Annotated in this window: 54 protein-coding genes and 1 pseudogene (2 of these 55 running past the window's edge); 19 read left to right on the forward strand and 36 right to left on the reverse strand. The window is 74.6% G+C overall.

Features of this window, described 5'->3' with window-relative positions; genetic code table 11:
* The 11 genes from ACIA79_RS11035 to ACIA79_RS11085 form a co-directional block, all read right to left on the reverse strand.
* Positions 1–324 carry the beginning of a UDP-glucuronic acid decarboxylase family protein gene (locus tag ACIA79_RS11035; RefSeq protein WP_399427892.1) on the reverse strand. Its footprint begins 636 nt before the window's first position, so the window shows 324 of its 960 coding nt (coding positions 1–324); its start codon is at positions 322–324; its stop codon lies off the left edge, out of view.
* Positions 325–484: 160 nt separating this feature from the next.
* Entirely contained in the window at positions 485–1579 is a 1095-nt protein-coding gene (locus tag ACIA79_RS11040) for a glutamate--cysteine ligase (protein ID WP_399427893.1), read from the reverse strand.
* Positions 1580–1601: 22 nt separating this feature from the next.
* Positions 1602–2498, reverse strand: coding sequence for a glycosyltransferase family 2 protein (locus ACIA79_RS11045; RefSeq protein ID WP_399427894.1), 897 nt, complete (start codon positions 2496–2498; stop codon positions 1602–1604).
* Positions 2495–3361, reverse strand: a complete 867-nt coding sequence (locus tag ACIA79_RS11050; protein WP_399427895.1) for a glycosyltransferase family 2 protein — start codon at positions 3359–3361, stop codon at positions 2495–2497. The genes ACIA79_RS11045 and ACIA79_RS11050 overlap by 4 nt, the downstream gene beginning before the upstream one ends.
* Entirely contained in the window at positions 3358–4311 is a 954-nt protein-coding gene (locus tag ACIA79_RS11055) for a glycosyltransferase family 9 protein (RefSeq protein WP_399427896.1), read from the reverse strand. Before ACIA79_RS11055 ends, ACIA79_RS11050 begins: the two co-directional genes overlap by 4 nt.
* Before the next feature lie 256 nt (positions 4312–4567).
* Positions 4568–5578 carry a glycosyltransferase family 9 protein gene (locus tag ACIA79_RS11060; RefSeq protein WP_399427897.1) on the reverse strand — a complete coding sequence of 337 codons (1011 nt, stop codon included), beginning with the start codon at positions 5576–5578 and terminating at the stop codon, positions 4568–4570.
* Positions 5575–6231, reverse strand: a complete 657-nt coding sequence (locus ACIA79_RS11065; RefSeq protein ID WP_399427898.1) for a D-glycero-alpha-D-manno-heptose-1,7-bisphosphate 7-phosphatase — start codon at positions 6229–6231, stop codon at positions 5575–5577. The genes ACIA79_RS11060 and ACIA79_RS11065 overlap by 4 nt, the downstream gene beginning before the upstream one ends.
* Positions 6228–7229, reverse strand: coding sequence for a glycosyltransferase (locus ACIA79_RS11070; RefSeq protein WP_399427899.1), 1002 nt, complete (start codon positions 7227–7229; stop codon positions 6228–6230). Before ACIA79_RS11070 ends, ACIA79_RS11065 begins: the two co-directional genes overlap by 4 nt.
* A 100-nt stretch (positions 7230–7329) precedes the next feature.
* Positions 7330–9360, reverse strand: coding sequence for a S9 family peptidase (locus ACIA79_RS11075; RefSeq protein WP_399427900.1), 2031 nt, complete (start codon positions 9358–9360; stop codon positions 7330–7332).
* Positions 9333–11117 carry an N-acetylglutaminylglutamine amidotransferase gene (locus ACIA79_RS11080; protein ID WP_399427901.1) on the reverse strand — a complete coding sequence of 595 codons (1785 nt, stop codon included), beginning with the start codon at positions 11115–11117 and terminating at the stop codon, positions 9333–9335. Before ACIA79_RS11080 ends, ACIA79_RS11075 begins: the two co-directional genes overlap by 28 nt.
* Positions 11118–11221: 104 nt before the next feature.
* Positions 11222–12553: an MFS transporter gene (locus ACIA79_RS11085; protein ID WP_399427902.1), complete on the reverse strand. Its 1332-nt coding sequence runs from the start codon at positions 12551–12553 to the stop codon at positions 11222–11224.
* A 273-nt stretch (positions 12554–12826) separates the two neighbouring features.
* On the opposite strand from ACIA79_RS11085, the gene ACIA79_RS11090 reads away from it, so the two are divergent.
* From ACIA79_RS11090 to ACIA79_RS11100, 3 genes are all read left to right on the forward strand, one after another.
* Positions 12827–13315: a flavin reductase family protein gene (locus ACIA79_RS11090; RefSeq protein ID WP_399427903.1), complete on the forward strand. Its 489-nt coding sequence runs from the start codon at positions 12827–12829 to the stop codon at positions 13313–13315.
* Positions 13316–13582: 267 nt separating this feature from the next.
* A complete protein-coding gene (locus tag ACIA79_RS11095; protein WP_399427904.1) occupies positions 13583–14734 on the forward strand; it encodes a sensor histidine kinase in 1152 nt (383 codons plus the stop codon).
* A complete protein-coding gene (locus ACIA79_RS11100; protein ID WP_399427905.1) occupies positions 14731–15405 on the forward strand; it encodes a response regulator in 675 nt (224 codons plus the stop codon). Before ACIA79_RS11095 ends, ACIA79_RS11100 begins: the two co-directional genes overlap by 4 nt.
* 124 nt (positions 15406–15529) lie before the next feature.
* On the opposite strand, the gene ACIA79_RS11105 is transcribed toward ACIA79_RS11100, so the two are convergent.
* The 3 genes from ACIA79_RS11105 to ACIA79_RS11115 form a co-directional block, all read right to left on the reverse strand.
* Entirely contained in the window at positions 15530–15700 is a 171-nt protein-coding gene (locus tag ACIA79_RS11105; RefSeq protein ID WP_399427906.1) for a hypothetical protein, read from the reverse strand.
* Complete coding sequence (locus ACIA79_RS11110; RefSeq protein WP_399427907.1) at positions 15693–16934, reverse strand: MFS transporter; 1242 nt, start codon at positions 16932–16934, stop codon at positions 15693–15695. The genes ACIA79_RS11105 and ACIA79_RS11110 overlap by 8 nt, the downstream gene beginning before the upstream one ends.
* A 408-nt stretch (positions 16935–17342) precedes the next feature.
* Positions 17343–18125: a DeoR/GlpR family DNA-binding transcription regulator gene (locus tag ACIA79_RS11115; protein WP_399427908.1), complete on the reverse strand. Its 783-nt coding sequence runs from the start codon at positions 18123–18125 to the stop codon at positions 17343–17345.
* Positions 18126–18389: 264 nt separating this feature from the next.
* Between ACIA79_RS11115 and ACIA79_RS11120 the strand changes: the two genes are divergently transcribed.
* Genes ACIA79_RS11120 through ACIA79_RS11135 form a run of 4 tightly spaced genes read left to right on the forward strand, consistent with a single transcriptional unit; the run spans position 18390 to position 23061 of the window.
* On the forward strand, positions 18390–19913 hold the full coding sequence (locus tag ACIA79_RS11120; RefSeq protein ID WP_399427909.1) for an FGGY family carbohydrate kinase: 1524 nt from the start codon (positions 18390–18392) through the stop codon (positions 19911–19913).
* Positions 19906–21390 carry an FGGY-family carbohydrate kinase gene (locus ACIA79_RS11125; protein ID WP_399427910.1) on the forward strand — a complete coding sequence of 495 codons (1485 nt, stop codon included), beginning with the start codon at positions 19906–19908 and terminating at the stop codon, positions 21388–21390. The genes ACIA79_RS11120 and ACIA79_RS11125 overlap by 8 nt, the downstream gene beginning before the upstream one ends.
* Entirely contained in the window at positions 21387–22001 is a 615-nt protein-coding gene (locus tag ACIA79_RS11130) for a histidine phosphatase family protein (protein ID WP_399427911.1), read from the forward strand. Before ACIA79_RS11125 ends, ACIA79_RS11130 begins: the two co-directional genes overlap by 4 nt.
* Positions 22002–22014: 13 nt before the next feature.
* Complete coding sequence (locus ACIA79_RS11135; protein ID WP_399427912.1) at positions 22015–23061, forward strand: 2-hydroxyacid dehydrogenase; 1047 nt, start codon at positions 22015–22017, stop codon at positions 23059–23061.
* 11 nt (positions 23062–23072) lie between these two features.
* Here the strand turns inward: ACIA79_RS11135 and ACIA79_RS11140 are convergent, their stop codons facing one another.
* The gene (locus tag ACIA79_RS11140) at positions 23073–23900 is read right to left on the reverse strand and encodes an SDR family NAD(P)-dependent oxidoreductase (RefSeq protein ID WP_399427913.1); all 828 of its coding nucleotides are present in this window, start codon (positions 23898–23900) and stop codon (positions 23073–23075) included.
* Positions 23901–23996: 96 nt separating this feature from the next.
* Here ACIA79_RS11140 and ACIA79_RS11145 point away from each other — a divergent pair, with 96 nt between their 5' ends.
* The 4 genes from ACIA79_RS11145 (at position 23997) to ACIA79_RS11160 (ending at position 27988) form a co-directional block, all read left to right on the forward strand.
* Complete coding sequence (locus ACIA79_RS11145; RefSeq protein WP_399427914.1) at positions 23997–25502, forward strand: MFS transporter; 1506 nt, start codon at positions 23997–23999, stop codon at positions 25500–25502.
* A gap of 230 nt (positions 25503–25732) precedes the next feature.
* Entirely contained in the window at positions 25733–26149 is a 417-nt protein-coding gene (locus ACIA79_RS11150; protein WP_399427915.1) for an SRPBCC family protein, read from the forward strand.
* A gap of 16 nt (positions 26150–26165) precedes the next feature.
* The gene (locus ACIA79_RS11155) at positions 26166–26477 is read left to right on the forward strand and encodes a hypothetical protein (RefSeq protein ID WP_399427916.1); all 312 of its coding nucleotides are present in this window, start codon (positions 26166–26168) and stop codon (positions 26475–26477) included.
* Positions 26478–26521: 44 nt separating this feature from the next.
* Positions 26522–27988, forward strand: a complete 1467-nt coding sequence (locus tag ACIA79_RS11160) for an aminotransferase class I/II-fold pyridoxal phosphate-dependent enzyme (RefSeq protein ID WP_399427917.1) — start codon at positions 26522–26524, stop codon at positions 27986–27988.
* 77 nt (positions 27989–28065) lie between these two features.
* On the opposite strand, the gene ACIA79_RS11165 is transcribed toward ACIA79_RS11160, so the two are convergent.
* From ACIA79_RS11165 to ACIA79_RS11175, 3 genes are all read right to left on the reverse strand, one after another.
* Positions 28066–29262, reverse strand: coding sequence for an amidohydrolase (locus tag ACIA79_RS11165; protein ID WP_399428113.1), 1197 nt, complete (start codon positions 29260–29262; stop codon positions 28066–28068).
* Between the two features lie 229 nt (positions 29263–29491).
* A complete protein-coding gene (locus tag ACIA79_RS11170) occupies positions 29492–30706 on the reverse strand; it encodes a spore photoproduct lyase family protein (protein WP_399427918.1) in 1215 nt (404 codons plus the stop codon).
* Positions 30707–30803: 97 nt separating this feature from the next.
* Entirely contained in the window at positions 30804–32042 is a 1239-nt protein-coding gene (locus ACIA79_RS11175; protein ID WP_399427920.1) for an aromatic acid exporter family protein, read from the reverse strand.
* A 162-nt stretch (positions 32043–32204) separates the two neighbouring features.
* Between ACIA79_RS11175 and ACIA79_RS11180 the strand changes: the two genes are divergently transcribed.
* Complete coding sequence (locus tag ACIA79_RS11180) at positions 32205–33026, forward strand: SDR family oxidoreductase (RefSeq protein ID WP_399427921.1); 822 nt, start codon at positions 32205–32207, stop codon at positions 33024–33026.
* Positions 33027–33216: 190 nt separating this feature from the next.
* Here the strand turns inward: ACIA79_RS11180 and ACIA79_RS11185 are convergent, their stop codons facing one another.
* The 5 genes and pseudogenes from ACIA79_RS11185 to ACIA79_RS11205 form a co-directional block, all read right to left on the reverse strand.
* The gene (locus tag ACIA79_RS11185) at positions 33217–34875 is read right to left on the reverse strand and encodes a catalase (RefSeq protein ID WP_399427922.1); all 1659 of its coding nucleotides are present in this window, start codon (positions 34873–34875) and stop codon (positions 33217–33219) included.
* Between the two features lie 72 nt (positions 34876–34947).
* Positions 34948–35730 carry a metallophosphoesterase gene (locus tag ACIA79_RS11190; RefSeq protein WP_399427923.1) on the reverse strand — a complete coding sequence of 261 codons (783 nt, stop codon included), beginning with the start codon at positions 35728–35730 and terminating at the stop codon, positions 34948–34950.
* Positions 35727–35981 (reverse strand): hypothetical protein, encoded by a 255-nt coding sequence (locus ACIA79_RS11195; RefSeq protein ID WP_399427924.1) that lies wholly within the window; start codon positions 35979–35981, stop codon positions 35727–35729. Before ACIA79_RS11195 ends, ACIA79_RS11190 begins: the two co-directional genes overlap by 4 nt.
* Positions 35978–36724, reverse strand: a complete 747-nt coding sequence (locus ACIA79_RS11200; RefSeq protein WP_399428114.1) for a nucleotidyltransferase family protein — start codon at positions 36722–36724, stop codon at positions 35978–35980. Before ACIA79_RS11200 ends, ACIA79_RS11195 begins: the two co-directional genes overlap by 4 nt.
* Positions 36725–36823: 99 nt before the next feature.
* Positions 36824–37176 (reverse strand): annotated as a pseudogene (locus ACIA79_RS11205) (GNAT family N-acetyltransferase); the annotation flags it as partial.
* A gap of 48 nt (positions 37177–37224) precedes the next feature.
* Between ACIA79_RS11205 and ACIA79_RS11210 the strand changes: the two are divergent.
* Positions 37225–37833, forward strand: coding sequence for a DUF6629 family protein (locus tag ACIA79_RS11210; RefSeq protein ID WP_399427925.1), 609 nt, complete (start codon positions 37225–37227; stop codon positions 37831–37833).
* A 131-nt stretch (positions 37834–37964) separates the two neighbouring features.
* Here the strand turns inward: ACIA79_RS11210 and ACIA79_RS11215 are convergent, their stop codons facing one another.
* Together ACIA79_RS11215 and ACIA79_RS11220 are read right to left on the reverse strand one after the other, a co-directional pair.
* On the reverse strand, positions 37965–38927 hold the full coding sequence (locus ACIA79_RS11215; protein WP_399427926.1) for a PaaX family transcriptional regulator C-terminal domain-containing protein: 963 nt from the start codon (positions 38925–38927) through the stop codon (positions 37965–37967).
* Complete coding sequence (locus tag ACIA79_RS11220) at positions 38924–39598, reverse strand: GNAT family N-acetyltransferase (protein WP_399427927.1); 675 nt, start codon at positions 39596–39598, stop codon at positions 38924–38926. Before ACIA79_RS11220 ends, ACIA79_RS11215 begins: the two co-directional genes overlap by 4 nt.
* A 103-nt stretch (positions 39599–39701) precedes the next feature.
* On the opposite strand from ACIA79_RS11220, the gene ACIA79_RS11225 reads away from it, so the two are divergent.
* Complete coding sequence (locus ACIA79_RS11225) at positions 39702–40745, forward strand: alpha/beta hydrolase family protein (RefSeq protein ID WP_399427928.1); 1044 nt, start codon at positions 39702–39704, stop codon at positions 40743–40745.
* A gap of 71 nt (positions 40746–40816) precedes the next feature.
* Here the strand turns inward: ACIA79_RS11225 and ACIA79_RS11230 are convergent, their stop codons facing one another.
* From ACIA79_RS11230 to ACIA79_RS11240, 3 genes are read right to left on the reverse strand one after another with little or no spacing between them, the layout of a single operon-like run.
* Positions 40817–41590: an amino acid ABC transporter ATP-binding protein gene (locus ACIA79_RS11230; RefSeq protein ID WP_399427929.1), complete on the reverse strand. Its 774-nt coding sequence runs from the start codon at positions 41588–41590 to the stop codon at positions 40817–40819.
* A 13-nt stretch (positions 41591–41603) separates the two neighbouring features.
* Complete coding sequence (locus ACIA79_RS11235) at positions 41604–42404, reverse strand: amino acid ABC transporter permease (protein ID WP_399427930.1); 801 nt, start codon at positions 42402–42404, stop codon at positions 41604–41606.
* A complete protein-coding gene (locus ACIA79_RS11240) occupies positions 42401–43246 on the reverse strand; it encodes an ABC transporter substrate-binding protein (RefSeq protein ID WP_399427931.1) in 846 nt (281 codons plus the stop codon). Before ACIA79_RS11240 ends, ACIA79_RS11235 begins: the two co-directional genes overlap by 4 nt.
* Before the next feature lie 326 nt (positions 43247–43572).
* Here ACIA79_RS11240 and ACIA79_RS11245 point away from each other — a divergent pair, with 326 nt between their 5' ends.
* Entirely contained in the window at positions 43573–44010 is a 438-nt protein-coding gene (locus ACIA79_RS11245; protein WP_399427932.1) for a DUF4345 domain-containing protein, read from the forward strand.
* A 16-nt stretch (positions 44011–44026) separates the two neighbouring features.
* Here the strand turns inward: ACIA79_RS11245 and ACIA79_RS11250 are convergent, their stop codons facing one another.
* Together ACIA79_RS11250 and ACIA79_RS11255 are read right to left on the reverse strand one after the other, a co-directional pair.
* Entirely contained in the window at positions 44027–44941 is a 915-nt protein-coding gene (locus ACIA79_RS11250; protein ID WP_399427934.1) for a hypothetical protein, read from the reverse strand.
* Positions 44938–45936 (reverse strand): SPFH domain-containing protein, encoded by a 999-nt coding sequence (locus ACIA79_RS11255; protein ID WP_399427935.1) that lies wholly within the window; start codon positions 45934–45936, stop codon positions 44938–44940. The genes ACIA79_RS11250 and ACIA79_RS11255 overlap by 4 nt, the downstream gene beginning before the upstream one ends.
* Before the next feature lie 161 nt (positions 45937–46097).
* Between ACIA79_RS11255 and ACIA79_RS11260 the strand changes: the two genes are divergently transcribed.
* Positions 46098–46529, forward strand: coding sequence for a cold shock domain-containing protein (locus ACIA79_RS11260; protein ID WP_399428115.1), 432 nt, complete (start codon positions 46098–46100; stop codon positions 46527–46529).
* Between the two features lie 167 nt (positions 46530–46696).
* On the opposite strand, the gene nadE is transcribed toward ACIA79_RS11260, so the two are convergent.
* The 3 genes from nadE to ACIA79_RS11275 all read right to left on the reverse strand — a co-directional run bounded on the left by nadE (position 46697) and on the right by ACIA79_RS11275 (position 48459).
* Entirely contained in the window at positions 46697–47527 is an 831-nt protein-coding gene (gene nadE, locus ACIA79_RS11265; protein ID WP_399427936.1) for an ammonia-dependent NAD(+) synthetase, read from the reverse strand.
* Between the two features lie 137 nt (positions 47528–47664).
* A complete protein-coding gene (locus ACIA79_RS11270) occupies positions 47665–47904 on the reverse strand; it encodes a hypothetical protein (protein ID WP_399427937.1) in 240 nt (79 codons plus the stop codon).
* An 84-nt stretch (positions 47905–47988) separates the two neighbouring features.
* A complete protein-coding gene (locus tag ACIA79_RS11275; protein WP_399427938.1) occupies positions 47989–48459 on the reverse strand; it encodes an NUDIX domain-containing protein in 471 nt (156 codons plus the stop codon).
* Positions 48460–48501: 42 nt separating this feature from the next.
* On the opposite strand from ACIA79_RS11275, the gene ACIA79_RS11280 reads away from it, so the two are divergent.
* Positions 48502–49269: a uracil-DNA glycosylase gene (locus ACIA79_RS11280; protein WP_399427939.1), complete on the forward strand. Its 768-nt coding sequence runs from the start codon at positions 48502–48504 to the stop codon at positions 49267–49269.
* On the opposite strand, the gene ACIA79_RS11285 is transcribed toward ACIA79_RS11280, so the two are convergent.
* The 3 genes from ACIA79_RS11285 to ACIA79_RS11295 are packed head-to-tail and all read right to left on the reverse strand — an operon-like array spanning position 49232 to position 53246.
* Positions 49232–50407 (reverse strand): FAD-dependent oxidoreductase, encoded by a 1176-nt coding sequence (locus ACIA79_RS11285; RefSeq protein WP_399427940.1) that lies wholly within the window; start codon positions 50405–50407, stop codon positions 49232–49234. The genes ACIA79_RS11280 and ACIA79_RS11285 overlap by 38 nt on opposite strands.
* A complete protein-coding gene (locus tag ACIA79_RS11290; protein WP_399427941.1) occupies positions 50404–51804 on the reverse strand; it encodes an FAD-dependent oxidoreductase in 1401 nt (466 codons plus the stop codon). Before ACIA79_RS11290 ends, ACIA79_RS11285 begins: the two co-directional genes overlap by 4 nt.
* Positions 51801–53246, reverse strand: coding sequence for an FGGY family carbohydrate kinase (locus ACIA79_RS11295; RefSeq protein ID WP_399427942.1), 1446 nt, complete (start codon positions 53244–53246; stop codon positions 51801–51803). The genes ACIA79_RS11290 and ACIA79_RS11295 overlap by 4 nt, the downstream gene beginning before the upstream one ends.
* Before the next feature lie 326 nt (positions 53247–53572).
* Here ACIA79_RS11295 and ACIA79_RS11300 point away from each other — a divergent pair, with 326 nt between their 5' ends.
* Positions 53573–54571 (forward strand): hypothetical protein, encoded by a 999-nt coding sequence (locus tag ACIA79_RS11300; RefSeq protein ID WP_399428116.1) that lies wholly within the window; start codon positions 53573–53575, stop codon positions 54569–54571.
* Between the two features lie 74 nt (positions 54572–54645).
* Positions 54646–54693: the beginning of an amino acid permease gene (locus ACIA79_RS11305; protein ID WP_399427943.1), read on the forward strand. The gene runs 1479 nt beyond the window's last position; only the first 48 of its 1527 coding nucleotides appear in the window; its start codon is at positions 54646–54648; its stop codon lies beyond the right edge, outside the window.

Genomic DNA, 54693 nt, shown 5'->3' on the forward strand with positions numbered 1-54693 from the left:
GTGCCGGGTGCCGAGGCTGCCGGCCTCCAGCGTGTGCAGCGGCAGCCGCAGGTAGTCGGCGGGCGAGGCGGGGGAGGCGAAGTGCAGCACCAGGTCGGGCTCGCGCTCGACGGTGAACGGCTCGGAGACGTTCGCCTCCACCACGGTGAAGCCGGGGCGGCCGTGCAGCCCGGATATGTTCTCCGGCCGGCCGGTGCTGAAGTCGTCGACGCACGTGACGGCCGCGCCCGCGTCCAGCAGCGCGGTGCACAGGTGCGATCCGACGAAGCCGGCGCCGCCGGTGACGACGGCGTGTTCCCAGCTGCGTGAGAAAGCGGTGTTCATCGCATCTCCTCCGTACGTGTACGAACCGTCGACGACGGACCGGTCCCCTGCGCCCTGCGACCAGACTCGGCCGAATGGGGTCGCGCGGCGCGGTGGTATGGGCCGTACGAGTGGTTCACGGAGGGTGAGATCAGGCTCCGCACGCCTGTGACCAGCGGATTCAGGGAGCGACGGTCTCCGTGACGAGGAGGTCCGTCAGGGCCGGCAGACCGCCCTCGGCGAGGACGCGGCGCTGCCGGTCGGCCGGGGTGCCCTCCTGGAGGAGCCGGTGGACGAGCGAGGTCACCTCACGGCTGTCGCCGGTCTCGTCCAGGGCAGGTGTCAGGGCGTCGAGCAGCCGGGCGAGCACGTCGCCCGCTCTGCGGGAGACTCCTTCGGGGTCCACCAGCAGACCGCTCAGGCCGTGCCGGGCCGCGTGCCAGTTGGCCGCCTGGAGGAGCTCGGGCGGGCACCGCGGCACGGGCGCGCCCTCCTTCTCCTCCCGGATGGCCGTGGCGATCATGGCGCGGATGATCCCGGCGAACATCACCGCCGAGTCGGCGCGCAGCTGCACGTCCGCGCAGCGCACCTCGATCGTCGGGTAACGGTCGGAGAGCCGGGCCTGCCAGTACAGCTGACCGGTGTCGGTGATGACCCCCGAGTCCAGCAGGGTACGGATCCGCGCTTCGTGGTCCTCGGGATCCGCGAACTGCGGCGGCGGCCCGCTCACCGCCCACCGGCCGAAGATCACCGTGCGCCAGCTCGCGAACCCCGTGTCGTTGCCGTCCCACAGGGGCGAGTTGGCCGACATGGCCACCAGCACCGGCAGCCACACCCGGACCCGGTTCATCACGGCGACGCCCATCGCCCGGTCGGGCACCGCCGCGTGCACGTGCATGCCGTTGACCAGCTGCTCGGCGACGAGCTGCGGCGCCTGGGAGCGCATGGCGAGGTAGCGGGCCTTCTCGGTCACCGGGACGGGCACCGCCTCGCGGAACGGCGCGGTGCCGCAGGCGGCGATCCGGCAGCCGTTCTTCTCCGCCGCGGTGCCCACCGCGTGGCGCAGCCGCAGCAGGTGCCCGCCGACCTCCTCCAAGTCCGTGCAGACCGGGGTGGCGACCTCCACCTGGGCCTGCAGCAGCTCCGACTGGACCTCCTGGTCGTCCAGGATCGGTTCGAGACCGGCGGCCGCCCGTACCCGTTCCGCGAGCGGTACGGGCAGACAGGTGACCGGGTCGACCAGCAGGTACTCTTCTTCGACCCCGATGGTGATCATGCCGTGCCGGGTACCCGTGCCCTCAGCCGACATAACGCCGCGCCGTCGAGTTGCGCTGCGCCTGCGTCAGTGCCCCCAGCCGTTCCTCCACGTCGGGCGGCACCACCCGCCGCTCCCGCAGGACCCACGGCAGCCCCGCGACGGCCTGGCCGAAGGCCCGCAGCGACGCCGTGTCGTGCGGCACGGTCCGGGCCAGGTCCAGCGTCCTGCGCAGCGCGGGCCCGACGGGGCGGCGCAGCCAGCAGAACCACAGCGTGTTGCGCAGTCCGTGCACCCGCCGCAGCGTCGCGTCCCGCGCCGGCGACGGCGCGTGGTGCGCGGTCAGCTCCCGCACGTACGCCAGCCACCAGCCGCGCGTCGCCAGGTCGGTGGCGAGCAGTTCCTCCTCGCCGCCCAGCCACAGCCGTGCGCTGAAGCCGCCCGCGTCGAGGAACGCGTCCCTGCGGATCACCGTGGCCGCGGCGAGGAACGACCCCAGCGCCGGGCCGGGCAGCCAGTCCGGCCCCTGGACGGGGGAGTCGCGCAGCTCGGCCACGATGGGGTCCTCCGCGCCGCCCGGCTCCACCACGATCCGCGCCGTGACCGCCACCAGCCGCTCGTGCCGGTCCAGCAGGTCCGCGGAGCGCTCCAGGGACCCCGGCTCCCACCACGAGTCGTCGTCGCAGAAGGCGATGTACGGGGTGCGCGCCCGGCGCACCGCGAGGTTGCGGCCCACGGCGCCGAGGTTGCGGCCCGGGGTGAGCAGGGTGACCTTCGGGTGGCGGCTGCGGACCGCGTCGGCGGTGCCGTCCGTGGAGGCGTTGTCGGTGACGATCACGGGCGGGCGCTCCGGCAGCCGGGCCAGCTCCCCGAGGGTCCGCAGGAGCTCCTCGCGCCGGTTGTGGGTGATGACGACGACGGTGGTGCGGGGATCGGTCACGCCACTGCTCCTTCGAGTTCGAGGCGGCGGGCCGCGGCCTCCACGGACGCGGGCAGCGGCCTGCGTGCCCGCAGCGCCGCCGGCAGCCGCTCCAGCAGCTCGCGCAGCGCCGCCCGCGCCTCCGGGTCGCGGCGCGCCTCGGCGGCCAGGGCGCCGGTGTGCCGCAGCGCGACGGACAGCGGGCGGCGCAGCCACGCGGTCAGCACGGCGTTGCGGCGCTGCCGCGCCGGCCGCCCGGACCGCACCCCGCCCGTCGGGCGGTGCACCGCGACCACGTCGGGGACGTGGCACACGCCCCAGCCGCGCGCCGCCAGGTCGTACGCCAGGCAGGTCTCCTCGCCGCCGAAGAACAGCACCGGGTGGTAGCCGCCCGCCTCCAGGTAGGCGTCGCGCCGCGCGACCGCCGCGCAGGCGAGGAAGCCGAGCACCTGCGGCCCCGGCAGGCCGGGCGCCGGGCCGAGCGGCGAGCGTGCCAGCAGGCCGTTCAGGGGGTCCGGCACGCCGTCCGCGCCCACGCTGATCCGGGCGGCGATCAGCCCGAGCCGCTCGTGCCGGTCCAGCAGGTCCGCGGCGCGCTCCAGGGACCCCGGCTCCCACCACGAGTCGTCGTCGCTGAACGCCACGTACGGCGTGCGGGCGCGGCGCACCCCCAGGGTGCGGCCCACGGCGCCGAGGTTGCGGCCCGGGGTGAGCAGGGTGAACTGCGGGTGTCGGCTGCGGACGGCGTCGGCGGTGCCGTCCGCCGACGCGTTGTCCACCACGATCACCGGGGGCCGCTCGGGCAGCTCCGCCAGCCGGTCCAGAGTGCGCAGCACCTGGTCACGCCGGTCACGGGTGATCACGACGACGCTGATGCGGCTCACGGGCGGAGTACCTCCGGGTGGTCGGACAGGGCTGCGAGGACGTCGGCCGGCCGGATGCGCAGCAGCCGGGGGTCCGGCTCCCGCCCGTGCGGATCCCCGGGCGGTCCGGGAGACCACAGGGCCACGTGCCGCGTGCCCTCGGGCGGTCCCCACCACCGGGGAGGCACCGGGCCGAAGAGGGTCACGGAGGGGGTGCCGTACGCCACGGCCAGATGGGCGATGCCGGTGTCGCCGCTTACCACGGCGGCGGCGCCCGCGACGAGCGCGGCGAGCAGCGCGTACGGCAGTCCGCCGGCGTGCACGTCGAGCCGCGGGTGCCGCGCCGCGCCCGCGATCCGCCCCAGCAGGGCGTTCTCGCCGGGGCCGCCGGTCAGGGCCACCCGGTGGCCGCGGTCCAGCAGTGCGCGGACGACCGCCGCGTACCGGTCGGCGGGCCAGCGGCGGGCGGGGGAGTCGGCGCCCGGGTGGACGACGACCGCGCCCGGCGCGGGGGAGGGGGCCGCGGGCGGCGGCAGCCGCAGGTCGCCCGGGTCGGCCGGGATGCCGTACCACTCCAGCAGGCGGCACCAGCGGGCCCGCTCGTGCTCGTCCGCCGTCCACGCGGGGCCGGCGATCTCGGGCGTCCCGGGGTGGGCGAACGCCAGCAGCCGCCCCGGCCGCATCCGCTGCAGCAGCCGGTGGCTGGACGGTCCCTTGCCGTGCAGGTCGACGGCCACCTCCGGCGGCGGCCCGGTCCAGTCGAGGCGGACCGGTACGGCCCTGCCGGGCGCCGACGCGGGCAGCAGCCGGTCGACCGCTCCCGACGCGGCGGCGGGCCCGGCCAGCTCCGCGGGCGCGGCGAGGACCGTCTCGTGCTCCGGGAACGCGCGGCGCAGCGCCCGCAGCGCGGGCACGCCCGCCAGCAGATCGCCGAGCCCGAGCGCGCGCAGCACGAGCACCCGGGGCTTCACGGGGCGGCCCCCGGCCGGGTCGGCGCAGTCCCGTCCGCCGCCCGTCGACACCCGGTACGCACGCTCACCGCGTCGCCGCCGCCCGCCCACGGCCCCCGTTCGCCCTGCGGCCCCGGTTCGCCCTGCGGGCGGTGGCGGAGGGTTCCGCCGTGCGGCGGCACGCACCGGGCGCCGCCGGCCGCGCCCCGCGGGCGGACGACGGTCCTGCGCCAACACGCCGCGGGGCGGTGACTCCCGAGCCCCGCGCCACCTGGCGTCACGCGTCCGCCTCCAGCAGCTTCTCCACGGCGGCGACCACGTCCTCGGCCGTCACCCCGTTCAGGCACGGATGCCCGGGTACGGGGCACTCCCGCGCCCTGCTGTCCGCGCACGGCGCCCGCTGGTCGCCCAGCAGGACGTGCGGCACGCCGTACGGGCCCCAGCGCTCCGCGGGCACCACCGGCGAGAAGAGCGAGACGACCGGCGTACCGACGGCGGCCGCCAGGTGTGCCGGCCCGGTGTTGCCGGTGACCACCGCGCCCGCCGCCGCCAGCACCGCCGCGAGCTGCGGCGGCTGCGTCCGGCCGCCCAGGTTCACCCCGTGCCGGCCCGCCACCGTCCCGGTCAGCTCCCGCTCCCCGGCGCCGCCGGTGACGACCACCCGGTGCCCCGCGGCCGCCAGCAGCCGCACCGTATGGGCGCACCGGGCGGGGCTCCACCGGCGGGCGGCGACGCTCGCGCCCGGGTGCACGACCACGTACGGCCCCGACCCGGTCAGGTCCGGCGCGCCGCCCGCCGCGTACCGGACCCGCAGCCGGCCGTCGTCGCCCGGCGGCCGGGGGAAGCCCGCCGCCTCCGCCAGGTCCAGCGCCGCCTCGGCCTCATGGGCGTGGGGGGCGCGCCGGTGCCGTACGTCCAGCAGGGAGCCGGGGAAGTCGACACTGTCGGCCGCGAGGCGCCGCACCCCCGCCATGCGCAGCAGCAGCGCGGCCGGCAGCGGGCTCTGGTGGAACGACGTCAGGATCAGCGCGGTGTCCGCGCGGGCCGCGGCGATCCGGTTCACCACGCGGTCGATGTCCGGGCGGACCACCGGCGGCGGGTCGAAGCCGACCCACGGCGCCTCCCACACCAGCACCTCGTCCACGCCCGGGAGCATCCGCGCGGCCGGCGCGCCCCGCGGACCGCACAGCATCGCCACCCGCTCGGCCCGGTGCGCGACCGCCCGCACCGCGGGCCCGGCCAGTACGACGTCACCGAAGCTGTCCAGCCGGACGACCAGCGCTCTCATGACCGCCTCCTCACACCGCCGGGGCCGGTCGCGCCACCGGCGCCGGCGGGTCTGCGGCCCGGGCCCCGCCTGCCCTCCAGGTGGTCCCCGCGTCCGGGCGCACCGCCCGGCCGGCCGTCCAGCACGAGCCGTACCGCGCTGAGCAGGTCGGGGCACACGCAGGGCGCGGCCGCCACCTCCCCGGGCAGCGTCCGCGCCGTCGGCACCAGCACCCCCGCGGCGCCCGCGGCCCGCGCCGCGCCCATGTCCGCGCCGATGTCGCCGATCACCACGCACGCACCGGGCGGTACGCCCAGCCGCCGGGCCGCTTCGAGCACCAGGCCGGGCGCCGGCTTGCGGCAGCCGCAGCCGTCCTCCGGCACGTGCGGGCAGTGCACCCAGGTGTCCAGCGGGCCGAGCAGCGCGTCGATGCGCGCGTTGACCTTCCGTACGGCGGTCTCGGTCAGCAGCCCGCGGCCGATGCCCGACTGGTTGGACACCACCCCGGCCGGAATCCCGTGCGCCCGCAGCAGCCGCAGGGCCTCCCGCGCCCCCGGCATCGGCCGTACCCGCTCCGGATCGCCGTTGTACGGGACGTCCACCACCAGCGTGTCGTCCCGGTCGAAGAGCACGGCCGCCGGCCGGACCGGCGGCGCCGACACCGGGCGGTTCACAGCGTGCCGTCCCAGCTCCCGGCCCCCCGGTGGCGCAGCTCGCCGCCCAGCCGGTGCCAGGTCGCGACCGCGGGGACGATCGCGCTGGTCACGGTCATCGTGAGGATCTCGTCCAGGGTGCGCGGCCCCGGGGCGATGCGCGCCCGCGCGAACTCCGCGGTCCCCAGCACCCAGCCCGCTCCGGCCAGCGCCGCCGCCCCGCGGCGCCCGGCCGCCGCGAGGACCAGCGCGCCGAGCCCCGCCGCGGTGACCGCCGCGTGCCGGCGGATGCGCCCGCGGGGCGCCGAGGCCCGTTCCCACCAGTCCCGCCCGTGCAGCCGGGCCATGAGCGCGTCGTCGGCGTTGCCCTTCTGGACCCGTACGGACACCCACCGGTCGGCGGGGCGCACCGGGTGTTCCGTGCGCCGCTCGCCGCGCCGGATCAGCCAGCCCGCGTCGATGATCCGCAGCGCCAGGTCCGCGTCCTCGCGGAAGGCGCGCGGGAACCGCTCGTCGAAGCCGCCGACGGCCTTCAGCACCTCGGTCCGGTACGCCATGTCGGCGGTCGCCCACTGCGCGTCGCGCAGGCCCGCGGTGTTGCGCTCCCAGTCGGTGGGGCGGCGGTCGGCGGGCAGCGGCACCTCCAGGACGCCCTGGACGCCGCCGGTGTCGGGGGAGGCCTCCGCGAGGTCGCGGGCGAGCTGCTCGCGCCAGTACGCGCTCACCCGGACGTCGTCGTCGAGCAGGACCGTCCAGGGCTCGTCCACCACCCGTACCCCGGTGTTGCGCGCGGCGGCGGGGCCGCGTCCGCCGCTGCGCAGCACGAGTGTGCGGTCGGCGAGCGGCCCCAGCGTGCCGACCGGCAGCTCCGGGCCCGGCGGGCCGGGCCGGTCGTCGACGAGCACGATCCGGCTCGGCTCGGGACCCTCGCTGGCGGCCAGCGCGGCGAGGCAGGTGGCGAGGCAGGGCCGGCCGACGGTGGGGACGACCACGGCGTACGAGGCGAGCGGGGGGATCATGCGTCGGCCTCCAGTTCCGGGAGATGGGCTCCGCAACGATGTGCGGAATGTCCACCGTTCCTCACTTTAAGCACACATGCCCGGGTCCGCAGGGCTCACCTCAGCCGCTCAGGTACCGCTCCATCCAGTCCGCGGCCGTGCGCCGGAACAGCCGCCGGCTGTCCGCCCTGCGGAACTGGTGGCCCTCGTCCCGCAGCACCATCAGCTCCGCGGTCAGCCCCCGCTCCCGCGCGGCCCGCACGAACTGCTCGGACTCGCCCGGGGGCACGTTGGTGTCGTGCTCCCCGTGCACCGCGAGCACCGGCACGCGCAGGGCGTCGATGCGGCTCATCGGGGACAGCGCCCGCAGCAGCTCCCGGTCGCGCTCGGGGTGCCCGTACTTGTACGCGGCCGACTCCGCGAGCCACGGCTCCGTCCCGGCGAAGAACGTCGCGAAGTCGGACATGCCGCACACCGCGACGCCGGTACGGAACAGCTCCGGGTGCCACACCAGCGACGCCAGCGTCAGATAGCCGCCGTACGACCAGCCCATCACGGCCAGCCGGCGCGGGTCGGCGCGCCCCGACAGCACCGCGTGCGCCGCGCAGGCCGCGACGTCCTCGATCGCGTCGAACCGGCCCGTACCGAGGTCCGCGTCCACGAACGAGCGGCCGTAGCCCGAAGAGCCGCGCACGTCCGGCGCGAAGACGTCGAGGCCGCGGCCCAGCAGCTCGTGGTACAGCGGCTCGAACGCCGGCCGCTCCTGCTCCTCGGGACCGCCGTGCAGGTGGAGCACGCACGGCGCCGGCTCCCCGGCGCCCCGCCCGGGCGCCCGGTAGTACCAGCCGCCCAGCTCCAGCCCGTCCCGGGCGATCACCCGCTCCGGCACCGGGCGCACGGGCGGCCGCCCCGGCGGGACGGCGTCCTCGTCCCGCGACGACCACGGCGTGCGCACCGGCGGGCCGCCCGCGGCGGACCACCACACACCGGGCCGCCGCTGCGAGCCGGCGAGCGCCAGCACCATCCCCGCGGGCCCGCCGCGGGTGATCCGGGTGACCACCTCGTGCGGCAGCCCCAGGGGCCGGGGTTCCCCGCCCGCCTCCAGGTCCAGTGCCTCCAGTTCGCTCGCGCCGCGCACGTTCCACGCCAGCGCCGCCGTGCGGCCGTCCGCCGTGAACGCCAGCAGTTCCAGGTCGCAGTCCGGCCGCTCGGCGAGGACCGAGAGGTCCTTCTGCTCGCCGCCCGCGTCCAGGGCGACCGCGAGCAGCGCGGCGAACTCGCGCTCGTGGTCGCTGCGCAGCCACACCGTGCGCCCGTCGGCCGAGAACCGCCCGATCCAGGGGTCGGCGTCGGCCACCCGCAGCACACAGCCCGGCCGCAGGTCGTCCGTGCGCAGCACCACCGCCTCGCGCCGGCCGCGCGGCCCCCGGCGCAGCAGCGCGAGCCGCCCGTCGGCGCTGAGGTCGCACACCCGCAGCGTGGCCGCCCCCGTCTCGGTGGCCAGCAGCACCGGCGAGCCCGGCGCGTCGGGGTCGACCAGGTACGCCGACAGCCGGTCCCGGGTGCCGCCCCGGTGCCCCACGTCGCCGAGCCCGGCGCCGCCCAGCAGGGTGGCGTGCCCGTCCCGCTCCGCCCAGCCGTCGGGCAGGCCGGCCAGCCCGGGATCCGGGTCGCGGTACGAGGACGGCGGCTCGGCGACGGTGACCGCCACGGCGGAGCCGTCCCGCGCCCAGCAGCCGAGGTAGGCCGAGCTGCCGGCGTCGGCGCCCGCGAGGACCCGGCGGCCGCTGCCGTCCGGGCGCACGCACAGCACCCTGCTGTGCTCACCGCCGCCCGGGTTGACGGTGTAGGCGATCCAGCGGCCGTCCGGCGACCAGGCCACCTCCGTCACGGGCTCCGGGTCCGCGTCCAGCAGGTGCACCTCCGCGCCCCCGGCCGCGGGCCCCGTCCACAGCTGCGGCACGCCGCCGCGGTCGCAGATGAACGCCACCTGCTCCCCGGTCGGGTCCGCCGACGGGTACCAGCACCCGTGGGAAACGAGCGGCTGGGGCGTGTCCAGCGGCCCCGCCGCGCCGACGAGCGCGACGGGGACGGGGCCCGCGGCGGCCGAGGCCGCGTCGATGGTCAGCTGATGCCGTGCGTCTGCAGCCATAGCTCCAGCAGTGCCACTTGCCACAGGGTGTTCGCCCCCCGGTTCGTACGGTGGCCGTCGGGGTCGGAGAGCAGCTCGGCCACGTACTCCTCCCGGAAGATGCCGCGGGCCCGGGCCTCCGGCGCCGTCAGCGCCTGGCGGACCCGCTCGAACACCGGACCCGCCATGTGCATGATGGCCGGCACCGGGAAGTACCCCTTCGTCCGGTCCACCACCTCCACCGGCAGGAGCTTGCGCCCCACGTCCTTGAGGACGCCCTTGCCGCCCTGGGCCAGCTTCAGCTCCGGCGGGCAGGCCGCCGCGAGCTCGACCAGCTCGTGGTCGAGGAACGGCACCCGCGCCTCCAGGCCCCAGTCCATCGTCATGTTGTCGAGCCGCTTGACCGGGTCGTCGACCATCATCACGTGCGTGTCCAGCCGCAGCGCCGCGTCCAGCGCGGTCTCGGCGCCGGCCGCGGCCATGTGCTCGTGCACGAAGCGGCGCGAGACGTCCTGGGCGGGCAGCACGTCGGGGTGGAGCATCCGCGCCAGGTCGGCGTGGGAGCGGTCGAAGTACACGTCGGCGTACGTCTCGGGCTCCTGCTCCCGCGGGACGGCGGCCATGGCCGGGTACCAGCGGTAGCCGGCGAACACCTCGTCGGCGCCCTGCCCGCACTGGACGACGCTGACCTCCTTGGAGACCTGCTCGGACAGCAGGTGGAAGGCGACCGCGTCATGGCTGATCTGCGGCTCGCTCATGGCCGCGACCGCCGCGTCCAGCGCCGTCGACACCCGGTCGGACGGCACCATCAGCTGGTGGTGCTCGGTGGCGAAGCGCCGCGCGACGAGGTCGGAGTACACGAACTCGTCGCCCTCCTCGCCGCCCTCCGTCTCGAAGCCGACGCTGAACGTCGCCAGGTCCCGCTGCCCCTGCTCGGCGAGCAGCGCCACGATCAGCGACGAGTCGAGGCCGCCGGAGAGCAGCACGCCCACGGGTACGTCGGCGACCATCCGGCGCCGCACCGCCGTCCGCAGGGCGTCCAGCACGGCGTCGCGCCAGTCGGCGGCGTCCATGCCCGCGTGCTCGGGCCGGCGGGTGTACGACGGCTGCCAGTAGCAGTGGTCGCGGTACGTGCCGTCGGGCTCCAGCACCCGCACCGTGGCCGGGGGCAGCTTGCGCACCCCGGCGAGCACCGTGCGGGGCGTCGCCACCGTCGCGGACCAGCTCAGGTACTGGTGCAGCGCGACCGGATCGAGCGAGGTGTCGATGCCGCCGCCGGCGAGCAGGGCGGGCAGCGTGGAGGCGAACCGCAGGTATCCGGCCCCGTGGGCCAGGTAGAGCGGCTTGATGCCCAGCCGGTCGCGGGCCAGCACCACCCGGCCCGTGTCGTTCTCGACGATGACGAGGACGAACATCCCGATGAAGTGGTCGACGCACCGGGTGCCCCACTGCCGGTAGGCCTTGAGCACCACCTCGGTGTCCGAGGTGGAGAAGAACCGGTGCCCGAGGCCCCGCAGCTCCTCCCGCAGCTCCTGGTAGTTGTAGATGCACCCGTTGAACACGCCGGTCAGCCGGGCCTCGCTGTCGGTCATCGGCTGGGCGCCGAGCTCCGACAGGTCGATGATCTTCAACCGGCGGTGACCGAGGGCGACGGGCCCCTGGGACCATATCCCGTGCCCGTCGGGCCCGCGGGCCGCCAGTCTGTCGGTCATGCGTTCCACGGCCGCGAGGTCCGGCCGCCGGTCGTCGAAGCGGATCTCACCGCTCAGACCGCACATGCGGCACCCCCCTTCCGGCCCGCCGCGCCCGGTATACCGGCCGTATCCGGCGCCTCGGCCCCCTCCTCGACCGTTGTGGATGTGGATGTGCTGTATGTCACGACTTACTCCTTCACGACGGTGATCCCCGGGTTCCCCGTTGATCGCGGAGTAAGCCCGCGCCCCGCGGCGACGCCCCCGGCCCGCGCGGCCGCGGACCGCACGACCGGCCCCATGACCAGGCCCGATACCAGGAACAGCCCGCCCAGCACCAGCCAGCCGGCGGCTCCCCAGCCGATCACCAGCGTCGTCAGCACCGCCGGGCCGAGCATCCGGGCCACCGGGACGCCCGTGCCGAAGAAGCCCTGGTACAGACCCTGCCGCCCGTCCGGCGCGAGCTCGAACGAGATCTGCCACGCGCCGGCGGACTGCCGCATCTCGCCCCACACCTGGAACACCGCACCCCCCAGCAGTGCCGCCGTCGCCGCCCACACCGGAACGCCCCCGCCCCCCGACAGCGCGAACACGGCACACGAGACGAGCATCAGCGCGCCCCCGGACCGCACCGCCCGCACCGCGCTCGGCAGCCCCGTCACCCCGGCCGCCGTACGGACCTGGAAGAGCATCACCGCACCCGTGTTCAGCACCAGCAGCGCCGACACCGTCCAGCCCGGCGCCGTCGTGCGCTCCACGACCCACATCGGGACGGCGAGGCTGATCAGCGGCATCCGCAGCAGCATGACCGCGTTCAGCACGGTCACCAGCGCGTACGGGCGGTCCCGCAGCACCGCGAGCCGCCGCCCGCCTCCCGGCCCGTTCCCTGTCCCGCTCCCGGCTCCGGCACCGCCTGCCGCCGAGCCGCCGGCCGCCACCACCACGGGAAGCCGCCCCAGCAGCGCCGCGCACCCCGCGAAGGCCACGGCGTCGACGGCGAGGACCGAGAGGTACGCGGCGGCCGTGCCCAGGTGCAGCGCCACCGCGCCGATCCCGGCGCCCACCGCGATCCCCGCGTTGCCCGCCGCCTGCAGCCGCGCCAGCACACCGGTGCGCTCCCCGGGCGGGACCAGCCCGGCCAGCAGCGACTGGCGGGCCGCCGCGAGCCCGCACTGCGCGGTCGCGTACGCACACGCCACCACGAGGAACGCCCCGTACGACCGGACGAACAGCAGCCCGCCGACCGAGGCGGCGGTCGCCGCCGCCAGCAGCACGGCCGCCCCGCGCGGCCCGCGCCGGTCCGCCAGGTGCCCGAGGGGCACGCCCGCGAGCGCACCGACCGCCCAGGCGAGCGTCAGCCCGAGCCCGATCCGGCCCGCCGACAGCCCAACGACGCGCGAGAAGTACAGCGCCGAGCAGACGTAATAGGCCCCGTCGCCCACCGAGTTGACCCACTGCGCGAGCGCGAGCCCCCGTCCCGGACCGGTGGCCGGGAAGAGCACGGACAACAGCCGACGCGACATGGGACTCCTCGGAAGGGGGCGGGAATTCCCCTCAACCTAGGGCTCCGGGCGGCCCGGTTCCCGGGCCAATCGCCACCGCTGCGACTGGGCCACTTCACGCCCGCGCGGTGCGGGCGATCGGCCCCCCGCGGGGCCGCGCTGATCCTGCCCGGCTGGCGTCGTCCGGCACCGCGCCGCGCCGCGTCGTCGTCGGTCGCCGCTGCGCCGTGCCATGAGCGGCACCGGACACTTGCCACCGATCCGCTGCTCGACGACAGGGCCTAGGCTCGTCCCGTGGCGAATCTCGACGTGATGCACGACCTGATCGACTACCCGATGTACATCGTGACGGCCGCGGCGGACGGCGACCGCGCGGGCTGCCTGGTGGGCTTCGCCTCACCGTGCTCCATCCGCCCGCCCCGGTTCGCCGTATGGCTGTCCACCGCCAACCGCACCTTCCGGGTGGCCTCCCGCGCCACCCACCTCGCGGTCCATCTGGTCTCCCGCGACACCCTCGCCCTGGCCGAGCTGTTCGGCGGCGAGACGGGCGACGAGACCGACAAGTTCCAGCAGGTCGCCTGGGAGCCGCGGACCGGCGGCGCACCCGTGCTCCGGGACGCCGCGGCCTGGTTCGTCGGCCGCGTGCACCGCCAGGCCGACGGGGGAGACCACGTGCTCTTCCTGCTCGAACCGGTCGAGGAATCCCCGCCCGCGCCGGAGCCGCACCCCCGCATCGTCATGTTCCACGACGTCGCGCGGCTGGACCCGGGCCATCCGGCCTGACGGCCCCCGCTCCGCCGGCCGCACGTGGCGGTGCCCCGCCCCCCTGTGGAGGACGGGGCACGCCATCGGCCCCCGCCGGTGCTCCCCCCGGCCCGACGGGTCCCCCGAGGTGCCGGCCACGACCTTACGGCCGCCCGTGCGGCCCGCCATCCCGCCCCGGGTTGAACTCCCCGCCCACCGCACGCGGTAGCCGGGGCGGCGCCCGCAACCAGCGCGGTAGGCCGAACGGCTGACGTAGCGCCGTCCGCCGCGCGTTACGCTGCCGCGATGCCGATCCGCCCCCCTGTCGCCGACGTACTGGTCGCCGTGGCGCCGACCAGCGTGGCCGTGCTCCTCGCGCAGGAGGCCGCACGCCAGGGCTGGCCCCCGCTCGACCTGGTCGGCTACCTGCTCGTGGCGCTGGTCAACCTGCCGGTCGTCCTCCGCAGCCGGGCGCCCGTCACCGTCTGCCTCGTCGTCCTCGCGCTGTGGACCGTGTACGTCACCGCCGGCTACTGGCCCGTCGTGAACTCCTTCGCCCCCATGCTGGCCGTGTACACCGTCGCGTCCCTGCGCCCCCTCCGTACCGCCCTCACCTGCGCGGCGCTGATGAGCACCGTGTGGATATACGCGGGTGTCATCACCGACGGCTCCCACATGCCGTCCGTCGTCGGCCAGGCCGTCGGCTTCTCCGCGGTACTGCTCCGCAACGGACACGTGGCCCGGCGCTCCGCCGAACTCGCCCGCCGGCTGCGGGAGGAGCAGGAGGAGCGGGCCCGCCGCGAGGTCGCGGAGGAACGCGGCCGCATCGCGCGTGAGCTCCACGACGTGGTGGCCCACCACATGTCGGTGATCTCCGTGCAGGTGGGGCTCGCCCGCTTCGTCTTCGACTCAGACCCCGGCACGGCCCGCGCCGCGCTGGGCACGATCGCCGACACCAGCACGGAGGCGCTGGAGGAGCTGCGACGGGTGCTGAAGGTGCTGCGCACCGACGGGGACGGCGGCCCCGTCGCCCCGATGCCCGGGCTCGCCCGGCTGGCCGAGATGGCGGAGCGGGTCCGCGCCGGGGGAGTCCCCGTCGACCTGCGGGTCGAGGGCACGCCGCGCCCCCTCCCGCCCGGCGTCGACCTGTGCGCGTACCGGGTCGTGCAGGAGGCCCTGACGAACGTCCTGAAACACGCGCCGGGGGCGAACGCCCGGGTGGAAGTGCGCTACAAGGAGCGCCACGTGGAGGTGGCGGTCACCGATGACGGCAAGGGGGTGATTCAGGACAGAGTGCGGACCGGCAGCGGCCACGGGTTGATCGGCATGAGGGAGCGGGCCAAGCTGTACGGCGGGACGATCACCGTCGGCCCGCGGAGCGAGGGGGGATTCGCCGTCGGGCTGACCCTGCCGACCTCCTCCCACACCGCCCGGCGGAAGGACGCCACGACGGAATGACCAGGGTGCTCGTCGTCGACGACCAGTTCCTCATCCGGGCGGGGCTGGTGGGGCTGTTGCGCGCGGCGCCCGGGGTCGAGGTCGTCGGCGAGGCCGCCGACGGCGAGGAGGCCGTGGCCCTCGTGGAGCGGACCCGCCCCGACGTGGTGCTGATGGACATCCGCATGCCCGGCATGGGCGGCATCGAGGCCACCGAGCGGATCCTCGCCGGGGCGCGGGACCCCGCGCCCCGGATCCTCGTCCTGACCACCTTCGACCTCGACGAGTACGTGTACGGGGCACTGCGGGCGGGCGCCTCGGGCTTCCTGCTGAAGGACTCGGGCCCCGAGCGGCTGCTCGCGGCCGTCGCGGCGGTCGGCGGCGGCGACGCGCTGTTCGCGCCCAGCGTCACCCGGAGGCTGGTGGAGGCGTACGCGCGGCAGGCCGCGGTCACGCCCGCCGAGGCACACCCCGACCTCGCGGCCCTGACCGGCCGTGAGACCGAGGTGCTGCGGCTCACCGCCCGCGGGCTGAGCAACGCCGAGATCGCGGGGGAGCTGTTCATCAGCGAGGCGACCGTCAAGACCCACCTGAACCGCGCCATGGGCAAACTCGGCCTGGACAGCCGGGCGCAGGCGGTCGTCGTGGCATACGAATCGGGCCTGGTCACCCCGGGCTCGGGCCACACCTGAGGCCCCGGGCCCGGCCTCGGCCCCCTGGCCCGGCCTCGGCCCCCCGGCCCCGCCTCGGCCCCCCGGCCCCGCCCGGCGCACGCCGGCGGGCGGGCACGCCGCCCCCGGCCTGCCCGCCCGCCGCCTACTCCTCGCCCTTGCCCTCGCCTTCCGGCTCCTCCGTCTCGGCGGCGCGCTCGCCCTCCGCCTGCGACGGGGTCGTACGGGCCACGTCCGGGTGCTGGTCGTTGCCCGGTTCCGGCTCCCGCTCGCCTTCCGCCTGGGAAGGCGTCGAGTAGCTGTACGGATCACTCATGGCTGGACCTCCGGGAATCGTTCCGCGCCCGCGCCCGCGCTGCCGGGGCGGGATCCGACGGGTACCCGGGAGCCGCCGGTGCTACCGCCTCCGGCAGCCGGAGGAACAGGGTCATGGCGGCGCTCGCCAGGTACAGCGCGGCGAAGATCCACATCACGCCCTCCACGCCGAGCGGCCCGAGGAACAGTCCCACCAGCGCCGGACCGAGGAAGGTGCTGGCCCCGGCGCCGAGGTTCAGCGCCGACATCGCCTGTCCCTTGTGCGCCGGGTCCAGGGACGGCATCAGGGCGGACAGCGGCACGTACCCGGCCAGGGTCGCGCCGAACAGGCTCACCAGCACCATGGCGAGCGCGTAGTGGTCGCCCGCCGACACCGTCCCGTAGTACAGCAGCAGGGTGGTCACCGCGCAGCCGACTCCGCCGCACCAGGCCACGGTGCGCTGCCAGCCGATGCGGTCCCCGACCACCCCGAAGATCAGGTTGAAGAAGATGTTGGTGGCGAACATCGCCGACAGCAGCTGGAGCCACTCGCTGAGCGTGAAGCCCAGGGTGTCGGTGAAGTACACCGGCAGGAAGACCAGGAAGCCGAACTGCGGGGCCGTGTTGATCGCGCGCACCACCGCGCCCGTGCCGATCCGCGGGTTGCGCCAGACGATGGCGAGCGAGCCGAGCAGGGTGGCGACCGGGCGCTCCCCGGCGGGCGCGAGCCTGATCCGGCCGGTGGGTTCGCGGACGAGCAGCAGCGCGATCAGCCCGCCGGCGAGGACCAGTCCGAGCGAGAACCACAGCGTGCGGTACGCGCCGATCCACGGCACCGCGAAACTGGCGACGAGCGAGCCCAGCGTGGGCAGTCCGCCGGTGAAGGCGAACCAGAACCAGCCCACCGCCGAGCCGAGTCTCCGCTGCGGCGTCACCGCCGTCACCCACACCAGGAAGCCGTAGGCGAAGAGCGGGTAGCCGAAGCCGCGCAGCCCGTAGCTCACCAGCAGCAGCGTGAAGTCGGCGGCGGGGACCGCGAAGACCAGGAACACCACCTGGAACGCCGCCCAGATGCCGAGGCCGAGCATCATCACCCGCCGCGGCCCCCACAGGTCCGACAGCGCGCCGGAGAACCAGGCCGCGATGCTCGCGGTCACGCCGTAGACGCCGAACAGCAGCGCGACCCGTTCCCTGGACATCCCCTCGTCCAGGAGGTACGGCGACAGGTATCCGGATTCGACACCGTCGCCGATCATGAAAATGAGAAGACCGAGGTATCCCCACGCGAGGGACGCGGGAATGCCGATCCTGTCCAGCCAATTCCCTGGGGGCTTTTCCTCGGCCGAGGACGACGGATCCATGACGACGGCCACGCGAACCACCTTTTTCTGCGGAGCGGCGGGAGTGGGGGGTGCCTGAGGCGTCACGATGAAACGGCCGTGCGGCAGGGCGGTCAATGAGCGCGCGGAATACCTCGCCGGCGTCGGCGGGCCCGGCGTGACATCGATCAGCACCGTGTCGGTACGGGGTCGTCTCCGGACGTGTCCGCGCAGCTCAGCGCGGTACCGACGGCATGCTGCCGGGCCACCGCCCGTGTGATGTCCGTGTGATGTTCACGTGAGGTCCCGGGACGCCCGCGGGGCGTCCCACGACGTGCGCACCCGTCAGGCGGAGGAGTCGACCGTCCGCACGTCGACGCCTATCTCCCGCAGCCGCCGCACCTCGCCCGCCGGTGCCGCCTGGTCCACGAGCACCAGGTCGAAGTCGGTCAGCGGTGCCAGCGCGTACAGCCCCTGGTTGGCGAACTTGGTGTGGTCGACCAGCAGCACCTTGCGTCCGGCCGACGCCATCATCGCCCGCTTGACCTGCACGGTCTCCGGTGACATGTGGTAGCAGCGCCCGCCGGTCACGGCCGTGGTCGACATGAACAGCACATCGGCCCGGAAGGACTCCACCGTCTGCGCCGCGTGCAGCCCCATGAAGGCGTCGTACGCCGGGAAGTACGTCCCGCCCAGCGCGATCAGCGACACGCCCGGCTCCCGCGCCAGCGCCGAGATGGCCGGCAGCGAGTTGGTGATCACCGTCAGCGGTGTGCGGTCGGCCATCTGCTGCGCCAGGCTCAGACAGGTCGTCGAGTCGTCCAGCATCACGATCTGCCCGGGCGCCAGCAGCCCGGCGGCCGCCCGCGCCAACCGGTGCTTGGTCCGCGCCATCGTCGTCATGCGCTCGCCGACACTGCCGTGGAACTGCGTCGACGGCAGACAGCTCGCCCCGCCCCGCACCTTGCGCAGCCAGCCCTGCGACTGCAGCGCGTCCAGATCGCGGTGCACGGTCATCACGCTCACGCCGAACTCCTCCGCCAGGTCCGCGGTGCGGACGAACCCCTTGGCGGTCACCAGATCGCGCAGCCGGCGCCGGCGCTCCTCCTGGGCGTCCGGACGGGTCATGGCGGCCGGCTCCTTTCCGGTTCACTCCGCCGCGCGGGGTGGACAGGCGCGCGACACGAGCGGGAACGTGTGGGACGAAGAGGTGCGAACCTCACGTGAACTTAACACGACGGGGGCGCGCCGCCGCCGGTACCGCCGGTGCCCGGCCGCCATCTCACACCACCGTCACGTCCGGTCACGGGATGTTTCCGTGACCGATTGACGCCCCGTCCGGCTCCACGTTTCCCTGGCGTCCGCAAGTGCGAAGGGGCAGGTATTCCACTCATGGCGGTTCTCACCATCGACGTCGGTACGTCGGTCATCAAAGCGGTCGTGTTCGACGGCCAGGGACAGGAAATCGCGCTTTCCCGCATCGGCACCGAAGTGCTGCGGCCCCGCCCCGGGTGGGCCGAGCAGGACATGGACGCGGTGTGGGACGGGGTGGTCTCCGCCGTGCGCGGTGCCCTGTCCCGGCTCGGCCCCGGCCACGACCCCGTGCGGCTGGTCTCGTTCACGGCCCAGGGCGACGGCTGCTGGCTGGTCGACGGCGACGGGCGCCCCACCGGCCCCGCCGTCCTGTGGTCCGACGGACGGGCCGGCGACCTCCTCACCCGCTGGGCCGCCGACGGCGTCCTGGACGAGGCGTACCGCCGCAACGGCTCCCTCACCTGCAGCGGCATGCCCAACGCGGTCATCAGCTGGCTCGCCGCGCACGACCCGGGCCGCCTCCGGCGCTCGGACACGGCCCTGACGGCGGCCGGCTGGCTGTTCCTCAAGCTCACCGGCGTGAGCGCGATCGACGAGTCCGACGCGTCGGCCCCCTTCCTGGACCACTCCACCGGCGCCTACGACCCGGCGATCGTGGAGCTGTTCGGGCTCGGCCCGTACGAACGGCTCCTGCCCCGGGTGCTCGGCGAGCACGAGCGCGTCGCCGAGCTCACCGCCCGCACCGCCGGCGACCTCGGCCTGTCCGCCGGCCTGCCCGTCGTCATGGCCCCCTACGACATCGCCGCCACCGCCCGCGGCGCCGGCGCCGTCGACCCCGGCCAGGCGTGCGCCATCCTCGGCACCACCCTGTGCACGGAGATCGTCTCCCGGACGGTGGACGCCACCGGCGAGCCCTGCGGCATCAACATCGCCTACGGCGGCCGCGAACGCATCCTGCGCGCCTTCCCCACCCTCTCCGGCACGGAGGTCCTCGACTGGGCCTCCCGCACCCTCGCCGTCGACGGACCCGCCGCCCTCGGCGCACTCGCCTTCGGTACGGAACCGGGCGCCGGCGGGCTGGCGTTCCTGCCGTACCTCTCACCCGCGGGGGAGCGCGCCCCGTTCCTCGACCCGCGGGCCCGTGGAACCTTCTGGGGCCTCTCCCTCGACCACACGCCCGCGCACCTCGCCCGGGCGGTCTTCGAAGGCCTGTCCCTCGTGGTCCGCGACTGCCTGCGGGCGTCCGGGACGGACGTGCACGAACTGCGCCTGTGCGGCGGCGGCTCGGCCAGCGACGCCTGGTGCCGCCTCATCGCCGACGCCACCGGCGTGCCCACGGCCCGCAGCGCCGACACCGAACTCGGCGCCAAGGGCGCGTTCCTCACCGGGCTGGTGCTCACCGGAGCCGAGAGCAGCATGCGGGACGCGGCCGCGAAATACGTCCGGATGCGCTCCCGCTGGGAGCCGGACCCCCGGCGCGCCGCGCTCTACGACGAGCTGCACGAGGCGTTCCTGACCTGGCGCGGCGCCGCCCGCGCCGCCGGCTGGAAGCCCGCCCTCACCCCCGGTCCCGACGCCGTACGGAAGGCACCGCATGCCTGACGCACCGACCGCCGACGCCGTCCACGTCGGCCTCGACCTCGGCACCCAGAGCGCCCGCGCGGTCGCCGTCGACGGCACCGGCCGGCTGCTCGGCGCCGCGTCCCGCCCGCTGGCCGGCCGGCGGGACGGGCCGCGCCACGAGCAGGACCCCGAGCAGTGGTGGGCGGCCCTCGCCGGCGCCTGCCGGGAGGCCCTCACCGGCATCGACCCGGTCCGCGTCCGGGGCGTGGCCGTCGACGCCACCTCCGGCACCGTCGTCCTCGCCGACCGGCACGGCACACCGTTGACCCCCGGCCTGATGTACGACGACGGGCGCGCCCGCGCGTACACCTCCCGCGTCAACGCCGCGGGCGCGACGGTCTGGCAGGAGCTCGGCTACCGCACCATGCAGCCGTCCTGGGCGCTGCCCAAGCTCCTGTGGCTGCTCGACAACACCGACTTCCCCGGCGCCCGGCTCCTGCACCAGGCCGACCTCGTCACCTGGCGACTGGCCGGACACCAGGTGGCGGCCGACGCCAGCCATGCCCTCAAGACCGGCTACCACCTCGTCGACGAGCGCTGGCCCGACGAGGAGCTCGCCGCGCTCGGCGTCCCGGCCGGGCTGCTGCCCGACGTCGTACGGCCCGGCACCGTCATCGGCACGGTCTGCGCCGACGCCGCCGCCACCACCTCCCTGCCCGTCGGCACGCCCCTGGTCGCCGGCATGACCGACGGCTGCGCGGCGCAGATCGGCGCCGGGGCCCTCACACCCGGCGCCTGGAACTCCGTCCTCGGCACCACGCTGGTCTTCAAGGGCGCGAGCCCCCATCTCGTCCGCGACCCCGGAGGAGTGGTCTACTGCCACCGCGGCCCCGGCGGCACCTGGCTGCCCGGCGGGGCCTCCAGCAGCGGCGCCGGAGTCATCGCCCGCCGCTTCCCCGGCGCCGACCTGGACGCCCTCACCGTGCGGGCCGCCGCCACCGCATCCACCGCGGTCGCCTACCCGCTCACCGGGGCCGGCGGCGAACGCTTCCCGTTCCGCGCCCCCGACGCGGTCCCCTTCGTCCTCGGCGAGGCATCCGGCGACGCCGAGGAGTTCCACGCCTGCCTGCTCGGCGTCGCCTGCGTCGAACGCCTCTGCTTCGACTACCTCGACCACATCGGCGCCCCCGTCGACGGCCCGCTCACCCTCACCGGCGGCGGCGCCCGCAACCGCTACTGGTCGCAGCTGCGCGCCGACGTCCTGGGCCGTACGGTCGCACTCCCCGAACACGCCGAGAGCGCCACCGGCATGGCGGTGCTCGCCGCGACCGCCTCCGGCGCCACGCTGGAACAGGCGGCGGCCGCCATGGTGCGCGTCCGCGAGGAGCTGCACCCGGATCCGTCCGCCACGGCCCGGCTCACGCCCGCCTACCTGGACTTCGCCGACGAACTGACCCGACGCGGCTGGCTCGACCCGGCCGTCGCGGCGCACGCCCGCAGAAAGGCCGAGCAGTGACCGACTTCGTCCTCGTCCGCCACGGCGAGACCGCCTGGCATGCGGAGAACCGCTACGCGGGGCGCACCGACGTACCGCTCACCGAGCTCGGCCACCAGCAGGCCGCCACGCTCGGCGCCTGGGCCGCCGGGCAGCGGCTCGACGCCGTCCTGTGCTCCCCGCTGTCCCGCGCCCGGCTCACCGCCGCACCCGCCGCCACCGCCCTCGGCCTCACCCCGCGCGTCGACGAGCGGCTGTACGAGGTCGACTTCGGACGCGGCGACGGGCTGACCCGCGCGGAGATGGCAGAGGAGTTCCCCGACGAGCTCGACGCCTTCCTCACCGACCCGGTCGCCCACCACCTGCCCGGCGGCGAGGACCCCACGGAGGCGGCGGCCCGCGCGATCGCCTGCCTGGAGGAGGTCGTGAGCGAGCTGCCCGACGGCCGCGTCCTCGTCGTCGCCCACTCCACCCTCGTACGCCTCGTGCTCTGCGCGCTCCTCGGCATCCCCCTCGCCCGCTACCGCGAGGTCTTCCCCGCCCTGGAGAACGGCGCCCTGACCGAACTGCGGCTGCTGCCCGGCGGACGGGCGTCGCTGCTGAGGCTCAACGCCCCCGCCACCACCGACTGACTGGAGCACCACCGTGACCACCACCACCGTCGTCGCCGCCGGCGACCACTTCGTCCTGCCGGACCTGCTCACCCGGGAGCTGCGGGCCGCCGCACCCGGCGGAGCCGACCTGGACGTCCGCGAGATCCGGCTGCCCTGGCCGCACACGCCGTTCGGCAGGGTCGCCGAGGTCGACGAGGCGTCCGGCACGGAGGAGGAGATGATCGAGGCGCTGCGCGGCGCACGGATCTGCGTCACCCAGATGGCGCCGCTCACCGAGCGGATCCTGGCGGCCTGCCCCGACCTGGAGCTGTTCTGCGTCAGCCGCGGCGGCCCGGTCAACGCCGACCTGGAGGCCGCCACGCGCCACGGCGTGGCGGTCTGCTACGCGCCCGGCCGCAACGCCGTCGCCACCGCCGAGCACACCCTCGCCCTGATCCTCGCCGCCGCCCGCGGGATCGGCGACGTCCACACCGACCTGAAGCACGGCGTCTGGCGGGGCGACTACTACGACTACCGCAGCTGCGGCATCGAGATCGAGGGCTCGGTGGTCGGACTGGTGGGATTCGGCGCGATCGGCTCGCGCGTGGCCCGCGTCCTGGCGGCCATGGGGGCCACCGTCCTCGTGCACGACCCGTACGTGAAGCCCGAGGCGGTCGAGGGCATCGCGCAGCTCGTGCCCCTGGGCGAGCTGCTGCGCCGCTCGCGGATCGTCTCGCTGCACGCCCGCGTGACGGACGAGACCCGCGGCATGATCGGGGCCGCGGAGATCGCGGCCATGCCGCCCGGCTCCGTCCTCGTCAACTGCGCCCGCGGCGCGCTGCTCGACTACGACGCCGTCTGCGACGCCCTGGACGCGGGGCAGCTCGCGGGCGCCGGCTTCGACGTGTTCCCCGTCGAGCCGGTCCCGGCCGGCGCCCGGCTGCTGTCCACCCCGGGCGTCGTCCTCACCCCGCACATCGCGGGCGGCAGCCGGGAGGTCGCCCACAGGGCGGCCCGTATCGTGGCGGGCGAGGTCGGCCGCTTCCTGCGCGGCGAACCGCTCGCCCACTGCGCCAACCCCGACGTCCTGCGCCGCTGACCGCCGCGCGGTCACCGGCTCCGTAGCCCGGTGCGGGGGTGCGACCCGCCCCTGGGGGGCGGCTCGGACAGATAACGCTGCCCGGCGGCCTTCACCCGGTCGGGCGCCACCTTGGTGGCCGCGCCCAGCGCCTTCGTCCAGCGGGATCCGGCGACGATCCTGCCCCGGCCGCGCAGCAGGGCCTCGACGGCGTCCCGGGCCACGCGGGCCGGGTCGTCCTTGTGCGGCAGGCGGCCCAGACGGGTGTCGTCCATGCCGGCGCGGTGGAAGAAGGCCGTGTCCGTGATGCCCGGCATCAGCGCCGTCACCGTCACCCCGGTGTCCTTCAGCTCCTCCCGGAGCGCCTGGGCGAAGGACTGCAGGAACGACTTGGACGCGTTGTAGACCGACTGGAACGGGCCCGGCGCCATCGCGGCCACCGACGAGGTGATCAGCAGCCGGCCCTCGTCCGCGTCCACCATGTCCCGCAGGAGCCGGTGCGCGAGGTGCACCGTCGAGCTGATGTTGAGATCGACGACCCGGGCGTGGTCGGCGAGGGCGACGTCGAGGAACGCCCCGCCCGTGCCCACCCCCGCGTTCAGCGCCGCGGCGGCCACCGGGCGGCGCGTCGCCAGCACCGCGGCGTACAGCTGCTCGACCCCGTCGTACACGGCGAGGTCGGCGCGCACCGCCAGGACGTCCGCGCCCCGCCCGCGCAGTTCTCCGGCCGCGGCCGCCAGCCCCGCGTCCTCGGCGCAGACCACCAGGTCGAAGCCGTGGGCCGCGAACTCCATGGCCAGGGCACGCCCTATACCGCTGGAGGCCCCGGTGACGACGGCCAGGGGCTTCACGGTCTCCATGCCCACCGGGGTACCCCGCCCGCCGGGGAGCAGGCCCGTTTCGCCGGATTGATCATGGGGTACCCGGGAGCGGCCACTACGCCCCGGAGGTGACCGATGAGCGAGCTCGGACAATCGACGAACGGGACCGTCACGACGCAGGTACCCGCCAGATTGGACCGACTGCCCTGGTCGCGGTGGCACTGGATGATCGTGATCGGACTGGGCACCGTCTGGATCCTCGACGGCCTGGAAGTGACGATCGTGGGCAACATGGCCAGCCGCCTCTCCGAGGAGGGCAGCGGTCTGGCCATCAGCAGCGCCCAGGTCACCGGTGTCGCCGCCGCCCTGTACGTCGCCGGAGCGTGCTCCGGCGCCCTGTTCTTCGGCTGGCTGACCGACCGCTTCGGCCGCAAGAAGCTCTTCCTGATCACCCTGGCCGTGTACCTGGCCGCGACGGCGCTGACCGCCCTGTCGTTCTCGTCCTGGTGGTTCTTCCTCTTCCGCTTCCTCACCGGTTTCGGCATCGGCGGCGAGTACGCGGCCATCAACTCCGCCATCGACGAGCTCATCCCCAGCAAGTACCGCGGCCGCGTCGACCTGATCATCAACGGCAGCTTCTGGCTCGGCGCCATGGGCGGTGCGCTGCTCTCCGTCGTCCTGCTGGACACCGACGTCCTGCCCAAGGACCTGGGCTGGCGTATCTCCTTCGGCCTCGGCGTGGTTCTCGGCCTGGTCATCCTCCTGGTGCGCCGGCACGTCCCCGAGTCGCCCCGCTGGATGTTCATCCACGGCCGCGGCGAGGGCGCCGAGAGCCTCGTCGCGGAGGTCGAGCGGGACATCGAACGGCAGACCGGCAAGCCGCTGCCCGAGCCGGCCGGTTCCATCACCATCAAGCAGCGGCACAGCGTCGGCTTCGGCCGGATCGCGAGCACGCTCGTGCGCACCTACCCGCGGCGGGCGGTGCTCGGCCTCGCGCTCTTCATCGGGCAGGCGTTCCTCTACAACGCCATCACCTTCGGCTTCGGCGCCATCCTGGTCACGTTCTACGACGTGCCCAGCAGTTCGACGGGCTACTTCTTCGCGGTCATCGCGGCCGGCAACTTCCTCGGCCCGCTGCTGCTCGGCCGCCTCTTCGACACCTGGGGGCGCCGCCCCATGATCGCCGGAACGTACCTGCTGTCCGGCATCCTGCTGTTCGGCACCGCCTGGCTCTTCGGCGAGGGCCGGCTGACGGCCACGACCCTGACGGCCTGCTGGTGCGTCGTCCTCTTCTTCGCCTCGGCGGGCGCGAGCTCGGCCTACCTGACCGTGAGCGAGATCTTCCCGATGGAGACCCGCGCGATGGCGATCGCGTTCTTCTACGCCGTCGGCACGGCCGCCGGCGGTATCTCCGGCCCCCTGATCTTCGCGGGGCTCACGGAGAGCGGGGTCGTCTCCGACACGGTCATCGCCTTCTGCACCGGCGCCACGGTGATGGTCCTGGGCGGCCTGGTGGCGCTCTTCCTCGCCGTGCCGGCGGAACGCAGGTCCCTGGAGGACATCGCGACCCCGCTCTCGGCCCAGGCGGCCGAGGAGGCATCCGCGGCCCCGTCCCCCGCGGCGTCCCGGGCAGCGCTGTGACGGCGCTTTCCCGGCCGCGCCCGGGACACGGTGCCCGGGGGCACGCCGATTGGCGTCCGTACCGATAAATGGTTTATCGTTCATCCAGGTTGTGAAGGAGCGTTCACAACCCCCGTGACTGCCCCGGCTGGTTCCCCCGTCCAGCCGGGGCTTTCCCTTTGCCTGCTTCAGCCCGCACGGTCCGGGCACCCGGTTCTGGAACGAGCCCCGAGCCGAGGGACGGTACGACGATGACCGAGTACGAACGCTCCCGCACCATGCCCGGGCTGCCCGAGCACGTCTTCGACCAGGCGGCCAACATCGACCAGCTGGACTCCTGGCTCCCCGAGGAACTCCATGTGCACGCGGCGGGCGACCTCCCCGCGGTCACCGTGCACGAGGACCGCACCGACGAGGACACCGCCGCCCTGCTGCGCGCCGAGCGCGACCAGATGCGCCTCGAATGGGGCACCCGGGAACAGGGCAGCTACACCGGCTGGCTCCAGGTGGCGGGCATCGGCACCGGCACGTCCGAGGTGACCGTCCACCTCTCCTTCTTCGACGAGAGCCACGACCCCGGCGGCGAGGCCGTCTCCGACGCGCTCGACCGCAGTCTCGAGCGACTCGAGGAGCAGGTCCGGCTGCGCGTGGACAACGCCGCGGGCTGAACCGGGAGGCGCCGCGATGACACCCCGACCCCGCCGGTACGCGGTCGCCGCCTCGGGCCGGTGGACCGACGAGGAGGAAGGCCGGCGGCGGCTGCCGGCCGGCGAGGTCCACGCCTGGGAGCCGGGCACCAACCAGACCGTCTGCGGTCTCTCCCTCAGCCGCTCCCAGCTCGACCGCTTCCCGCACGTCACCTGGTCCGACACCTTCCCCGAGTCCGGCGGGGCCGCCGACCGCGTCCAGCGCCAGTGCCCCCGCTGCGCGTCGGTCGCCGGTCGCCGCGGCACGGACGCGCGCCCGCGCTGGCAGCGCACCCGCCCCCGGCCGTGAGCCACTCCCGTTTTCCGGCCGGGGGCGCGGGCATCCGGGATCCCATGGACCACTCGAAGGCGCCCGTACTGGAAGCACTCACGGCGTACCACGCCCAGCAGCAGACCCCCTTCACACCGCCGGGTCACAAGCAGGGACGCGGGACCGACCCCCGCGTCCTCGCCGTCATGGGCGACGCCGTCTTCCGCTCCGACGTCCTGGCCACCAGCGGCCTGGACGACCGCATGTCGTCGAAGGGCATCCTGGAGGAGGCCCAGGAGCTGATGGCCGACGCCGTCGGCGCCGAGCACACCTTCTTCTCCACCTGCGGCAGCTCCCTGTCGGTCAAGGCCGCGATGCTCTCGGTGGCGGGCCCGCACCAGAAGCTCCTGGTGGGCCGCGACGCACACAAGGCCGTGGTCTCCGGCCTCGTCCTGGCCGGGATCGTGCCGATCTGGGTGGAACCCCAGTGGGACGCCGAACGGCACCTGGCCCACCCGCCCTCCGCCGACGCCTTCCGCGCCGCCTTCGCCGAGCACCCCGACGCCCGGGGCGCCCTGGTGACCACCCCCACGCCGTACGGCACCTGCTCGGACCTGCCCGGCATCGCCCGCGTGTGCCACGAGCACGGCGTCCCCCTCATCGTCGACGAGGCGTGGGGCGCGCACCTGCCGTTCCACCCGGACCTGCCGACCTGGGCGATGGACGCCGGCGCGGACGTGTGCGTCACCTCCGTCCACAAGATGGGCTCCGGGCTCGAACAGGGGTCGGTCTTCCACCTCCAGGGCGACCTGATCAAACCCGAGGTGCTCAAGAGCCGCGAGGACCTGCTCGGCACGACCAGCCCCTCCGTCCTCGTCTACGCCGCCCTCGACGGCTGGCGCCGCCAGATGGTCGAGCACGGCCACGCCCTGTACGACGAGGCCCTCGCCCTCGCCAAGTCGGTACGGACGCAGATCGACGCGATCGACGGCATGCGTGTCCACGGCCGCGACGACTTCTGCGGCCCCGGCCGCGCCTCCGACCTCGACCCCCTCCAGGTCATCGTCGACATCACCGGCCTGGGCACGACCGGCTACCGCATCGCCGACTGGCTGCGCGAGCACCACGCGATCAACATGCACCTGTCCGACCACCGGCGCAGCAGCGCCCAGCTCACCCACGCGGACGACGAGACGACCGCCGAGACGCTGCTCACCGCCCTCCGTGACGTGGCGGCCCACGCCGGCGAACTCCGTCCCGCCCCCCAGGTCGAGGTCCCCGACCCCGCCAGGCTGCGGCTGGAGCAGGTGATCCTGCCGCGTGACGCCTACTTCGGCCGCACCGAACAGGTGCCGTGGCAGAAGGCCGTCGGCCGCGTCACCGCCGAGATGCTGACCCCCTACCCGCCGGGCATCCCGGCCGCTCTCCCCGGGGAACGCCTCACCTCCGAGGTGCTGCACTACCTGCGCAGCGGCGTCGAGGCCGGCATGGTCGTCCCCGACGCGGCGGACACGGAGGTCAAGAGCGTACGGGTGGCCATCGAGGACTGACCGCCCCCGGCGGGCCACCGCGCCCGGAGACAGGCCGCCTCCGGGGCGCAGGGCCGGCCCCCCGTCACAGACCGGCCTTACAGACCGGCCGCGGCCTTCTCCCGCAGCGACGCCCGCGCCCGCGCGCCCACGTCCGGGCGCAGCAGCACCTCCGCCGCCGTGCAGGCGAGCGCTTCCGCCGCCGCGAGCACGACGCGGCGTCCGCGGGGAGACGCGGCCGCGGCGGCGAACACAGGGGTGTGGTCGGAGCCGTCGGCCGCGTCCATGATGGCGATGAACGGGTGGATCGCCGGGACGCGCGTGCTCACGTTGCCGATGTCGGACGATCCCAGGTACACGCCGGCTTCCGGCTCCGTCAGCTCGATCCCCGCCCGCGCCAGGTGCCCGGCGAACCGGCCGGAGAGCACGGGGTTGTCGCGGAAGTGCTCGTACCGCCCGCCCACCCGCTCCACGGTGACCTTCGTGCCGGTGGCCGCGGCCACCCCCTCGGCGCACCGCTCCAGCTCGCCCGCGAGCGCCTCCAGCGCGGCTGTGGTCCCGCCGCGGAGCCCGAACAGCCCCTCGGCGTACTCCGGCACGATGTTGGTGGCCCGGCCGCCGTCGGTGATGATGCCCTGGACGTGGGATCCGGAGGGGAGCCGGCGGTCTGTCACCCCCAGCGTGTTGAACAGCTGGATCAGCGCACCCAGCGCGTCGATGCCCTCCGTCGGACTGCCGGTCGGATGGGCGGCGCGCCCGTGGAAGCCCACCCGCACCTGTGCGCTCGCCGTCAGCGGCGCCCACGACCAGCTGTGGACGCCGGGATGCGCCATGAGGGCCGCGTCCACGCCGTCGAACACCCCGGCCTCCACCAGCGTGACCTTGCCACCGCCCCGCTCCTCGGCGGGCGTGCCCACGGCGAGCAGCGAGCCGCGCGGGTCGCCGAGCGCCGCCCGCAGGGCGAGGGCCGCCCCCAGGCCGGCCGCCGCGATCAGGTTGTGCCCGCAGGCGTGCCCGAGCGCCGGCAGCGCGTCGTACTCCATCAGCAGCGCCACCCGGGGCCCCTCGCCGCTGCCGGCGGAGGCGGTGAAGGCGGTGGGCAGCCCGGCCGTCCCGCGGTCGACCCGGAAGCCCTCCCGCGCCAGCTCCGACGTGAGCAGCGCGGCCGCCCGGTGCTCCTCGTACGCCGGCTCGGGGTCGCGGTGGAGGGCCAGGGCGGTGTCCCACAGGCGGTCGGCGCGGTCCGCGACCTCCCGGCGGATCCGGTCGTACACCGCCTCCAGGCCGTCGTCCACGGGAGGGGTGCCGGCGGACTGGGGGCCGGGACGGCCGGGGCGGCCGTGGCCCGGACGGACAGGGTCGTCGAGGCGGTCGGGGACGGAGCCGGGGCGGTCGGGGACGGGGTCGAGGTGGTCGGGCACGGGGTCGAGGTGGTCGGGCACGGAAAGCCTCCCTGGGGATGTGCCGGTCGCTTCTGTCCGTGTTCCACGGCAGCGGCCCCCGATGCGCCCGCCCCGGCGTGCGTCAGAACGCGTACCGCACGCGCAACCACGGCGCGTGGGCGGCGATCAGCCCCCTGAGCCGCTCGATGGCCTCCCGCTTGACGTCGTTGCGGTAGCGGACGTTGGAGGCGCCGTTCTGGGAGCGCTTGGCCTGCTGCAGACCCGGCTGCCACAGGACGTCCTCGGCCCGCGGGTGCCAGCTCCGGTTCACCTCGTGCAGCTCACGGTTGTGCGTGAGCATGATCACCTCGGCGGCCGCCGCGTCCTTGACGGCACGCGGCAGTACGTCGTCCATGTGCCGCAGGAGCTCCGCCCAGTCGGCCTCCCAGCCGGGCCGTACGACCACGGGGGAGAGGTTGAAGTGCACTTCGTACCCGGCCGCGGCGAAGTCCCCCGCGGCCGCGATCCGGTCCGCCACCGGGCTCGTACGGATGTCCAGGAGCCGTGAGTCGGCGGGCGGCATCACGGAGAAGCGGATGCGGGTGGCCCCGCGGGGGTCGAGGTCCAGCAGCCCGCGGTTCACGTACTTGGTGGCGAAGGACGCCTTGGCGGTGGGCCACCGCCGGAAGGCTTCCACGAGCACGGCGGTGCTGTCGGAGATCAGGGCGTCCACGGAGCAGTCGCCGTTCTCGCCGATGTCGTACACCCAGCGGTCCGGGTCGCACTGGTTGGGCTCCGGCTTGGGGCCGAGCCCGCCGATGTGGCGGTCCAGCGCCCCGACGATGTCCTCGACGTTGGTGAACAGCGTGATCGGGTTGGCGTAGCCCTTGCGCCGCGGCACGTAGCAGTACGCGCAGGCCATCGCGCAGCCGTTGGAGGCGCCGGGGGCGATCCAGTCCGCGGAGCGGCCGTTGGGGCGGACGTCGAAGGACTTGCGCACGCCGAGGACGAGTGTGCCCCGCTTGACCCGCACCCAGCGGTCCGCGTTGCCCTCGTTGCCGTGGAGGTGGGGGATGTTCCAGTGGGAGCCGACCTCGACGAGCCGTGCGCCGGGGAACCGGCCGATGATGCGGCGCCCCCGGGGCGACAGCGCGGCCGCCGGTTCGGCGTGGATCTCGGTCACGTCGAGCAGCCCGGCGGCGGCCGCGGCGGCCGGCTCCGCTCCCGGCGCCGCCGGAGGGGCCGGCTGGTCGGCGGGGGCCGCAGGCCCGTCGCCCTCGCCCGTGCCGGCGCCCAGCATCTCCGCGAGACCGAACAGGGCGTCCGGCTCTTCGGGCGGCGTGGGCGGGTGGCGCATCGGTTCTCCGGGCGGTGGTGGCGGTACTCCTGCCAGCTTGCCACTTCCGGCGCTCCGGTGACGGCCCCGGCCCGCTCAGGGGGGCCGGGGCCGCACCTCAGGCCTCCACGCCCGGCGGGCGCTCCGTGCCGTGGTGGCCCCGCAGGCGGCGGGTCAGCGCCATCAGCCGGGGGCGCCGCTCGCGCATCTCGGCCGAGTGGCGGTCCAGTTCCTGGGTCAGGCGCTCGGTGCGCTTGTCGATGTCCAGCTCGTCGAGGATCCGGTCGATCTCGGCGAGCAGGGCCCCGTGCAGCTGCCACTGCCGCGGGTGCTCCTGCACGTCCTCCAGCAGCAGGTCCGCGACCCGGTCGCGGGTGGTCCGGCTGACCGCGAGCGCCTCGGTCAGCTGCTCCTCGGCCCGCTCTGCGTTGGCGGCGACCTGCGTGGTGATGAGCCGGGCGAAGCTCTCGATGGCGGTGGCCATCTGGCCGAACAACTCCTTCAGGGAGGCCGCCACGTCCGGCGGGAACAGCGACTCCTCCGTGCGGAACTTCGCCAGGTCGGTCAGGGAGCGGGTCAGCACCCGCAGCACCACGGCGCAGATCTCCAGGGTGTCCAGACCGGTGCGCAGCACGATCCGCGAGAGCAGTCCCTCACGCACCCGAGGGTTGAGCATGAGGCTCTCCTCCGCCTGCCGCAGCGAGGCGTCCACCTCCACGATGTCGTGGTCCAGCCGCCGTGCCTCGTGCAGCCGGGCCGCCGCGTGCGCGAACGGGATGTGGCCCGCGCCGATCTCGTCGCCCATGGTGCGGAACATGCGGCCCATCGCCCGCGCCAGCCCGTCGATGGAGGCACCGGCGCTCTGCACCCATACGGGTGGCGCGAACAGCAGGTTGAACAGCAGTCCCACCCCGGCCCCGATCAGCGTCTCCAGCACCCGGTGCCAGGCCATGGAGGCGATCTGCGACACGCCGAGAACCAGCATCGCGCTGATCGCCACCTCCGGCACGAACTCGTCCACCCGCACGAACCGCCCGATGATCAGCGAGGTGAAGATCGTCAGGCCGAGACTCCACCAGGTGAGTCCGACCAGGGCGGAGAAGCCGATGGCGATGAGCACCCCGACGACCACCGAGTTGACCCGCCGGATGCCGGTGGTGAGGGTCGAGTAGAGGGTGACCTGCACGACCAGGAGCGCCGTCAGCGGCGCGGTGAGGGGGGCGGGCTGGTCGGGCAGTACCGCCAGTGCGACGACGAACGAGATCACGGCCGCCGCGGTGGAACGGATGGTCTGTGCCGCGACGGGTTCGGTCGTCCGCCGCACCAGTTTGATCACGGGAGCTGATACTTCTGGCATCCCATTCCCCTGCCCTCTCATCAGCCACTCAGCACACACCAGCCCCAGGAACCCCTCTAACGCCCATCGACACAGCCGACCGCCCCCGTGAGGGCGGGGGCGGCGTTTGCCCTCCGCGGGACGTGGTACCGCCAAAGCCCTGACCACGTTGAGGAGGAGCGCATGAACTCTCCCGCCGACTCCGGGGCCCACCGGCCCACCCCCGTCGCCGTCGTCACCGGCTCCGACTCGGGGATCGGCCGCGCCACCGCCGTCCGGCTCGCCGCCGACGGCATGGACATCGGCATCACCTGGCACACCGACGAGGACGGCGCCCGGCGGACCGCCGAGGAAGTACGGGCGCACGGGCGCCGCGCGGCCGTCAGGCACATGGACCTCACCGAGCTGCCGGACGCCGCCGACGCGGTCGACCGGCTCGCGCAGGAGCTCGGCCGCATCGACGTCCTGGTGAACAACGCCGGCACGGGTACGGCCACGCCCTTCCTGGACATGGAGTACGCCACCGTGCGCGGCGTTCTCGACGTCGACCTGATCGGGCCGTTCCTCTGCGGCCAGCTCGCCGCCCGCCGCATGATCAGGCAGGGTGGCGGCGGCCGGATCGTGAACGTGACGTCCGTCCACGAGCACCAGCCGCGGGTCGGCGCCGCCCCGTACTGCGCTGCCAAGGGCGGCCTCGGGCTGCTCACCCAGGTCATGGCACTGGAACTGGCCGAGCACGGCATCACCGTCAACGCCGTCGCGCCCGGGGAGATCGCCACGCCCATGACCGGTCAGGAGGACGAGGACGTGACGAGCACCTCGCGGCCGGGCGTGCCGCTCGGACGCCCCGGTGACGCCCGGGAGGTCGCGTCCGTCATCGCCTTCCTGGCGAGCGAGGACGCCTCGTACGTCACCGGCGCCTCGTGGGTCGTGGACGGCGGCATGCTCCGGATGGGCCCGCAGGCCGGCTCCCACCTGGAGAGCGACGCCTGGCGCCGCCCCTGAGGCCGGCGCGCCGGAAACGCGCGCCACGGACGGGGACGCCACGGACGCGGGCGCCACGGACGGAGAAGGCGCCCACCGCCGGCGACACGGAATCCGGCGACGACACGGAAGCCGGCGCCACGGACAGCGGCACACGCGGAGGGCCCCGCCGGTACGGCGGGGCCCTGGCGTGTCCTCGGCGGGGCAGCGGTCAGCGGGTCACCACATGCCGCTCGTCCGGGACGCAGTGGGTCATGGTCAGCCCCTCGACGTCCCGTGGCGGGTTCTCGCCGAGGTTGGCCAGCCGCTTGCGGTCCTCGTCGGTGAGGTCCTGGCTCGCCAGCGGTTCCAGGTGGGCGACGTCCTGCGGGCTGATCCCGAGGCCCTCGCCGACCCGGAGCCCCAGGTCGTTCTCCACCAGCAGGAAGTGCCAGACCATCCGCTCCTGCACCGGCCGGTCGCACTGCTTGAGCGCGTTGGTGAAGTTGCGCACCAGGTCGTCGCGCTCCCACTGCTCCATCAGCAGGTAGCGCTGACCCGCCTGCTGGTAGTCGTTGGTCCGTGGGATGCGCTTGCGGGTGAGCCGGCCCCGGATCTCCGGGCCCTGCTCGTCATGGGTCGGGTACTGGCCCTCGCGCAGCCCGCCCCTGATCGACGGCTCGTAGTTGACGTCCGGGTTCTCGCCGTGGCCGTCCTGGCGGTACGTCATGAACCCGTCGCGCTGGTTGGTCCGCACGTCCGCGTTCTTCGCCTGGTTGACCGGCAGCTGGAGGTAGTTCGGACCCACCCGGTAGCGCTGGGTGTCGCTGTACGAGAAGGTCCGGCCGACCAGCATCTTGTCGTCGGAGAAGTCCAGGCCGTCGACGAGGACGCCGGTGCCGAAGGAGATCTGCTCGTTCTCCGCGAAGAAGTTCTCCGGCATCCGGTTGAGCACCATCTTCCCGACCGGCTTGGGCGGGAAGTCCTGCTCGGGCCAGGTCTTGGTGTCGTCCAGCGGGTCGAAGTCCAGCTCCGGGTGGTCGTGGTCCTCCATCATCTGGACCAGCAGTTCCCACTCCGGGTGGTCGCCGCGCTCCACCGCCTCGTACAGGTCCTTGGTGGCGTGGCCCAGGCCCTGGGCCTGCACGTTGGCCGCGTCCTCCTCGGTCATGCTGCGCACGCCCTGCTTGGGCATCCAGTGGTACTTGACCAGGACCGTGTGGCCCTCGGCGTTGACCCACTTGTACGTGTTCACGCCGAAGCCCTGCATGTGGCGGTAGTCGGCGGGGATGCCGCGCGGGCTGAACAGGTTCACCAGCATGTGCATGGCCTCGGGGGTCTGCGACATGAAGTCGAAGATCCGGCGGGGCTGCTGCTCGAAGGTGACCGGGTTCGGCTTGAGCGCGTGGATCACGTCCGGGAACTTGATGGCGTCCCGGATGAAGAACACTCCCAGGTTGTTGCCGACCAGGTCCCAGTTGCCGTCCTCGGTGTAGAACTTCACCGCGAACCCGCGCGGGTCGCGGGCCGCCTCGGAGGAGTCGCGTCCGCCGATCACGGTCGAGAACCGCACGGCGAGGTCGGTGCGCTTGCCGCGCTCCTGGAAGATCTTGGCACGGGTGTAGCGGCTGATCGGTTCGTCGCCCCAGGCGCCGTACGACTCGAAGTAGCCGTAGGCGGTGACGCCGCGGGCGTGGACGACGCGTTCGGGGATGCGCTCCCGGTCGAAGTGGCTGATCTTCTCCAGGAACTGGTAGTTCTCCAGCGTCGCCGGGCCGCGGGCGCCCACGGTGCGCTGGTTCTGGTTGTCGTAGACCGGGTGCCCCTGGCGATTGGTGAGCACTTTCCGGTCGTCGCCGGGCGCGGGACCCCGGCTCGAAACGTCCGTCACGATCCTCGGCTCCTTTATGCGATTTCGTCCTCTATGTCGCAGTATGCTCCGATACCCGTGCCGTGGGGTCGCCTAACGCGCCACGCCCGCGCGTTCCCGCTCCCGCGTGCCCTGCCCGTCGCCGACGGCGGTGTGGACCGCCAGGTGGTAGACGGCGAAGGCCCGCCCGATCACCGGCTGGGCGACGTTGCGCACCCGGATCCCCTCGCTGGTCATCCCGTGCTCGACGCCCATGTGCGCATGACCGTGCACGGCCAGGTCCGCGCCCGCCTCGTCCACCGCCTCCGCCAGCAGGTAGCTGCCGAGGAACGGATAGATCTCCGGCGGTTCACCGGCCAGCGTGTCCGGCACCGGCGCGTAGTGCGTCAGGGCGATCCGTACCGCGCAGCCGGCCTCCTCCAGCATCTTCAGCGACCCGCGCAGCCCGTCCGCGCAGCGCCGGGTGTACCGGATGAACTCCTTCATCTCCGGCTCGCCGAACTCACCGCCGCTGCGCCCCGCGAAACCGCCGCCGAAGCCCTTGGTCCCGGCGACGCCCACCCGCACGCCGCCGACGCTCACCACGGTGCCCTCGCCCTCGAGCACCGTCACCCCGGCGGCGTCCAGCGCCGCGGTCACCTCCGCCTCCTGGTCGCTCTGGTAGTCGTGGTTGCCCAGGACCGCGACGACGGGCACACCGAGCCCGCGCACTTCCCCGGCGACCACCTCCGCCTCCTCGACCGTCCCGTGGCGCGTCAGGTCCCCCGCCAGCAGCAGGAGGTCCGCGCACTCGGCGAGCGTCTCGAAGGCGGGACGCAGCGTCCCGCCGCTGTCCGGTCCCAGATGGATGTCGCCGACGGCGGCTACTCGGATCACGACAGCTCCTCGGAGTGGTCGGGCGGGCTCGCCGAAGCCACGACCAGGTCCTCGCGCAGCGGGAGCCCGGCCAGTTCCTCCTGGGCGATCCGCAGGATCTCGGTACGGCAGGCGGCGCTGGAGACGGTGCCGTACAGCATCACGTTCACTCCGCGCTGCTCGATGCGTACGCCGAGTTCGGCGATGTCCTCGCTCGCCAGCCGGTCCCTCAGGTGGGCGATGCGGTAGTCGGCGGTTTCGGCCGCGCTCATGGCGGTCCCTCCGATGCTTCGCGTGGTTCGATGACGTTCAGGCGCTCCAGCAGGTACAGGAACGCCTCGGGCATCGGGCTGCCCTCGTTCTCGCGCCGCAGCAGGTCCCAGTCGATCTTCTCCCGCAGGGTCCTGGCGATCGGCAGTACCGCCCCGAAGTCGCAGTGGTGCTCCGAGAAGGCGGCCAGCAGGCTGCCCACCAGGTCCGTCGGTGCCAGGACCGGCATGCGTACGGAGTCCACCGGCAGGATCTCGGCCCGCTCCAGCAGATCGGTGGTCACCGGATGCCGGGCCAGCTCGAAGATCAGGTCGATGTTCTCGCCGTGCGCGGTGGCCTTGATCAGCCAGTCCTCCGGCGGCTTGTGCACCGCGATCCCGGCCCGCTCCAGCTCCTGCGCCACCGCGTCCGCGTCCTCGCGCAGGATGGCGAAGTCGGTGTCGTGCTGGAGGTTGCCCGGCACGCCGTGCGCGTACGCGGCGACGCTGCCGGCCAGCGCGAAGGGATGCCCGGCGGCCTTGAGCAGGCTCGCCACCTGTTTCGTGGCCTCCAGGATGGCCTGCATGCGGTCGCGCGGCAGCAAGGCTTCACCGGATGCCCCGCCGCCCATGGACGCGTCCGGCGGTCCGGCGTCCGGCGGCCCGGCGCCCGGGTCGCCCTCCACGGCTCTGCCCCCGGCCAGCCGCAACTCGGACGGCTCCGCCGGCCCGGCGGGCCGCGTCGCGTCGTGCGCTTGATTCCTCACGGTGCTCGGTCCTCCCCTCCTCGGCTGCAGGAGGGGCTCCGGGTACCCGCAATCACGCCGATCGATCCCCCTTCTTCGGGGACCCGGTTCACCCGACGAGCCGGAGCGCCGGTAGTTGTCCTGCTGGTCGGGCACCCCGTCCAGGCCGACCGCCCGGTCCCCGGCGTGCGCGAGCCCCGCGGTCCAGGTGGCGAGCCCGTGGCCGCGCCCGCGCAGGTCGGGCGCACCAGGTAGAAGCCGAGGAAGGCGCACCGGTCGCCGTACGTGACGACCGAGACGGCCGACACCGGCTCCGGGTCGCCGGCGAGCCGGCCCGGGAAGAACCCGTCCGGGTCCTGCGCGAAGAAGCAGGGTCCGTCGGACGGACCGGGGTTCCATCCCTCCGCCACGGCCCCCTCCGCCACCCGCGACCACTGCGCCGGTGTCGCCCGCGACACCTGAAGCTCTGCCATCGCTCCTCCTCCGGGCCGCCGATCGGCTGTCCCCGTACGCTGCCCGGCATGTGTTGGAGCGCCACGGCCGATCTCGCCGCGGGCACGGTCGTCGCCGCCATCGGCGTGGCCTGCGCGGCCCGGGTGCGGCGCGCCCGTGAACTCCCGCTCGCCACCCTGCCCCTGCTCCTCGGCGCCCACCAGATCGTCGAGGCCGCCGTGTGGCGCGCGGGCGGCGGAAGCGGCCCCGCGACACTCGCCTGGGCGGTGATGGCCCTGCCGCTGCTCCCCGTGTGGGTACCGCTCGGCGTGCTGCTCACCGCCCCGCCCGGCGCCCGCCGGCGCCTCGCCGTCCCGGCCGCCGCCGGAGCGGCCACGGCGGCGGCGCTGTCGTACTGCCTGGCCACCCGGCCGGTGACGGCCGAGATCCGAGGCCGCACCGTCGGCTACGTCCTCGACCTCCCGTACGCACCCCTGCTGATCGCCGGCTACCTCCTGGCGACGGTCGGCGCCCTCCTCCTCGCCGGTGACCGGCTCCTGCGCACGCTCGGCACCGTGATCGCCGCGGGCGCGGTGCTGTGCGTCCTGCTGTGGCGCCTGGAGTTCATCTCCACCTGGTGCGCCTTCGCCGCCGTCGCCTCGGTCCTGCTGCTGGTGCGCGCGGTGCGGAGCGCCTAGGCCGGATCACGCCGCAGGCCCCGCGGCGCGCGAGCGCGCGGGGCAGCCGGTGCGCGTGGCTTCGCCCCCCGGCCGGGGCCGGGCTACTCGGCGCCGTGCGCCGTGCTCATGGTGGTGCCGCGATTCCCCGCTCAGCCGTCCGTCGGCGGAAAGGCGTCCTCGTACAGGCGGAACAGGCGCAGGTCGGGCGCCTCGAGGTCGTGCCGGCCCGCCTCGCGGAGGCGGGTCCAGCACGCGGCGGCGAGACGGCGCGCCCGCGCGCCGGGCCAGGGGCGGGGCAGCAGCTCGGGCGGGAGGAGCGGGTCCGGCTCCATGGCCCGCGTGAACGCGGCGGCCAGTTCGACCGCCATGGTGAGCCGCCGGGCCGCCGGTACCCCTCCGTCCGCCCCGGACACCCGTGCCGCCGCCGGAGCGTCCGGATGCCGCTCGCCGTCCAGCTCGGCGAGCCGGGCCTCGGCCAGGGCGGCGAGCCGGTCGTGCCGTGCGGCGATCTCCTCCAGCGGCCACAGTCTCGCCGCCAGGGCAGGCGGGTCCGTGAGGTCCCCCAGACGCAGATCGGTGCTGGTGAGGAGGGTCAGCGAGTCGAGGACCCCGAGGTGGCGGGCCTGGGCTTCCACCAGTGCCTCCACGGGATGGGCCGTGACGTACAGGCCGCTCTGGACCGGAGCGGCGCCCAGGTGGAGGAGCGCCTCGCGCAGTGCGTCACGGGCGGCCCGGCGCGATTCGGGGACGGCGAAGGCGAAGAGGTGCCAGGTGCCGTCCCAGGGGGCGAGCCCCTGGTCCTGCCGGTACGCGTGGCGTACGTACGCCGCGTCCGGAGCGAGTGCGCCGGTCACGTCGGCGACGGCGCGCAGCGTGGCCCTGCGCCCGCGGCCGTCCTGGGTGAAGCGGCCTTCCGCCACCAGGCGTTTGAGGCACAGTCGCACCTGCTGGTCCGTCATGCCGAGGATTCCGGCGACGGTGTAGAGCTCTCCCGCGTCGACGGTGCCGTCCTCGCGGACGAGTGCGTGGACCAGGAGCCGGGTGGGGATCCCGTGCGCCGGACCGGCGGCGTCGTCGTGGTCGCCGGTGCGGCCGGTGGTGGTGGTGCTCACTTGCCCTCCGGGCGGGGCTCGGCGTCCGCCGCGGTGACCGGGCGGTGCATGGTGGTGACGGCGCCGAAGCCCAGCAGCCCGCGCAGGTAGGGGGTGCGCTCGGTGCGGACGGCCGTGAAGCCGTGCCGTTCGTAGAGGGCGCGGGCGCGGGGGTTGACGTCGATGACGTCCAGGCGGATCCGCCGGCAGCCGTTCTCGGCCGCGACGGCCGCGATCTCCTGCAGCAGGAGGCTGCCGATCCCGGCGCCGCGGTGCGCCGCGTCGACGGCGATGCCGTCCATGACCAGTTCACCGGCGGCGGGCGTCCGCTCGAACAGGGCGAGCACCGCCAGCCGTGGCAGGCCGCGGAACGGACCGTAGGCCGCCAGCACGTCCTTCGCGCCGCCTCCGGTCAGCCCTCGTCCGCCGAGCCGGAAGCCCGCCACGCCGACCACCCGGCCGTCGACGAGAGCGGTGATGCCGCGGTCGTGGTGGAGGTGGGCGGCGAGGAACTCCCGTCCCGCGTCGGGCGGGTCGAGTGCGGGGCCGAGTTTGCGGCCGAACGCCTCCCAGTACAGGAAGGCGACGTCCCGTTCGCCGCCCTGCGGCACGCCCCTGTTCAGCGCCGGGGCACCCCAGCCCTCCGGACCGTCCGTTTCGGTCGTGCCCCTCGTGCCGTTCGTGCGGTCCATGCCGCCCCTCCGTCCGCCGGTTCCCGCTTGCACTATCGATCATAGTACGTTCATCATGGAAACGAGAGTTTTGAAAACGATAGATCTGTGGAGGGGGAGGGCCGTGCGAGGAAGACGGTTCGGCACCATCGGGCGGGGGCTGGTGTGGACCCTGGCCGGGGCGGTCCTCCTGGCCGCCGGTCTGGGCGGGGTGACGGTGTGGCAGAACACCTACGCGCTGCACGAGGAGCGTGTGGTGCTGCGGCACGACGGAAAACGGCTCGACGGGGTGCTGGCGACACCGGAAACGGGCCACGGGCCCTGGGGGCTCGTCGTCTTCGTCCACGGCGACGGGCCGGTCGACGCGACGCACGACACCTTCTACCGGCCGCTGTGGGAGTCCTTCGCCCGGGCCGGATACGCCTCACTGTCGTTCAGCAAGCCGGGTGTCGGCCGCTCGGAGGGGGACTGGCTGCAGCAGAGCATGGCCGACCGGGCGGAGGAGACCCTCGCCGCTCTCGCCTGGGCCCGGACCCGCCCGGACGTCGACGGGCGCCGCATCGGCCTGTGGGGCGCCAGCCAGGCCGGATGGGTGCTGCCGAAGGTCGCTGCCCGCGACAAGGGCCTGCAGTTCGTCATCGCCGTCTCACCGGCCGTCAACTGGCTCCGGCAGGGCCGCTACCACCTCCTCGCCGGACTCCGCCGGGACGGCGCCACGGCGGAGGAGACGGCCGCCGCGCTCCGCAGGCGGGAGACCGTCCTGACCCTGCTCAGGAACGGTGCGTCCTTCGACGAGTACCGCGCCGCGGTCGGCGAAGCCGCGGACATGACCGCCGCGCGATGGGCGTTCGTCACCGCCAATCACCGCTCCGACGCGACCGGGGACCTCGCCGCCCTGCGCGGCACCCGGGTGCTGCTGGTGCTGGCCGGCCACGACATCAACGTGGACGTCACCGAGACCGAGTCCGTCTACCGCCGGATCCTGCCCGCCTCCCGCCTGGAGGTGGCGCACTATCCGCGAGCCACCCACTCCCTGGTGGACCACGAGGTCGAGGGCTCCCGCTGGCGGCTGACGGCGACCGCGGTCCTCGCCCCCAGGAAGCTGTACGCCGCCGGGTTCCTCGCCGACCAGGCCGGGTTCCTCCAGCGGCTGAACACAAGCCGCTGAACAGGAGCGATGGAACGGAGGAGAGGGCGCGGCGTGACCCGCACCCCCCTGCCCTGGAGACCTCTGGAGCCCTACGGCGCCTCGTCGGGGCCCGGCGCCGCGGCCGGGTCGAGGATCCGCGTCAGGAAGTGCCGCGTACGCTCGTGCCGTGGATCGCCCACGACCTGCGCGGCCGGGCCCTCCTCGACGATCACACCGCCGTCCATGAACACCACCCGGTCCGCGACCTCGCGGGCGAAGCTCATCTCGTGCGTGACGACCATCATCGTCATGCCCTCCGCCGCCAGCATCCGCATGACCGCCAGCACGTCCCCCACCAGCTCCGGGTCCAGCGCCGACGTCGGCTCGTCGAACAGCATCACCTCCGGGCCCATGGCCAGCGCCCGCGCGATGGCCACCCGCTGCTGCTGGCCGCCCGACAGCTGCGCCGGGTAGGCGTCCGCCTTGTCGGCGAGACCGACCCGGGCCAGGTTCTCCCGGGCGACCTCCGCCGCCTGCTCCTTGCCGCGCCGCAACACCCTGCGCTGCGGCAGCGTGAGGTTCTCGGTCACCGTCACGTGCGGGAAGAGGTTGAACTGCTGGAAGACCATGCCGATCCGGCGGCGTACGGCGTCGATGTCGACGTCCAGGTCGGTGACCTCCGTACCGCCCACGAACACCTGGCCCGCGGTCGGCTCCTCCAGCAGGTTCACGCAGCGCAGCAGCGTCGACTTGCCGGACCCCGACGGCCCGATGACGCACACCACCTCGCCCGTGGCGACGTCCAGGTCGATACCGCGCAGCACCTCGTTGTCGCCGAACGACTTGTGCAGCCCGCGGATCTCGATCTCGTTGCGCGTGGTCATCGGCTCCCCTCCCTCACTTGGCCCTGGCCGCCCGCGCCTCCAGGCGGCGCACCAGGAAGCTCAGCGGAATCGTCACCAGCAGGTAGCACAGCCCGGCGACCAGGATCGGGGTGGAGTTCGCGGTCTGGCTGGCCAGGTCCCGGCCGAACTTGGTCAGCTCCCGCTCGTCCAGCGTGACACCGAGGAACAGCACCAGCGAGGAGTCCTTGAACAGCAGCACCAGCTCGTTGGTGAGCGGCGGGATGATGATCCGGAACGCCTGCGGAACGATCACCGAGACCATGGCGCGGGCGTGCGAGAAGCCCAGCGAACGGGCCGCCTCCATCTGCCCCTTCGGGACCGCCTGGATGCCGGCACGGATCGTCTCCGCCATGTACGCGGCGGCCACCAGTCCGAGTCCGAGAGCCACCTTCCCGTACGTGCCGCCGGGGAACTCGGTCCCGGGGAACGCCAGCGGCACCGCCACCCCGACGAAAATGAAGATCAGCAGCGCCGGCAGCCCGCGGAAGAGCTCGATGTAGACGCTCGCCACCCACCGGTACGGCGCCACCGACGACAGCCGCATCAGCGCGATGACCAGCCCCAGGACCAGCCCGAACGCGAACCCGGACACCGTGTACACCACCGTGTTGCGCAGCGCGACGGTGATGATGGCCGGGAAGAGCTGTTCGGCGAGGGCCTGCTGCGCGAACTGGTTCTGCAGGCGGTCCCAGTCGGCCGTGACGGCGATCAGCACCACCACCGCCACGAAGACCGCGTACTGGACGGACTGCGAGACGCGGCGCCGCTGCCGCCGGGTCAGCCGTGAGGTCACGACTGTCCCTGGGGCAGCGGACCGATCCACTGCTCGTAGATCTTCTTGTACGTACCGTCGGCCCGGGCGTCGGTGATCGCCTTGTCGATCGCCGCCCGCAGCTTGTCGTTGCCCTTCTTCACCGAGAAGCCGTACTGCTCGCCCGTTTCGATGTTCTGTCCGAGGGCGAAGGCGTCGGCGTTGGCCTTGTCCTTCAGCCAGCCCTGGACCACCGGGTAGTCGATGACGACCGCGTCGACCTGCCCGGTGCGCAGTCCGTTGAGCACGGCGTCGGAGCTCTCGAACGCCACCGGGTCGAACCCCTGGGAGGTGGCGTAGCTCTCCCCCGTGGTCTCGGCCTGCGCGCCCAGCTTCAGCTTCCTCGCCCTGACCTCGGCGAGCGTGGTCGCCCCGCTCTTCTTCGTGGCCAGCAGCGCCTGCGTGGCGTCGAAGTACGGGACGGAGAAGTCGACGTTCTTCTTGCGGTCCTCGGTGATGGTCATGCCGGCGGCGGCCAGGTCGCACTCGCCGGAATTGAGGAACGCGCCCGTCTTGAAGTTCTCGAACGGCGTGTCGAGGATCTTCTGTTCGACGCCCAGGTTCTTCGCCACCAGGTCGATCAGCGCCACGTCGAAGCCGACGACCTTGCCGCCCTGCTCGAACTGGAAGGGCGGGTACGGCAGATGGGTGCAGGTCGTGAGCTTGCCCTTCTCGACCACGGGCACACCGCCCGCGGCCTCACCCGGCCCTTCGTCGCCGTCCCCGCAGGCGGTGGCGGCGAGCAGCAGCCCGGCCGCGGCGGCGCAGGCGATGAAGGCGGTACGGGGTCGAGGGGCGCGCTGGCCGCCGGCAGTCCTGAGCACGGTTGACCTCCATGGCGAGGGGCGGGCGGCACCGGTCGAGGCAACCGCCGGCCGCGATCGTATGCCACCGGGCCCGCCAGGACGCGGAGCGCGCACTGGCCGTCGGCCACCCGTACGAGGAGCGCGCACGGTCCGCGCCGCGCTCCTGCCCGCCGGTCGCTCCACCGGACCGGCTCCGGCGTCAGTCTGCCTGCCGTTCGCGCCGGGGAGCTCCATCCCGGGGCCGCGCCGCCACCCCGGCGTGTCGGGCCGCGCGACCGGGCACCCCCCGCCTGCCGCCGCCGCGCAGCGCAGGATGGACGCACCACTCGCACCGAGGAGCCGACATGTCGTCACGCGTCACGTTCCGGACCGTCCTCTTCCTGCTCGCGCTGGTCGTGCCGGGCACCGGAGCGGTGGAGATCGCCCTCGGGCCCGCCGCGCTGCCCGGCAGCCCCGACGTGCCACCGACCGTCGACAGCAACTACCGCTTCTTCGCGGGTGTCCGGGCCGCCGCCGGTATCGTCCTGATGCTGGCCGTGCGCCGCCCGGAGGAACACGGCACGGCCCTGCGGGCGGTCTTCGGCGCCGTGTTCCTGGGCGGCCCGGCCCGCGGGATCTCCTACCTCTCGGCCGGCGCCCCGCACGTGCTGCACACCGCGTTCATCGGCGTCGAGCTGGTGCTGCCCCCGCTGATGCTGCTCTGGTACGGCCGCCTGGCGCGTACGGCACGGACGGCGCCACGGCGTAGGGGGTGTCGTGCCGGCGGTACGCGCGCCCCGTGAGCCGGCCCGGGTGCCGTCAGCACAGCAGCCGCAGCGAGCTCGTGGCGATGCCGAGCCGCACCGACTGGCCCCACGTCAGTTCCAGCGCGTCGCTCTCCATGCCGTCGCCGAACGCCACCAGCCGGTCCGACTCCACGGTCAGACGCAGCCGCTCCCCGCGCGCCAGCTCGCCTTCGACGAGCGACGTCCCGGTGGCCGGGGACGGCCAGGCCTCCCGTACGTACCAGATCAGGCGCGCCTCGGCCGCCCCGGGCAGCGGCAGGGAGCTGCCGTGCTGCTGCCACAGCGAGCGCAGCCAGCCGGTGGCGCCGGTCCCCGTCCCGACCAGGACACCGGACGAGGCCTGGGCCTCGGTGCGGTCGTCCGCCCGGTCGGCGGGGGCGTCGGTGGGGGAGAGGCGGTAGCGGGCGGTGCGGTGGCCGGGGCTGCCCAGGTAGATCTCGTTGAGCGCCACCAGCCGCTGCGCGTCGTCCGTGACCGCCTCCACCATCGTCAGCGCGTCGAACGCGGCGCGGCCGGCCACGGCCGCGGGGAGCAGGCGCGCGGCGTCGGCGGCCCGGTACCGGACCAGGACGCCCGGGTTGCGGCCGGGATCGGTGTCGATCCCGATCACCGGCTGGCCGTCAAGGTACTTGGCGGCATTGGCGACCAGCCCGTCCTGCCCCACCACCACGACCACGTCCTCGGGGCCGAACAGGAACCGGTCCAGGTCCGCCCGCTCCACCCGCGCCTGCCGCCACCGGGCGGGCACCGCCGCGGCCACCTCGGCGAGCGCCCGCTGCGCCCGCAGGTGGCGGTCCCGTACGCCGTCGACGGTGCGGCCCCGGGAGGCGAGGAAGAACGCCGCCTGGCCGTGTGTGCCGTGCCGGGCCAGCAACTCCTCGTACTCGCTGACCCGGTGGACCAGCACCGCGCGCGGGGCGAGGCTCATGACCGCCGGGCCAGCCGGTCCAGCAGACCGCTGAGCGCGTCGGGCGAGAGGGTCAGGCTCTCGATGCGCGGCAGGTTCTCGGCGAGCCGCCCGGCCGCGAGCGCGTGCAGCGTGGCCGCGTCCGCTTCGCCGTGCACGCGCAGCCACGCGGCCTGCGCCTGGGCCCGCGCCTCGCCGACCTCACGCGCCGCCTCCGCCTCGGCGCGCGCGAGCCGGACCGTACGGGCCGCCTCGGCCTGCGCGCGCACCGCGTCCGCCGCCGCGCTCTCCTCCGCCTCGCGGCGGGCGTTGGCACCGCGCTGCTCGACCAGCCGTTCCTCCTGGCGGGCGAGTTCGATCTTGCTGGCCAGCTCGTTCTCGGCGATCGCGCGCTCCCGCTCGACCGCGACGGCCCGCCGCTCGTACGTCGCCCGGTCCGCGTCCTGCTGGATCCGCTCGCGGGCGGGGGTGCGCAGGGCGCGCTCGACCTCCGGCTCGGGGCGGATCGCCACCACGCGGACGGCCACCACCTCGATGCCGGTCGCGGGCAGCCGCGGCTCGGCGGCCAGACCGGCGGCGATCCGCTCCCGTACCGCCGCCACGCCGTCGACCAGGGACTCCGACAGCGGCGTACGGGCCAGCACGTCGAGCGCGTGCTGCTGGGCGGTCTCGGTGAGCAGCGCGGAGATCTGCTCCAGCGGTGCGCCCCGCCAGACGCCCGTGTCGGGGTCGACGGAGAAGTCCAGCCGGGCGGCGGCGGTGGCCGGGTCGCTGATGCGGTACGTGACCGTGGCCTGCACGGCCACGTCCTGGAAGTCCGCGGTGCGGGCGTGGAACGACATGGTCAGCTCCCGGTCGTCCACCGGCACTTCGGAGAGCGCTGCGGTGAGCGAGCGGTACCAGAAGCTCAGCCCGGGTCCGTCGTGCACCAGCCGGCCGCGCCGGTGGTGGCGGATGTGGGCGGTCGGTGCGGACCGCAGATGGCGCCAGCCGGCGCGCCGGGTGATGTCGGCCATGGAAGCCCCCTTTTCGTCAGTGCGACGATAGGGGGCCGGGATGGTTTTCGTCAATGTGACGACATGCGGTTCGGTGATCTCTTCCGCCGACGCTGTCCGGCGGCGGCCGGCCGGCTGTAGATTCACGCCGCAGAAGTGGCGCTGGCGTGGGAGGTACGGCTGTGTTGATGGTGGGCAAGATTTTGCGGTTCGACGAGGTCCGCGGTTACGGGTTCATCGTGCCCAGAGAGGGCGGCGAGGACGTCTTCATGCACGCGAACGACCTGGTGGACGAGAAGTACCTGTACCAGGCGGGCCGCGAGGTCGAGTTCTACCTGGAGATGGGCGACAAGGGCCCCAAGGCGTCGGAGATCCGCCTCCTGCACCAGCCCGCACCGCGCCCGGTGGTGCCGGCACCGGCGCGGCGGGACGGCATGGACGACGCCGACGACGCCGACGACGACGCGGTGGACGTGCTGACCGCCGCCGAGTTCCGCGCCGAACTGACGGAGGCGCTCATCGAGGCCGACGGCACGCTGACCACGGCCCAGCTGAAGCGCGTCCGCGCACGCATCGTCGACCTCGCCCACTCCCACGGCTGGCTGGACGCCTGACCCGCAGCACGGGGAAGCCCGCTCGCACTGCCGCCGGCCGTGCCCCCGGGGGCCGGGCACGGCCGCGAGCGTCCGCCCGCCGCCCCGGCCCCCGGGCCGGAACGCGAAACCCGGGGCCGCGCCATCGCACGGGAGCGGCTCACCGCGGCCCCGGTCCCCGGAGAAGCTCAGGGGGCGATGGGCAGCCGGCGCTTGTGGTCGGTGAGGCGGTAACGCCGGACGATCGTCGCGAAGGCGCGCTCGTCCACCGGCTTGCCCTCCAGGAAGTCGTCGATGACGTCGTACGTCACTCCCAGCGCGTCCTCGTCGGCCTTGCCGGGGTCGAGGGTCTCCAGATCGGCCGTCGGGGTCTTCCACACCAGCTCGGCGGGCGCTCCCAGCGCGTCGGCGACGGCGCGCACCCGGCGCTTGGTCAGGCCGGTCAGCGGAACCAGGTCCGCCGCGCCGTCGCCGAACTTGGTGAAGAAGCCGGAGACCGCCTCGGCGGCGTGGTCCGTCCCGACGACCAGGCCGTCGTGCGCTCCGGCCACCGCGTACTGGGCGATCATGCGCTGGCGGGCCTTGATGTTGCCGTGCACGAAGTCCTGGTGGTGGGCGTCGCGGAAGGCCACACCGGCGGCCAGCGCGGCTTCGAGGGCGGCGTCGCTGGCGGGCTTGATGTCCACGGTCAGCACCTGGTCGGCCCGGATGAAGGAGAGCGCCAGCTGGGCGTCGTGCTCGTCGGCCTGGACCCCGTAGGGCAGCCGCATGGCGTAGAACCGCGCCTCGTGGCCCGCGGCCCGGGCCCGCTCGACGGCGAGCTGGCACAGCCGGCCGGCGGTGGTGGAGTCGACCCCGCCGCTGATGCCCAGCACGAGGCAGCGCAGACCGGTGGAGGTCAGCCGCTCGGCGAGGAAGGCCACCCGGCGTTCGATCTCCCGCTCGGCCTCGAAGGCCTCGGCGACCTCCAGCTCCCGGGCGATCTCCTGCTGCAGGGCGATGGACGCCGGCTCGCTCACGTCTGCTCCTCGGTCACGTCACGATGTGCTGTCGCGCCCACCCTACCCAGGCGCTGCCCGGCGGCTCCGGGCCGGACACCCCACCGCCGGCATGGGCCGCACCGGCGGGGGTGTCCGCGTACACCGGGACGAGCTCCTCAGGAAGGCTCCGGACCCGGCACGGTGCGCAACGCGGAGACCAGGCGCAGCAGGCGGGCCTCGTTGCCCGTGAGGCCCGCGCGGCGCAGCGCCTCGTCCGCCTCCGCCATCGACGACGACAGGTACGCCCCGGCCAGCGGCGCGAGTGCCGGGTCGGTGAGCACCGCCTGGGCCGCCTCCATCAGACGGAGGTACGCCTGGGCCGCCGCGCGCTCCCGCGTGCTGAGGGTGTTGGTCATCTCTCGCTCCCTGTCGAGGTGTTGGACCCTCCACTCTCGCGCACACCACTGACAACGCCGCCCGGGCCGCCCGGCGGCCGCGGTTCACCGCTCGCGCAGGTACGTCTCCAGCCGCTCCAGGAACGCCTGCTGACCCGCGACCAGCCGGGGCGCCGCCTCCTGCGGGGTGAACCAGGCGACGCGGTCCACTTCGGGGAAGTCCCGCGACACGCCCGAGCCGCGCGGCCATTCCATGGTGAACGTGCCGGGGACGATCGCCGCCGGGTCGAGGTCGCCCTCCACCGCCCACACCGTCACGATCTTGCCGTTCGCCTGGCGCGCCTCACCGAGCGGAACCTTCTCGCCGTCGGGCGCCGGCAGCCCGAGCTCCTCGACGAACTCCCGCCGCGCCGCCGCCTCGGGGGTCTCGTCCGGTCCGTACTCGCCCTTGGGGACCGACCAGGCCCCCGTGTCGCGCGATGCCCACAACGGCCCGCCCATGTGGGCGATGAGCACCTCCAGGCGTCCCTGGGAGGTACGGAACAGCAGCAGGCCCGCGCTTCGCTTCACCGTCATGGGGAAACGTTAGCGTCGGTGGCACAGCGCGAACGGAGGACCATGCCTGCCGAGCCCGGCTCACCCGACCAGCCCGACTTCCCGGTGCGCGAGACGGCCCGCGCCGGCTCCGTCCCCGCCCTCGACGAACGCGTCACGCACTGCCGGGCCTGTCCGCGTCTGGTCGCCTGGCGGGAGCAGGTGGCCCGCGAGGGCCGCCGCGCCTACACCGGCTGGGACTACTGGGCCCGGCCGGTCCCCGGCTACGGCCCCGACGACGCCGCGCTGCTCGTCGTCGGCCTCGCCCCGGCCGCGCACGGCGGCAACCGCACGGGCCGCATGTTCACCGGCGACCGCTCCGGCGACGTGCTCTACGCCGCACTGCACGGCATCGGGCTCGCCAGCCAGGCCGAGGCCACCCACCGCGACGACGGGCTGCGCCTGTACGGGGTGCGGGTCACCGCGCCCGTCCACTGCGCCCCGCCGGCCAACAAGCCGACGCCCCGGGAGCGGGACACCTGCCGCCCCTGGCTGGCGGGCGAACTGCGCCTGCTGCGGCCCACGGTGCGCGCGCTCGTCGTCCTCGGCGCCTTCGGCTGGCAGGCGACCCTGCCCGCGCTCGCCGCCGCCGGCTGGCCGGTGCCCCGCCCCCGGCCGGCCTTCGCGCACGGCGCCCACGTCACCCTGCCCTCCGCCGACGGCGGCCCGGCCCTCGAACTGTTCGGCTGCTACCACGTCAGCCAGCGCAACACCTTCACCGGCCGCCTCACCCCCGGCATGCTGACCGAGGTCCTCAGCCGCGCCGCCCGGGCGGCGGGCCTGCGACCGTGACGCGCACGGGGCCGCCCCCGGGATCGACGGCGGCCGCCCAGCCGCCCGACAGCGACACCGACCGCGACGGCGTGGCCGTGCCCCGCACCCGCTGCCGGTGCAGCAGCACGCCGTCCTGGACGACCGACAGCACCGGCCGCTCCAGCCGCCGCTGCGCGCGCACCAGGAAGCGGGCGGTGCGCTCCCCGGGGACGAGCCGGTTCGGCGCCACCCAGCGCAGGGGAGCGTCCGCCACCACCGGGACGCGGTGTCCCGGCCACGGGACGCCCGTCAGGAAGTCCCGTACGTGCCCGGCCGTGGCCCGCCCTTCCGCGACGGCCGCCGCGGTGGGCTCCCCGCCGTGCAGCACGCCGCCGGCCGCGAAGACCCCCGCCCGGGACGTACGGAACGCGCCGTCCACCGCGGGGCCGCGGGTGCCGGGGTCGAGCTCCGCCCCGCCGAGCCGCGCCAGTTCGTGCTCGGGGATCCAGTTGCCGGTGAACACCACCGTGTCGCACGCCACCGTCGCGGTCCGCCCGCCGCGGCCGGCCAGCCGGACGCCCGAGAGCCGTCCCCGCCCGAGGAGTTCGGCGACCGCGGTCCCGCCCAGCACGGGGACCGGCGTCAGCCCGGGGCCGAACGCCCCCAGCCTGCGCCACGGTTCCTCCGTCACCAGCGCGGCCACCTGCACACCGGCCCGCCGCAGCGCCCGCACCGCCCGGAACGCGGCCGGCTCCGCCCCGACGACCAGGGCGCGCGTGCCGACGTACTGTCCGTACGCGTGGACGGCCTGATCCAGTTCGCCCCCCGTCAGGACGCCGGCCGGGCGTGTCCCCGGCACCAGGCGCGCGCTGCGCGGACGTTCCCGCGCGCCGGTCGCGAGCACGACCGCCCGCGCCGTGATCCGCTCCAGCCCGCCCGGGCCGGTCGTGTCCAGCACCAGCGGTCCCGCCCAGCCGGTGGCGGTGACGCCGGTGCGCAGCACCGCCCCGGCCCGGACGGCCGCGCGGACCGGCCCCCGCGCCCCGAGCGCGTGCCCCCGGCGCTCCAGCACCTCCACCGTGCCGGCGCCCGAGGCGGCCAGCCGCCGTGCGGCCGCGAGGCCCGCCGGGCCCGCCCCGACGACCAGCACGTCCACCGCGCGCGGACGCCGGCTCATCGCCTGCCCTCCTCGAACAGGGCACGGACCGCGGCCCCGCACAGCGAGCCCTGGCAGCGTCCGGCGCGCGCCCGTGTCCGGCGCCGCAGCCCCTCCAGGGAGGCGGGCGGGATCGTGCCCGCCGCCGCGTCGCGGATCTCGCCGCGCGTCACCCGCTCGCAGGCGCACACGATCTCGCCGTAGGCGGGGTCGGCCGCGATGAGGTCGGCGCGCGCGTACGGGCGCGGGAACGCCTCGCCCACGTTGGGCATCCGCACCCGCGGCAGCTCGCCCGGCGTACCGGTCTCCAGCCCCGCACCGGCCAGCAGCTCCACCACGTGCGCGGCGATCGCCATCGACGCGGTCAACCCGGTCGAGCGGATGCCGCCCACCGTCACGTACCGCTGCCCGGCGTGGCTCGCGATGCGGTAGTCGTCCTCCTCGGTCGCCGCCCGCAGCCCCGCGTAGACCGCGGTGACCTCCTCGTCCAGCAGGGCGGGCAGGATCCGCCGGCCCTGCGCGCGCAGGTACGCCAGCCCCTCGGCCGTCGACCCGGTGGCGGCCTTGTCGCCGGGGCGGAGGTCCTCGGCGGTCGGACCGAGCAGCACCTTGCCGTGCACGGTGGGGCAGACCAGCACGCCCTTGCCGAGCGCGGTCGGCACCGGCAGCAGGATGTGCCGGACCAGCCCCCGCGCGAACGCGTCGAACACGATCAGCTGGCCGCGCCGCGGCGTCACCGTGAAGTCGCGGTGCCCCAGGTGCCGGTCGAGGGTGTCGGCGTGCAGTCCTGCGGCGTTGACCAGGTACCGGGTGCGCAGCACACCGCGGTCCGTGACCAGATCATGGCCGGGCCGCACCGCCTCGACCCGGCAGCCGAGGTGCAGGTCGACCCCCGCGCGCACGGCCTGCGTCGCGTACGCCAGCGTCGTGGTCCACGGGCAGACGATGCTCTCGCCGGGCACGTCCAGCGCGCCGAGCGCGCCGGGCCCCAGGTGCGGTTCGCGGGCGTACAGTTCGGCCGCCCCGATGATCCGGGTCCCGTGGTGGCCGTTCCTCCCGGCCTTCTCCGCCAGTGCGGGCAGGGCCGCGCGCTGCTCCTCGTCCCAGGCCACGAGCAGCGCGCCCACCGGCTCGACCGGGATGCCCGCCGCCGCGGCGTAGGCCAGCAGCCGCCGCTGCCCGTCCCGTACCAGACGCGACTCCAGGGAGCCGGGTACCGCGTCGAAACCGGTGTGCAGGATGGCCGTGTTGGCCTTCGAGGTGCCCTCTCCGACGTCGTCGGCGGCCTCCACCAGGGCGATGCGGAGGGCCGCGTGCCGGGCCAGTGCGCGGGCGATCGCGCAGCCCACCACGCCCGCCCCGACGACCGTCACGTCGTACGGCTCCGGCGGCAGCGGCCCGCCGCGGGTGACGGTCACCGCCCACCGTCCACGAGCGCGGCCACCGCCGCCCGGAAGGCGCCCATGCGCTCGGCGGCCTCGGTGGCCGTGATGCGCGGCTCGTAGACGGCGGCCGGCCGCCACGGCGGCACGGCCTGCCGCAGGGAGAGCTCCGGGTCCAGGCCCAGGCGGGCGAGGACGCCGGCGCCGAGCGCGGTGACGTCGGGGAGCGCCGAGACCTCGACGGGGAGTTGCAGGAGGTCGGCCTGGGTCTGCATGAGGAGCGCGGAGCGGGTGAGCCCGCCGTCGACGCGCAGCGAGGCGAGCGGGGCCCCGAGCTCGCCCCCGGCCGCCCGCGCCAGCTCCACCACCTGCGCGGCGATGCCCTCGCACAGCGCCCGCACCAGGTGCCCGGCGGTGGTGTCCAGGCCGAGTCCCGTCACGGAGCCGCGCACGTCCCCGCGCCACCACGGGGCGGCCAGCCCCGCGAGCGCCGGCACGAAGGTGACCCCGCCCGCGTCGGGCACGGCCGAGCCCACCGGGTCGAGGTCGGCCGCGCCGCCGATGACCCCGAGGTCGGTGAGCCAGCGCACCGCGGAGGCGGCCGTGTACACCTGGCCGTCCAGGCAGTAGTCGGTGCGGCCGCCGAGCCGCCAGGCGACGCAGCCGACCAGCCCGGAGCCACCGCGCCGGGGCCGGTCGCCGGTGTGCGCGAGCAGGAACGCCCCCGTGCCGTACGTGCACTTGGCGGCGCCGGGCTCGGTGGCACCCTGGGCCAGCAGCGCGGCCTGCTGGTCGACCAGCAGGCCCGTCAGCGGCACGTCGGCGCCGCCGAAGAGGGACGTCGTCCCCACCGGCCCGGCCGCGTCCACGATGCGCGGGAGCCGCTCCCCGGCCAGCCCGTGGATCTCCAGAGCGCGCGGCGACCAGTCGACGGTGTCGAGGTCGAGGAGCTGGGTTCGTCCCGCCGTCGCCGCGTCCGTGACGAACGCGCCGCCGCCCGTCAGCCGGTGCACCAGCCAGGCGTCGCTGGTCGTCACGACGCCCTCGCGGGTGAGCCGCCGACGGATCCAGGCCATCTTCGGCGCGGCGAAGTAGGGGTCGAGCGGCAGTCCGGTCGTCGCGCGCAACTCTTCGGCGTGCGGCGCGAGTTCCGCGCAGATTTCCTCCGCGCGCCGGTCCTGCCAGACGATCGCGTCGGTGAGCGGCGCCCCCGTCCGCGGATCCCAGGCCAGGACCGTCTCGCCCTGGTTGGCGAGTCCCACGGCCGTGACCGGTTCACCGGCGTCGGCCAGCGCCGCGCGGCCCGCGGTGACGACCGAGCCGAGCAGTTCGCGCGGGTCGGTCTCCACCCGCCCGCCCGGCAGGTAGCGGGGCCGCACCGGAGCGGCGCCGGATCCGATGACGCCGCGCTCGGGGCAGACGACCAGCGCCTTGGTGCCCGAAGTTCCCTGGTCGACGGCCAATACAGGGCCCGTCATCGCCACTCCCGTCCGGTCGGTGAAGCACTCGGAGAACCTTGATCGTCAGCCTGGGCCAGCGCGGCGGCGGCGTCAAGCGATCCCCCCGTCACCCACCGGCGCCGCAACCCTGGCCTGACTTGGCGTCAAGTTCTTTTGTTGGCCGAATGGTTACGAGCTTTGTCGAAACTGGACCGCAAAGGTCCAAGGGACTCTATAGTGATCGCCGATCAACGCCCTGTAGTCGCCCGCCGGTTCGGGCGACCCGTGCCACCCCCCGCATGAGGACCCATGACCACCACAGCACCACCGGCCTGCCCGGCCTGCCCGCCGCCAGGGACGAGGTGATGTCCGGCCACGATTTCCGGCCGGTGTACCACCCCGCTGGGCACGACGCCGCACTGCGCGGCGTCGTCCAGGACCTGCGGACCGGACGCTGGGTCGCGATGGCCCAGCTCCTCGCCGAGACCACCGGCTGGGCGCAATGGACCCAGCGCACCCAGGTGCTGGCGGCCGTCGCCGCCGGCTCCGACGTCGTCCACGCCTGGCGCGCCGAGGAACCGCACAGCGTCGCCGCCGCCGTGATGCACACCCGGGTCACGGTGGAACGCGCCGTGCGCGCCCACCGCGACCAGCACCCGCGCACCCACGAGCTGTGGCAGACCGCCTGGGAGGCCTGCCACGCCACCGCCCGGGCGGCCCCCGCCGACCCGGTGCCGTGGGTCTGCCTGCTGGCCCTCGCCGTACTCGACGAGGAGCAGCGCATGGAGGAGCACCGGGTGCGCCCGCCCGGCCCCATGCTGCCCCCCGGCCCCTGGGGACTGCTGGCGGAGGCCGACAAGCGGGACCCGCACAACCGCGAGGCGTACCACCGGATGCTCCAGTTCCTCTATGCCCGACGGTGGGGCCCCTCGCCGGGCTCGCTGTCCGAAGCCGTCAACTTCGTCCAGTGGGCCGCCGGCTCCGCGCCACCGGGCTCCGCCCTGCACCTGCTGCCCCTGTACGCGCGGGTCGAGCGCTACCGCCGCGAGCGGGGCCAGGAGAAGGCCCTGGACCTGCACTGGGTGGCCGAGGACGCCACCCGCGACGCGCTGCGCGCCCTGCTGGCCTGGTTCGACCACGTCACGCCCGCCGATGCGTCGCTGCTGGACCTGAACCACCTGGCGCACGCCCTGTGGGGAGCCCTCCGCTTCGAGGAGGCCGCTCCGGTCTTCGAGGCGCTCGGCCCGTACTACACGCCGCAGCCGTGGGCGTACCGCACCCCCGACCCCGGCGACCGGGCGCTGGCCGAGGAGGTCTTCCGGCGCGCCCGCACCCGGTGCCTGGGCTCCGCCCGCGACCGCTGACCGCCGCAGCGCGTGTCCCGCACCCCCGAAGACCCCCCGACATCCCCTGCCACCACCCCCTCGGAGGTACCGCCATGTCCCGCGCCCTGTGGGCCCGCCCGGAGCAGCAGGCTCCGCCCATG

It is taken from the genome of Streptomyces sp. NPDC051310 (genome assembly GCF_044455245.1).
Classification (GTDB): Bacteria; Actinomycetota; Actinomycetes; order Streptomycetales; family Streptomycetaceae; genus Streptomyces.

What these genes read in the sequence shown, in the direction of transcription:
- ACIA79_RS11040 (WP_399427893.1), bottom strand. Translation starts at nt 1,579, where the DNA reads ATGATCACCATCGGGGTCGAAGAAGAGTACCTGCTGGTCGACCCGGTC.
- ACIA79_RS11060 (WP_399427897.1), bottom strand. Translation starts at nt 5,578, where the DNA reads ATGAGAGCGCTGGTCGTCCGGCTGGACAGCTTCGGTGACGTCGTACTG.
- ACIA79_RS11070 (WP_399427899.1), bottom strand. Translation starts at nt 7,229, where the DNA reads ATGATCCCCCCGCTCGCCTCGTACGCCGTGGTCGTCCCCACCGTCGGC.
- ACIA79_RS11075 (WP_399427900.1), bottom strand. Translation starts at nt 9,360, where the DNA reads ATGGCTGCAGACGCACGGCATCAGCTGACCATCGACGCGGCCTCGGCC.
- ACIA79_RS11080 (WP_399427901.1), bottom strand. Translation starts at nt 11,117, where the DNA reads ATGTGCGGTCTGAGCGGTGAGATCCGCTTCGACGACCGGCGGCCGGAC.
- ACIA79_RS11085 (WP_399427902.1), bottom strand. Translation starts at nt 12,553, where the DNA reads ATGTCGCGTCGGCTGTTGTCCGTGCTCTTCCCGGCCACCGGTCCGGGA.
- ACIA79_RS11095 (WP_399427904.1), top strand. Translation starts at nt 13,583, where the DNA reads ATGCCGATCCGCCCCCCTGTCGCCGACGTACTGGTCGCCGTGGCGCCG.
- ACIA79_RS11100 (WP_399427905.1), top strand. Translation starts at nt 14,731, where the DNA reads ATGACCAGGGTGCTCGTCGTCGACGACCAGTTCCTCATCCGGGCGGGG.
- ACIA79_RS11105 (WP_399427906.1), bottom strand. Translation starts at nt 15,700, where the DNA reads ATGAGTGATCCGTACAGCTACTCGACGCCTTCCCAGGCGGAAGGCGAG.
- ACIA79_RS11110 (WP_399427907.1), bottom strand. Translation starts at nt 16,934, where the DNA reads ATGATCGGCGACGGTGTCGAATCCGGATACCTGTCGCCGTACCTCCTG.
- ACIA79_RS11115 (WP_399427908.1), bottom strand. Translation starts at nt 18,125, where the DNA reads ATGACCCGTCCGGACGCCCAGGAGGAGCGCCGGCGCCGGCTGCGCGAT.
- ACIA79_RS11120 (WP_399427909.1), top strand. Translation starts at nt 18,390, where the DNA reads ATGGCGGTTCTCACCATCGACGTCGGTACGTCGGTCATCAAAGCGGTC.
- ACIA79_RS11125 (WP_399427910.1), top strand. Translation starts at nt 19,906, where the DNA reads ATGCCTGACGCACCGACCGCCGACGCCGTCCACGTCGGCCTCGACCTC.
- ACIA79_RS11140 (WP_399427913.1), bottom strand. Translation starts at nt 23,900, where the DNA reads ATGGAGACCGTGAAGCCCCTGGCCGTCGTCACCGGGGCCTCCAGCGGT.
- ACIA79_RS11145 (WP_399427914.1), top strand. Translation starts at nt 23,997, where the DNA reads ATGAGCGAGCTCGGACAATCGACGAACGGGACCGTCACGACGCAGGTA.
- ACIA79_RS11150 (WP_399427915.1), top strand. Translation starts at nt 25,733, where the DNA reads ATGACCGAGTACGAACGCTCCCGCACCATGCCCGGGCTGCCCGAGCAC.
- ACIA79_RS11155 (WP_399427916.1), top strand. Translation starts at nt 26,166, where the DNA reads ATGACACCCCGACCCCGCCGGTACGCGGTCGCCGCCTCGGGCCGGTGG.
- ACIA79_RS11160 (WP_399427917.1), top strand. Translation starts at nt 26,522, where the DNA reads ATGGACCACTCGAAGGCGCCCGTACTGGAAGCACTCACGGCGTACCAC.
- ACIA79_RS11170 (WP_399427918.1), bottom strand. Translation starts at nt 30,706, where the DNA reads ATGCGCCACCCGCCCACGCCGCCCGAAGAGCCGGACGCCCTGTTCGGT.
- ACIA79_RS11175 (WP_399427920.1), bottom strand. Translation starts at nt 32,042, where the DNA reads ATGCCAGAAGTATCAGCTCCCGTGATCAAACTGGTGCGGCGGACGACC.
- ACIA79_RS11180 (WP_399427921.1), top strand. Translation starts at nt 32,205, where the DNA reads ATGAACTCTCCCGCCGACTCCGGGGCCCACCGGCCCACCCCCGTCGCC.
- ACIA79_RS11195 (WP_399427924.1), bottom strand. Translation starts at nt 35,981, where the DNA reads ATGAGCGCGGCCGAAACCGCCGACTACCGCATCGCCCACCTGAGGGAC.
- ACIA79_RS11210 (WP_399427925.1), top strand. Translation starts at nt 37,225, where the DNA reads ATGTGTTGGAGCGCCACGGCCGATCTCGCCGCGGGCACGGTCGTCGCC.
- ACIA79_RS11220 (WP_399427927.1), bottom strand. Translation starts at nt 39,598, where the DNA reads ATGGACCGCACGAACGGCACGAGGGGCACGACCGAAACGGACGGTCCG.
- ACIA79_RS11230 (WP_399427929.1), bottom strand. Translation starts at nt 41,590, where the DNA reads ATGACCACGCGCAACGAGATCGAGATCCGCGGGCTGCACAAGTCGTTC.
- ACIA79_RS11245 (WP_399427932.1), top strand. Translation starts at nt 43,573, where the DNA reads ATGTCGTCACGCGTCACGTTCCGGACCGTCCTCTTCCTGCTCGCGCTG.
- ACIA79_RS11250 (WP_399427934.1), bottom strand. Translation starts at nt 44,941, where the DNA reads ATGAGCCTCGCCCCGCGCGCGGTGCTGGTCCACCGGGTCAGCGAGTAC.
- ACIA79_RS11255 (WP_399427935.1), bottom strand. Translation starts at nt 45,936, where the DNA reads ATGGCCGACATCACCCGGCGCGCCGGCTGGCGCCATCTGCGGTCCGCA.
- ACIA79_RS11270 (WP_399427937.1), bottom strand. Translation starts at nt 47,904, where the DNA reads ATGACCAACACCCTCAGCACGCGGGAGCGCGCGGCGGCCCAGGCGTAC.
- ACIA79_RS11275 (WP_399427938.1), bottom strand. Translation starts at nt 48,459, where the DNA reads ATGACGGTGAAGCGAAGCGCGGGCCTGCTGCTGTTCCGTACCTCCCAG.
- ACIA79_RS11280 (WP_399427939.1), top strand. Translation starts at nt 48,502, where the DNA reads ATGCCTGCCGAGCCCGGCTCACCCGACCAGCCCGACTTCCCGGTGCGC.
- ACIA79_RS11285 (WP_399427940.1), bottom strand. Translation starts at nt 50,407, where the DNA reads ATGAGCCGGCGTCCGCGCGCGGTGGACGTGCTGGTCGTCGGGGCGGGC.
- ACIA79_RS11295 (WP_399427942.1), bottom strand. Translation starts at nt 53,246, where the DNA reads ATGACGGGCCCTGTATTGGCCGTCGACCAGGGAACTTCGGGCACCAAG.
- ACIA79_RS11300 (WP_399428116.1), top strand. Translation starts at nt 53,573, where the DNA reads ATGTCCGGCCACGATTTCCGGCCGGTGTACCACCCCGCTGGGCACGAC.